General features: G+C 72.8%; 50 protein-coding genes and 1 pseudogene. 33 read left to right on the forward strand and 18 right to left on the reverse strand.

All coding sequences use genetic code 11. From position 1 onward, the window contains the following. From ACPCK6_RS13965 to ung, 5 genes are all read left to right on the forward strand, one after another. The coding region (locus ACPCK6_RS13965) for an NAD(P)H-hydrate dehydratase (RefSeq protein ID WP_423481320.1) at positions 1-1,192 on the forward strand (1,192 nt) is incomplete at its 5' end. Positions 1,193-1,276: 84 nt separating this feature from the next. Next, positions 1,277-2,395: an alanine racemase gene (alr, locus tag ACPCK6_RS13970; RefSeq protein ID WP_396883366.1), complete on the forward strand. Its 1,119-nt coding sequence runs from the start codon at positions 1,277-1,279 to the stop codon at positions 2,393-2,395. After that, positions 2,392-3,477 carry an alpha/beta fold hydrolase gene (locus tag ACPCK6_RS13975; protein WP_318335687.1) on the forward strand — a complete coding sequence of 362 codons (1,086 nt, stop codon included), beginning with the start codon at positions 2,392-2,394 and terminating at the stop codon, positions 3,475-3,477. Before alr ends, ACPCK6_RS13975 begins: the two co-directional genes overlap by 4 nt. Next, a complete protein-coding gene (tsaE, locus tag ACPCK6_RS13980) occupies positions 3,474-3,956 on the forward strand; it encodes a tRNA (adenosine(37)-N6)-threonylcarbamoyltransferase complex ATPase subunit type 1 TsaE (RefSeq protein ID WP_423481321.1) in 483 nt (160 codons plus the stop codon). Before ACPCK6_RS13975 ends, tsaE begins: the two co-directional genes overlap by 4 nt. A gap of 53 nt (positions 3,957-4,009) precedes the next feature. Beyond that, positions 4,010-4,711: a uracil-DNA glycosylase gene (gene ung / locus ACPCK6_RS13985; protein WP_318335685.1), complete on the forward strand. Its 702-nt coding sequence runs from the start codon at positions 4,010-4,012 to the stop codon at positions 4,709-4,711. On the opposite strand, the pseudogene relB reads toward ung, so the two are convergent. Further along, positions 4,700-5,356, reverse strand: a pseudogene (gene relB, locus ACPCK6_RS13990) (type II toxin-antitoxin system RelB family anti-toxin); the annotation flags it as partial. The gene ung and the pseudogene relB overlap by 12 nt on opposite strands. Positions 5,357-5,425: 69 nt before the next feature. On the opposite strand from relB, the gene tsaB reads away from it, so the two are divergent. The 6 genes from tsaB (at position 5,426) to ACPCK6_RS14020 (ending at position 11,389) form a co-directional block, all read left to right on the forward strand. Further along, a complete protein-coding gene (gene tsaB, locus ACPCK6_RS13995) occupies positions 5,426-6,103 on the forward strand; it encodes a tRNA (adenosine(37)-N6)-threonylcarbamoyltransferase complex dimerization subunit type 1 TsaB (RefSeq protein ID WP_396883362.1) in 678 nt (225 codons plus the stop codon). Beyond that, on the forward strand, positions 6,100-6,543 hold the full coding sequence (gene rimI, locus ACPCK6_RS14000) for a ribosomal protein S18-alanine N-acetyltransferase (protein WP_128138934.1): 444 nt from the start codon (positions 6,100-6,102) through the stop codon (positions 6,541-6,543). The genes tsaB and rimI overlap by 4 nt, the downstream gene beginning before the upstream one ends. Before the next feature lie 5 nt (positions 6,544-6,548). Continuing rightward, on the forward strand, positions 6,549-7,595 hold the full coding sequence (gene tsaD, locus ACPCK6_RS14005; protein WP_423481322.1) for a tRNA (adenosine(37)-N6)-threonylcarbamoyltransferase complex transferase subunit TsaD: 1,047 nt from the start codon (positions 6,549-6,551) through the stop codon (positions 7,593-7,595). A gap of 17 nt (positions 7,596-7,612) precedes the next feature. After that, complete coding sequence (locus ACPCK6_RS14010) at positions 7,613-7,867, forward strand: hypothetical protein (protein WP_396883359.1); 255 nt, start codon at positions 7,613-7,615, stop codon at positions 7,865-7,867. A 70-nt stretch (positions 7,868-7,937) separates the two neighbouring features. Beyond that, positions 7,938-9,644 (forward strand): ABC transporter ATP-binding protein, encoded by a 1,707-nt coding sequence (locus tag ACPCK6_RS14015; protein WP_396883358.1) that lies wholly within the window; start codon positions 7,938-7,940, stop codon positions 9,642-9,644. Continuing rightward, a complete protein-coding gene (locus ACPCK6_RS14020) occupies positions 9,641-11,389 on the forward strand; it encodes an ABC transporter ATP-binding protein (protein ID WP_423481323.1) in 1,749 nt (582 codons plus the stop codon). The genes ACPCK6_RS14015 and ACPCK6_RS14020 overlap by 4 nt, the downstream gene beginning before the upstream one ends. Positions 11,390-11,440: 51 nt before the next feature. On the opposite strand, the gene ACPCK6_RS14025 is transcribed toward ACPCK6_RS14020, so the two are convergent. The 7 genes from ACPCK6_RS14025 to ACPCK6_RS14055 all read right to left on the reverse strand — a co-directional run bounded on the left by ACPCK6_RS14025 (position 11,441) and on the right by ACPCK6_RS14055 (position 18,732). Beyond that, positions 11,441-12,178 (reverse strand): DUF4142 domain-containing protein, encoded by a 738-nt coding sequence (locus ACPCK6_RS14025; protein ID WP_396883356.1) that lies wholly within the window; start codon positions 12,176-12,178, stop codon positions 11,441-11,443. Positions 12,179-12,276: 98 nt separating this feature from the next. Continuing rightward, the gene (locus ACPCK6_RS14030; protein WP_396883408.1) at positions 12,277-13,452 is read right to left on the reverse strand and encodes an ROK family protein; all 1,176 of its coding nucleotides are present in this window, start codon (positions 13,450-13,452) and stop codon (positions 12,277-12,279) included. Between the two features lie 31 nt (positions 13,453-13,483). Then, on the reverse strand, positions 13,484-14,743 hold the full coding sequence (locus tag ACPCK6_RS14035) for a sugar ABC transporter permease (protein WP_396883355.1): 1,260 nt from the start codon (positions 14,741-14,743) through the stop codon (positions 13,484-13,486). Further along, the gene (locus tag ACPCK6_RS14040; RefSeq protein ID WP_396883354.1) at positions 14,740-15,552 is read right to left on the reverse strand and encodes an ATP-binding cassette domain-containing protein; all 813 of its coding nucleotides are present in this window, start codon (positions 15,550-15,552) and stop codon (positions 14,740-14,742) included. Before ACPCK6_RS14040 ends, ACPCK6_RS14035 begins: the two co-directional genes overlap by 4 nt. Positions 15,553-15,655: 103 nt before the next feature. Further along, entirely contained in the window at positions 15,656-16,759 is a 1,104-nt protein-coding gene (locus ACPCK6_RS14045; RefSeq protein ID WP_396883353.1) for a sugar ABC transporter substrate-binding protein, read from the reverse strand. A 204-nt stretch (positions 16,760-16,963) separates the two neighbouring features. Further along, positions 16,964-17,443 carry a Cys-tRNA(Pro) deacylase gene (gene ybaK, locus ACPCK6_RS14050; RefSeq protein WP_423481324.1) on the reverse strand — a complete coding sequence of 160 codons (480 nt, stop codon included), beginning with the start codon at positions 17,441-17,443 and terminating at the stop codon, positions 16,964-16,966. A 56-nt stretch (positions 17,444-17,499) separates the two neighbouring features. After that, positions 17,500-18,732: a class I SAM-dependent methyltransferase gene (locus ACPCK6_RS14055; protein WP_423481325.1), complete on the reverse strand. Its 1,233-nt coding sequence runs from the start codon at positions 18,730-18,732 to the stop codon at positions 17,500-17,502. A gap of 260 nt (positions 18,733-18,992) precedes the next feature. Here ACPCK6_RS14055 and groES point away from each other — a divergent pair, with 260 nt between their 5' ends. The 3 genes from groES to ACPCK6_RS14070 all read left to right on the forward strand — a co-directional run bounded on the left by groES (position 18,993) and on the right by ACPCK6_RS14070 (position 22,743). Beyond that, complete coding sequence (gene groES, locus ACPCK6_RS14060; protein WP_012015047.1) at positions 18,993-19,301, forward strand: co-chaperone GroES; 309 nt, start codon at positions 18,993-18,995, stop codon at positions 19,299-19,301. 70 nt (positions 19,302-19,371) lie between these two features. Next, positions 19,372-21,015 (forward strand): chaperonin GroEL, encoded by a 1,644-nt coding sequence (groL, locus tag ACPCK6_RS14065; RefSeq protein ID WP_423481326.1) that lies wholly within the window; start codon positions 19,372-19,374, stop codon positions 21,013-21,015. Positions 21,016-21,075: 60 nt separating this feature from the next. Continuing rightward, on the forward strand, positions 21,076-22,743 hold the full coding sequence (locus ACPCK6_RS14070; protein WP_396883349.1) for a sulfite oxidase: 1,668 nt from the start codon (positions 21,076-21,078) through the stop codon (positions 22,741-22,743). Between the two features lie 174 nt (positions 22,744-22,917). On the opposite strand, the gene ACPCK6_RS14075 is transcribed toward ACPCK6_RS14070, so the two are convergent. Next, positions 22,918-23,301, reverse strand: coding sequence for a WhiB family transcriptional regulator (locus ACPCK6_RS14075; protein ID WP_194801376.1), 384 nt, complete (start codon positions 23,299-23,301; stop codon positions 22,918-22,920). A gap of 252 nt (positions 23,302-23,553) precedes the next feature. Between ACPCK6_RS14075 and ACPCK6_RS14080 the strand changes: the two genes are divergently transcribed. Continuing rightward, on the forward strand, positions 23,554-24,369 hold the full coding sequence (locus tag ACPCK6_RS14080) for a LuxR C-terminal-related transcriptional regulator (RefSeq protein WP_423481327.1): 816 nt from the start codon (positions 23,554-23,556) through the stop codon (positions 24,367-24,369). 12 nt (positions 24,370-24,381) lie between these two features. Here ACPCK6_RS14080 and ACPCK6_RS14085 read toward each other — a convergent pair whose 3' ends face one another. Then, a complete protein-coding gene (locus ACPCK6_RS14085) occupies positions 24,382-24,786 on the reverse strand; it encodes a DUF5319 domain-containing protein (protein ID WP_194801374.1) in 405 nt (134 codons plus the stop codon). A gap of 197 nt (positions 24,787-24,983) precedes the next feature. Between ACPCK6_RS14085 and guaB the strand changes: the two genes are divergently transcribed. The 4 genes from guaB to ACPCK6_RS14105 all read left to right on the forward strand — a co-directional run bounded on the left by guaB (position 24,984) and on the right by ACPCK6_RS14105 (position 30,728). After that, positions 24,984-26,546 carry an IMP dehydrogenase gene (gene guaB / locus ACPCK6_RS14090; protein WP_423481328.1) on the forward strand — a complete coding sequence of 521 codons (1,563 nt, stop codon included), beginning with the start codon at positions 24,984-24,986 and terminating at the stop codon, positions 26,544-26,546. A gap of 30 nt (positions 26,547-26,576) precedes the next feature. Then, positions 26,577-27,695, forward strand: coding sequence for a GuaB3 family IMP dehydrogenase-related protein (locus ACPCK6_RS14095; RefSeq protein WP_013288539.1), 1,119 nt, complete (start codon positions 26,577-26,579; stop codon positions 27,693-27,695). Between the two features lie 88 nt (positions 27,696-27,783). Further along, positions 27,784-29,181 (forward strand): M1 family metallopeptidase, encoded by a 1,398-nt coding sequence (locus ACPCK6_RS14100; protein WP_423481329.1) that lies wholly within the window; start codon positions 27,784-27,786, stop codon positions 29,179-29,181. A gap of 89 nt (positions 29,182-29,270) precedes the next feature. Further along, entirely contained in the window at positions 29,271-30,728 is a 1,458-nt protein-coding gene (locus tag ACPCK6_RS14105) for a M1 family metallopeptidase (RefSeq protein ID WP_396883345.1), read from the forward strand. Positions 30,729-30,731: 3 nt separating this feature from the next. Here ACPCK6_RS14105 and ACPCK6_RS14110 read toward each other — a convergent pair whose 3' ends face one another. Continuing rightward, the gene (locus ACPCK6_RS14110) at positions 30,732-31,832 is read right to left on the reverse strand and encodes an LCP family protein (RefSeq protein WP_423481330.1); all 1,101 of its coding nucleotides are present in this window, start codon (positions 31,830-31,832) and stop codon (positions 30,732-30,734) included. Positions 31,833-31,973: 141 nt separating this feature from the next. Between ACPCK6_RS14110 and ACPCK6_RS14115 the strand changes: the two genes are divergently transcribed. Next, entirely contained in the window at positions 31,974-33,656 is a 1,683-nt protein-coding gene (locus tag ACPCK6_RS14115) for an FAD-dependent oxidoreductase (protein WP_396883343.1), read from the forward strand. Between the two features lie 119 nt (positions 33,657-33,775). After that, on the forward strand, positions 33,776-35,332 hold the full coding sequence (gene guaA / locus ACPCK6_RS14120; RefSeq protein WP_423481331.1) for a glutamine-hydrolyzing GMP synthase: 1,557 nt from the start codon (positions 33,776-33,778) through the stop codon (positions 35,330-35,332). A gap of 6 nt (positions 35,333-35,338) precedes the next feature. On the opposite strand, the gene ACPCK6_RS14125 is transcribed toward guaA, so the two are convergent. Next, positions 35,339-35,653, reverse strand: a complete 315-nt coding sequence (locus ACPCK6_RS14125) for a PspC domain-containing protein (RefSeq protein WP_396883342.1) — start codon at positions 35,651-35,653, stop codon at positions 35,339-35,341. A 144-nt stretch (positions 35,654-35,797) separates the two neighbouring features. Here ACPCK6_RS14125 and ACPCK6_RS14130 point away from each other — a divergent pair, with 144 nt between their 5' ends. From ACPCK6_RS14130 to ACPCK6_RS14140, 3 genes are all read left to right on the forward strand, one after another. Further along, positions 35,798-36,745, forward strand: coding sequence for an NUDIX domain-containing protein (locus ACPCK6_RS14130; RefSeq protein WP_396883341.1), 948 nt, complete (start codon positions 35,798-35,800; stop codon positions 36,743-36,745). A 135-nt stretch (positions 36,746-36,880) separates the two neighbouring features. Further along, entirely contained in the window at positions 36,881-37,792 is a 912-nt protein-coding gene (locus ACPCK6_RS14135) for an NUDIX hydrolase (protein ID WP_396883340.1), read from the forward strand. Between the two features lie 345 nt (positions 37,793-38,137). Then, entirely contained in the window at positions 38,138-39,052 is a 915-nt protein-coding gene (locus ACPCK6_RS14140) for a CDP-alcohol phosphatidyltransferase family protein (RefSeq protein ID WP_262015825.1), read from the forward strand. Positions 39,053-39,109: 57 nt separating this feature from the next. Here the strand turns inward: ACPCK6_RS14140 and ACPCK6_RS14145 are convergent, their stop codons facing one another. From ACPCK6_RS14145 to ACPCK6_RS14155, 3 genes are all read right to left on the reverse strand, one after another. After that, the gene (locus tag ACPCK6_RS14145; RefSeq protein ID WP_396883338.1) at positions 39,110-40,357 is read right to left on the reverse strand and encodes a phosphatidylserine decarboxylase; all 1,248 of its coding nucleotides are present in this window, start codon (positions 40,355-40,357) and stop codon (positions 39,110-39,112) included. Positions 40,358-40,511: 154 nt separating this feature from the next. Continuing rightward, positions 40,512-40,931, reverse strand: a complete 420-nt coding sequence (locus ACPCK6_RS14150; RefSeq protein WP_423481332.1) for a hypothetical protein — start codon at positions 40,929-40,931, stop codon at positions 40,512-40,514. Further along, a complete protein-coding gene (locus ACPCK6_RS14155; protein ID WP_423481333.1) occupies positions 40,928-42,745 on the reverse strand; it encodes a PspC domain-containing protein in 1,818 nt (605 codons plus the stop codon). The genes ACPCK6_RS14150 and ACPCK6_RS14155 overlap by 4 nt, the downstream gene beginning before the upstream one ends. A 178-nt stretch (positions 42,746-42,923) precedes the next feature. On the opposite strand from ACPCK6_RS14155, the gene ACPCK6_RS14160 reads away from it, so the two are divergent. The 7 genes from ACPCK6_RS14160 to ACPCK6_RS14190 all read left to right on the forward strand — a co-directional run bounded on the left by ACPCK6_RS14160 (position 42,924) and on the right by ACPCK6_RS14190 (position 51,274). Next, positions 42,924-44,174: a PspC domain-containing protein gene (locus tag ACPCK6_RS14160; RefSeq protein WP_396883406.1), complete on the forward strand. Its 1,251-nt coding sequence runs from the start codon at positions 42,924-42,926 to the stop codon at positions 44,172-44,174. Position 44,175: 1 nt separating this feature from the next. Continuing rightward, complete coding sequence (locus tag ACPCK6_RS14165; RefSeq protein ID WP_030501521.1) at positions 44,176-44,853, forward strand: response regulator; 678 nt, start codon at positions 44,176-44,178, stop codon at positions 44,851-44,853. Between the two features lie 584 nt (positions 44,854-45,437). Next, positions 45,438-47,081 carry a peptide ABC transporter substrate-binding protein gene (locus tag ACPCK6_RS14170; protein WP_318335659.1) on the forward strand — a complete coding sequence of 548 codons (1,644 nt, stop codon included), beginning with the start codon at positions 45,438-45,440 and terminating at the stop codon, positions 47,079-47,081. A gap of 144 nt (positions 47,082-47,225) precedes the next feature. Continuing rightward, positions 47,226-48,152, forward strand: coding sequence for an ABC transporter permease (locus tag ACPCK6_RS14175; protein ID WP_396883333.1), 927 nt, complete (start codon positions 47,226-47,228; stop codon positions 48,150-48,152). 75 nt (positions 48,153-48,227) lie between these two features. Continuing rightward, the gene (locus tag ACPCK6_RS14180; RefSeq protein ID WP_396883332.1) at positions 48,228-49,211 is read left to right on the forward strand and encodes an ABC transporter permease; all 984 of its coding nucleotides are present in this window, start codon (positions 48,228-48,230) and stop codon (positions 49,209-49,211) included. Positions 49,212-49,236: 25 nt separating this feature from the next. Beyond that, complete coding sequence (locus ACPCK6_RS14185) at positions 49,237-50,265, forward strand: ABC transporter ATP-binding protein (protein ID WP_194801533.1); 1,029 nt, start codon at positions 49,237-49,239, stop codon at positions 50,263-50,265. Then, positions 50,258-51,274, forward strand: a complete 1,017-nt coding sequence (locus tag ACPCK6_RS14190; RefSeq protein WP_396883331.1) for an ABC transporter ATP-binding protein — start codon at positions 50,258-50,260, stop codon at positions 51,272-51,274. Before ACPCK6_RS14185 ends, ACPCK6_RS14190 begins: the two co-directional genes overlap by 8 nt. A 73-nt stretch (positions 51,275-51,347) precedes the next feature. Here the strand turns inward: ACPCK6_RS14190 and ACPCK6_RS14195 are convergent, their stop codons facing one another. Then, a complete protein-coding gene (locus ACPCK6_RS14195) occupies positions 51,348-51,695 on the reverse strand; it encodes a chorismate mutase (protein WP_318335655.1) in 348 nt (115 codons plus the stop codon). 289 nt (positions 51,696-51,984) lie between these two features. On the opposite strand from ACPCK6_RS14195, the gene pcrA reads away from it, so the two are divergent. Beyond that, a complete protein-coding gene (gene pcrA / locus ACPCK6_RS14200; protein ID WP_396883330.1) occupies positions 51,985-54,396 on the forward strand; it encodes a DNA helicase PcrA in 2,412 nt (803 codons plus the stop codon). Between the two features lie 61 nt (positions 54,397-54,457). On the opposite strand, the gene ACPCK6_RS14205 is transcribed toward pcrA, so the two are convergent. Continuing rightward, positions 54,458-55,231, reverse strand: a complete 774-nt coding sequence (locus ACPCK6_RS14205; protein ID WP_396883329.1) for a M23 family metallopeptidase — start codon at positions 55,229-55,231, stop codon at positions 54,458-54,460. Between the two features lie 251 nt (positions 55,232-55,482). Beyond that, positions 55,483-56,193 (reverse strand): M23 family metallopeptidase, encoded by a 711-nt coding sequence (locus ACPCK6_RS14210; RefSeq protein ID WP_423481334.1) that lies wholly within the window; start codon positions 56,191-56,193, stop codon positions 55,483-55,485. A 402-nt stretch (positions 56,194-56,595) separates the two neighbouring features. Here ACPCK6_RS14210 and icmB point away from each other — a divergent pair, with 402 nt between their 5' ends. Next, entirely contained in the window at positions 56,596-57,000 is a 405-nt protein-coding gene (gene icmB, locus ACPCK6_RS14215; RefSeq protein WP_013288515.1) for a coenzyme B12-dependent isobutyryl CoA mutase small subunit, read from the forward strand. Positions 57,001-57,236 lie beyond the last annotated feature (236 nt).

The following is a 57,236-nucleotide window of genomic DNA, read 5'->3' on the forward strand; positions in this document are numbered from 1 at the left end:
TCCGATCTCCGCGCTGCGCACCGCCGGCGGGCGCGTGGCCGACCGGCCGCCCGCGGTGGTCGACCTGGTGCTCGACGGCATCGTGGGCATCGGCGGCACCGGAGGGCTCCGCGAGACGGCGGAGCAGCTGGCCGCGAGCCTGACCGGGCAGCGCGGGCGCGACGGCACGCCCGCCACCGTGGTGGCGGTCGACGTGCCGAGCGGCGTCGCTGTCGACACCGGCCACGTCCCGCTCACCGACGCCGGGCGGCCCCGGGCGGTCCGCGCCGACGTGACAGTCGCCTTCGGCGCGCTCAAGCCCGCACTGGTCGTCGGCCCGGCCGCCGAGCTGGCCGGCGAGGTCGAGCTGGTCGACATCGGGCTGACGCCGTGGCTGCGGGGCACCCCGGCGCTCCAGGTGATCGAGCAGACGGACGTGACCGGCTGGTGGCCGGCGCTGGGGGCGTCGTCGGAGAAGTACACCAGGGGTGTGGTCGGCGTGGCCACCGGATCGGCCACCTACCCCGGCGCCGCGGTGCTCTCTGTCGCCGGGGCGCTCGCCGGCCCCACCGGCCTGGTCCGCTACGCCGGGAGCGCCAAGGCCGAGGTGCTGCACCAGCACCCGTCGGTGATCGCCACCGGGCGGGTCGCCGACGCGGGCCGGGTGCAGGCGTGGGTCTGCGGCTCCGGGCTCGGCACCGGTGAGGACTCCGCCGCCGAGCTGCGCGCGGTGCTCGCCGCGCCGGTGCCGGTGGTGCTCGACGCGGACGCGTTGACGCTGCTCGTCGACGGCAAGCTGGCCGACCGGCTGCGCGGCCGGGACGCGCCGATCGTGGTGACGCCGCACGACCGGGAGTACGCCCGGCTCTGCGGCGAGATGCCGGGGGAGGACCGGGTCGCGGCCGCGCTGCGGCTGGCCGCCTGGATGAACGCGGTGGTGCTGCTCAAGGGCGACCACACGATCATCGGTACGCCCGACGGCCGCGCGTACGTGAACCCGACCGGCACCCCGGTACTCGCCACCGGTGGCACCGGCGACGTGCTGGCCGGGCTGCTGGGCTCGCTGCTCGCCGCCGGGCTCGCGCCGGAGCGGGCGGCGGCCGCCGCGGCGTACCTGCACGGGCTGGCCGGCCGGGAGGCGGCGCGCGGCGGTCCGGTGACCGCGCCCGACGTGGCGGCGGCGTTGCGTCCGGTACTGGCCCGGCTGGGCTGATCCGGGCGGCGACGCCCGGTGGCGACGGGCACCGCCCGCACGGCTCACGGCGCCGATGATCACTGACGGAAGTAGGCTGAGGACATGTGGCAGTCGGAGGTGCGCGTCGACCTGGACGCGATCCGGGAGAACGTGACCCGGCTCAAGGCCGGCACCAGCGCCGAGCTGATGGCGGTGGTCAAGGGCGACGGCTACGGCCACGGCATGGTGCCCGCCGCCCGGGCGGCGCTCGACGCGGGGGCGGACCAGCTCGGCGTCTGCACGCTGGACGAGGCGTTGCGGCTGCGTGAGGCGGGCATCACCGCGCCGGTGCTGGCCTGGCTACTCGACCCCGGCCTGCCGCTGCACGACGGGATCACCGTCGGCGTCGACCTCGGCTGCGCCAGCCTCACCCAGCTCGACGAGATGATCGAGGCGAGCCGCCGGGCGGACCGCGCGGCCCGGCTGCACCTCAAGATCGACACCGGGCTGGCCCGGGGCGGCGCCACCGTCGCCGACTGGCCGGCGCTGCTGGAGGCCGCCGCGAAGGCCCAGGCCGACGGCCTGGTCGAGGTGGTCGGCGTGTGGAGCCACTTCGTGTACGCGGACTCGCCGGGCCACCCCACCACCGACCGCCAGCTCGCCGTCTTCCACGAAGGGCTGGAGATGGTGACGCGCGCCGGGCTGCGTCCGCGCTACCGGCACCTGGCCAACTCGGCCGCCACGCTGACCCGGCCGGACACCCACTTCGACCTGGTCCGGCCCGGCATCGCCGTCTACGGGCTGTCGCCGGTCGCGGGCGAGCAGTTCGGGCTGCGTCCGGCCATGACCGCCCGTGCCCGGGTGATGCTCACCAAGCGCGTCGCGGCCGGCACCGGCGTCTCCTACGGGCACACCTACCTGACCGAGCAGGAGGCCAACCTCGCGGTGGTGCCGCTCGGCTACGCCGACGGGGTGCCCCGGCACGCCTCCAACACCGGCCCGGTGCACCTCGCCGGCAAGCGCCGGACCATCTCCGGGCGCGTCTGCATGGACCAGTTCGTGGTCGACTGCGGCGACGACGAGGTGGCCGCCGGCGACGTGGTGACGCTGTTCGGCAGTGGCGCGGACGGCGAGCCCACCGCCGACGACTGGGCCGAGGCGGTCGGCACCATCAACTACGAGATCGTGACCCGCTTCGGCGGGGTGCGCGTGCCCCGCGTCTACGACGGTGAGCGCGCATGAGTGTCCGGTTGCCGCGACCGCGTACCGCCGCCGGCAAGGTCGCCGGGCTGGTCGGCGCCGCCGTCGGTGTGGCCGCCGCCGGGCTCGCGGCGGGCGTGGTCAGCGAGCGGGTGCTGGTCCGCCGGCTCAAGAACGACCCCACCGATCGGTACGCCGACGAGGTCTTCGGCGAGCAGCGTTACGACGAGGCGTACCGGCTGGAGATGCCGGACGGCACCGACATCCACGTGGAGGTGGTCGAGCCGGCCCGTCCGGTCGCCGGGCACCCGACGGTGGTGCTGGTGCACGGGTTCTGCCTGGACATGGGCACGTTCCACTTCCAGCGCAAGCGGCTCGCCGAGCGCGGCGACTACCGGGTGGTCGCGTACGACCAGCCGGGGCACGGCCGTTCCGGCCGGCTGGAGAGCGGCGAGTACGACCTGACCGCGCTGGGCCACACGCTGCGCCGGGTACTCGACGAGGTGGCCCCGGAGGGTCCGCTGGTGCTGGTCGGGCACTCGATGGGCGGCATGACGATCATGGCGTTGGCCGAGCTGTACCCGGAGATGTTCGGTGACCGCGTGGTCGGCACCGTGCTGATGGCGACCTCGGGCGGTCTGGCGGCGGAGACCAAGCTGGTCGCGCCCGCGCTGCTCGGCCGCGTCGGCTCGCCGGTGCTCTACATGATGAGCAACGCCACCCGGTACGGCGGCACGGTGATCGACCGGGCGCGCCGGTCGACCTCGAACGTGGCCTGGCTGCTCACCCGCAAGTACGGCTTCGGCACGTCGAAGCCGAGCCCGGCCCTGGTGTCGTACGTCGAGATGATGAACTCGCGCACCTCGGCCGACACGGTCACCCGCTACCTGCGCACGATCGCCACCCACTCCCGGTTCCCGGCGCTGGCGGCGCTGGCCGGCACTCCGGTGCTGGTGATCGTGGGGGACAAGGACATGATCACGCCGGTGACGCACTCCGAGGAGATCGTCCGGCGGCTGCCGCACGCCGAGTTCGTGAAGATCAACGACAGCGGGCACGTGGTGATGCTGGAGCACGCCGACGAGGTGAACGCGGCGCTGGAGAGGTTCCTGGATTCGCTATGACAGTGGTCGTGGAGCTGAAGACGGTCGACGACACCCACGAGTTCGGGCGGCGGCTTGCCGGTGTGCTGCGGGCCGGTGACCTGCTGCTGCTCAGCGGCCCGCTCGGGGCCGGCAAGACCGCGCTGACCCAGGGCATCGGCGCCGGCCTCGGCGTACGCGGGGACATCACCTCGCCCACCTTCGTCATCGCCCGGGTGCACCGGCCCGACCCGGCGCGGGGCGGCCGGGTGACGCTCGTGCACGCCGACGCGTACCGCCTGGGTGAGGCCGCCGACCCGCGCGCGGAGATCGACGACCTCGACCTGGACGCCTCGGTGGACGAGGCGGTCACCGTGGTGGAGTGGGGCGAGGGGATGGTCGAGCAGTTGGTCGACGCGCACCTGCGGGTACGCATCGACCGCCGCGACGACGACACCCGGGCGGTCACGCTGGAGCCGGTCGGCGGCGACTGGGCCGCCCGGCTGGCCACCCTCGGCTGAGCGTTGTCGTACCCGCTGCCTAGAGTCCCGGGGACGACTGCGAAAGGTTGCCGATGCCCGACGACGCCCCCGCCCTCGACCTGATGGCACTCCTGCCCGATCCGTGGCGGGAGGCGCTCGCCCCGCACCTGGACCCGGCCCGCACCGCGGCGCTGGCCGAGTTCGTCACCCGGGAGTACGCGACCGCCACTGTCTTCCCGCCGCTGGAGGACCTCTTCTCCGCCTACCGGCTGTGCGGGCCGGCCGACACCCGGGTGCTGATCCTCGGGCAGGATCCTTACCACAAGGCGGGCCAGGCGCACGGGCTGAGCTTCAGCGTGCGCGAGGGGGTGGCGGTGCCGCCGTCGCTGCGCAACGTCTTCAAGGAGCTGGGCGAGGATCTGGGCGTGCCGAAGCCGCGCAGCGGCAACCTCGACGGCTGGGCCGCACAGGGTGTCCTGCTGCTCAACTCGGTGCTGACGGTCCGGCAGGCCACCCCCGGTTCGCACGCCAACAAGGGCTGGGAGGAGTTCACCGACGCCACCATCCGGGCGCTCGACGCGCTCGACCAGCGCGTGGTGTTCCTGCTCTGGGGCGGCTACGCGCGCAAGAAGGCGGCGCTGGTGACCAACCCGCAGCACGTGGTGCTGGAGGCCGGGCACCCGAGCCCGATGAACCCGCGCGGTTTCCTCGGCAGCCGCCCGTTCAGCGCCGCGAACAAGGCGCTGGCCGACGCGGGGCTGCCCACCATCGACTGGGAGCGCTCAGCCGGCTGACCGGTCCGGCGCCTCGCCCGTCGCCGCGGCGAGGCGCCGGCGGTACCGGGACAGCAGCTCGGCTGTGCGCCGGTCGGTCACCTCCACCTCGACCAGCGGCTCGACCGGGTACGTACGTTCGCCGAGGCGGACCTCGATGGGCTCGGGCAGTTCGTTGCACATCCGGGCCCGCAGCTCGCCGTAGCGGGTCAGCCAACGGTGCTCGCCCGGCTCCTCGGGCTCCGTGTGGATGCCGCCCCACTCCTGCCATCGGGCGTTCCAGCGCTGCGCGTAGGTCCGATCGAGGAGCGCGCTGAACTGCGGCGAGTCCCGCCAGCGCACCGCGATCTCCACCGCGTCCACCGGCAGTGGCGCGACCTGCAGCAGGGCCGCCGTGCCGCCCGACAGCACGTACGGCAGGTCGCCCAGGGCCTCCGTGATCCGATCCAGCCGGAGCACTTCGATCCGCTCGGCAAGCACCGTCCCGGCCATCTCGTCCAGCGCGGCGTCCAGGTGGCTGTCCAGCGGCTCGACCTCGATCCGCAGTTGCCGGCCGAGCGCGGCGAGCAGGCGGTCCGCGGTGGTCAAACTCGGCAGCCGGTCGCCGCGTTCGATCCGGGCGATGGCGGCCTGACTGAGCCCGGACCGGGCGGCCAGCGCCTGCTGGGTGAGCCGGCTAGGGCGTGCCGAGGGCGTGCCGGGCGCGGGCGGAGTGGACGGCTAGGCTGGCTTACCGTGCTCGTACTCGTGGTGGACTCCTCGACGCCTGCGGTGACCGCGGCCCTGGCCGAGGTCTCGGCGGACGGCGTCGCGGTCCGCGCGTCCCGGTGCACCGTCGACGCCCGCGCCCACGGCGAGCTGCTCGCGCCGCAGGTCGACGCCGTGCTGGCGGACGTCGGTGCACGGCCCGCCGACCTGGCCGCGATCGTCGCCGGCCTCGGCCCGGGCCCGTTCACCGGGCTGCGCGTCGGGCTGGTCACCGCCGCCACCATGGGGCAGGTGCTCGGCGTGCCCACGTACGGCGTCTGCTCGCTGGACGGGCTCGGCCACCCGGCGGCCGCCGGCGAGCCGGTGCTGGCGGCGAGCGACGCGCGGCGCCGGGAGATCTACTGGGCCGTCTACGACGGCGCCGGCCAGCGCCTGGCCGGCCCGGAGGTGGCGGCCCCGGCGGTGGTCGCGGAGCGGGCGCGCGACCTGGCGGTCACCGTCGCGGTCGGCGACGGCGCGCACCGGTACGCGGACGTGCTGGGGCTGCCGGTCCGCGACGAGCCGCGCTACCCGGACCCGCTGGCGCTGGCCCGGCTCGCCGCGCCGCGGATCCGCGCGGGCGCGCCCGGCGAGACGCTGACCCCGCTCTACCTGCGCCGGCCGGACGCGGTCGCGGCCACCGGCCACAAGCCGGTCCTGCCATGAGGCTGGGCCGGTTCCGCTGGTGGCACATCGACGAGGTGCTGCCCATCGAGGCGGACCTCTTCGGCGCCGAGCAGTGGTCGGCGGCGATGTTCTGGAACGAACTCGCCAACGGGCACTTCTACCTGGTCGCCACCGACGACGACGGCGCCGTCCTCGGTTACGCCGGGCTGGCCGTGTCCCCGCCCGACGAGGCGTGGGTGCAGAACGTCGCGGTCCGCCGGGACGCCCAGCGCCGGGGGATCGGCCGGCTGCTGCTGGAGGCGCTGCTCGCCGAGGCGGCCCGGCGCGGCGCCCGCAGCACGCTGCTGGAGGTCGCCGCGGACAACGCGCCCGCGCAACGGCTCTACGCCACCTACGGCTTCGAGCCGATCGGCGTACGGCGCGGCTACTACCAACCGAGCAACACCGACGCGCTGGTCATGCAGCGCAACGAGGACTGACGCGCATGGCTGACGAACCCCTGATCCTCGGCATCGAGACCTCCTGCGACGAGACCGGCGTGGGCATCGTGCGCGGGCACACACTGCTCGCCGACGCGCTCGCCTCCAGCGTCGAGGAGCACGCCCGGTTCGGCGGCGTGGTGCCCGAGGTGGCCAGCCGCGCCCACCTGGAGGCCATCGTGCCGACCATGGACCGGGCGCTGCGCGAAGCGGGCGTCACCCTCGCCGACATCGACGCCATCGCCGTGACCTCCGGGCCGGGCCTGGCCGGCGCGCTGCTCGTCGGGGTCGCCGCCGCCAAGGGGTACGCGGTGGCGGCGGAGAAGCCGGTGTACGGCGTGAACCACCTCGCCGCGCACGTCGCGGTGGACACGCTCGAACACGGCCCGCTGCCCGAGCCCGCGATCGCGCTGCTGGTCTCCGGCGGGCACTCCTCGCTGCTGCGCGTCGACGACCTGGCCCGTGACGTGGTCCCGCTCGGCGCCACCATCGACGACGCGGCCGGCGAGGCGTTCGACAAGGTGGCCCGGCTGCTCGGGCTGCCGTTCCCCGGCGGGCCGTACATCGACCGCGAGGCGCGCGCCGGTGACCCGGCGTCGATCGCCTTCCCGCGCGGGCTGACCGCCGCGAAGGACCTGGTCGGTCACCGGTACGACTTCTCCTTCTCGGGCCTGAAGACGGCTGTGGCCCGCTGGGTGGAGGCGCGGCAGCGGGCCGGTGAGCCGGTGCCGGTCGCCGACGTGGCCGCGTCCTTCCAGGAGGCGGTCTGTGACGTGCTGGTCGGCAAGGCGATCGACGCCTGCCGCACCAGCGGCATCGACACGCTTGTCATCGGCGGCGGTGTGGCGGCCAACTCCCGGCTGCGGGCGATGGCCGAGCAGCGGGCCGGCAGGCACGGCATCCGGGTGCGTACGCCCCGGCCGAAGCTCTGCACGGACAACGGCGCGATGGTGGCCGCGCTCGGCTCCCATCTGGTGGCCGCGGGCGTCGCGCCGAGCCGGCTGGACCTGCCGGCCGACTCGGCGATGCCGCTGACAGTGGTCAGCGTGTGAGCGGGGAGGAGACCGACATGATCGTCCGGATGTGGGAGGCCAAGGCCGAGCCGTACGGCTTCGCCGACCTGATCACCTGGGTCTGCGAGACCGCGCTGCCCGAGTTCGAGCACGACCCGATGCACGTCTCCAGTGAGGTCTTCTCCTCCACCGACCACCGACTCGTGGTCATCACCAAGTGGCGCAACAACCCCCGGGAACTGCCCGAGCCGCCGGCCCGGCTGATCGCCCGCCCGCCGCACAGCTGGGACTTCACCCAGGTCGACCGCTGACGCGAGGGTCGTCACGACGGCCGGAATTGGTTGGCGCCCGGATCACCCCGGCACCTAGCGTCGGTGGGTCATGCGCTTCTCACCGGCCGGCGATCCCGGCACCCCCGACGCGCGGTCGGCCACCCGATACCTCGTGTGGCTCGCCGGGCGGCACCCCGTCATCTTCGGCGCCGGTCTCGCGCTCGGCGTGATCTGGATGCTGGCCCAGGCGCTGGTGCCGGCCGTGCTCGGCCGCGCCGTGGAAGCCGGCCTGGCCCAACGCGACCCGGACGCGCTGGTGCGCTGGAGTCTGGCCCTGCTCGGGCTGGGTCTGGTGCAGGCCGTCGCCGGGATCCTGCGCCACCGCTGCGCGGTGCACAACTGGCTCGGCGCCGCGTACCGCACCGTGCAGGTCACCGTGGACGCCACGAACCGGCTCGGCGCCGCGCTGCCCCGGCGGGTCGCGGCGGGCGAGGTGGTGAGCATCGGCACCGCCGACATCGAGCACATCGGCAGCGCCGTCGACATCACCGCCCGGGGCGCCGGCTCGGTGGTCGGCATCGTCACCGTCGCGGTGATCCTGCTCAACGCCTCCCAGCCGCTCGGCCTCGTGGTGGTGCTCGGGGTGCCGCTGCTGATGGCGCTCGTGGCGTTGCTGATCCGCCCGCTGCACCGGCAGCAGGCCGCGTACCGGGACTCGACCGGCCGGCTCACCGCCCGGGCCGCGGACATCGTCTCCGGCCTGCGCGTGCTGCGTGGAGTCGGTGGCGAGCCGGTGCTGTCCGAGCGCTACCGGCAACGGTCGCAGGCGTTGCGCGCGGACGGGCTGCGGGTGGCCCGGGTCGAGTCGCTCCTGCAGGCCGCGCAGATTCTGCTGCCCGGCGTCTTCGTGGTGCTGGTGACCTGGCTGGGCGCCCGGTTCGCGCTGCGCGGCGAGATCAGCGCCGGCGAGCTGGTCTCGTTCTACGGCTACACCGCGTTCCTGGTCAGCCCGCTGCGCAACCTCACCGAGGCGGCCGACAAGCTGACCCGGGGACACGTCGCGGCCCGCCGGGTCGTCCGGTTGCTGCGGCTCGCGCCGGAGTTCACCGACCCGGCCACGCCGGTGCCGGTGCCGGCCGGGCCGGGCGAGCTGGCCGACGTACGGTCCGGACTCGTGCTGCGACCGGGCCGGCTCACCGCGCTGGCCGCCGCCACCCCGCAGGACGCCACCGAGATCGCCGACCGGCTCGGCCGGTACGCCGACGGGGACGTCACGCTGCACGGCGTACCACTGCGGGACGTGGCGCTGGCGACGGTGCGGGAGCGGATTCTGGTGGCCGACAACGACGCGCAGCTGTTCAGCGGCGTGCTGCGCACGGAGCTGGACCCGCACGACCGGGCCGAGCCCGGCGCGGTGGCGGCGGCGCTGGCCGCGGCGAGTGCCACCGACATCGTCGAGGCGCTGCCCGGCGGCCTGGACGGCGAGGTCGCCGAACGCGGCCGGGAGTTCTCCGGCGGGCAGCGGCAACGGCTGCGGCTGGCCCGCGCGCTCGTCGCCGACCCGGAGACGTTGATCCTGGTCGAGCCGACCAGCGCGGTGGACGCGCACACCGAGGCGCGCATCGCCGAACGGCTCGGCCCGGCCCGCCACGGCCGCACCACGCTCGTCTGCACCACCAGCCCGCTGGTGCTCGGTCACGCCGACCACGTGGTCTTCGTCGAGGACGGCAAGGTCGTCGCCGAGGGCCGGCACGAGGAACTGCTCGCCGCCGAGCCGCGCTACGCCGCGACGGTGAGCCGGGAGGAGGACCGATGAGCAACGCGCTGCCCGTCGCCGACATCGCCCAGGTCCGCCGGTACGTGCGCGAGCTGATCCGCCGTCACCCGCGTGGCCTGGCCGTCGCGCTCGGCCTGCACGCGCTCGCCGCCGGCGCCGGGCTCGTCGCCCCGCGCCTGCTCGGTGACCTGGTGGAGGGGATCTCCCAGGGCATCTCCGCGACGACCGTGGACCGGGTCGTCGCGGCCATCGCCGCGTTCGTGGTGGTGCAGGCGGTGCTGGTCCGTTTCGCGCACCTGGCCTCGGCCCGGCTCGGTGAGCGGGTGCTCGCCGAACTGCGGGAGGAGTTCGTCGACCGGGTGCTCGCGCTGCCGCTCGCCACAGTGGAGCGGGCCGGCACCGGTGACCTGCTCACCCGTACCTCGCGGGACGTCGCCGCGCTGTCCCGTACGGTCCGGTTCGCCGGCCCGGAGACGCTCATCGCGGCGCTGACCGTGCTGCTGATCCTCGGCGCGCTGGTGCTGACCGGCCCGCTGCTGGCGCTGCCCAGCCTGCTGGCCGTGCCGGTGCTGTGGGCCGGCACCCGCTGGTACCTGCGCCGCGCGCCGCAGGGCTACCTGCGGGAGAACGCCGCCTACTCGGACATCACCGACGGGATCAGCGAGACGGTCGAGGGGGCGCGGACCACCGAGGCGCTGCGGCAGGCGGCCCGCCGCCGGGCGCGCGGCGACGCGGACATCAGCCGGTCGTACGCGGCCGAGCGCTACACGCTCTACCTGCGTACCGTGTTCTGGCCGGTGGCCGAGTTCGGCTACCTGGTGCCGATGGTGGCGACCCTGCTCATCGGCGGCTGGTTCCACCTGAAGGGCTGGGCCAGCCTCGGCCAGGTCACCGCCGCCACGCTCTACGCCCAGCAGCTCACCGACCCGATCGAGCGGCTGCTCGGCTGGCTGGACGAGTTCCAGGTCGGCGGTGCCTCGCTGGCCCGGCTGCTCGGGGTGGCCGCCGAACCGGACGAGCGCTCCCCGGCACCCGCCGCGCCGGCCCGGACCGGCGGCACGGGCCGGCTCGCCGCGCACGACGTCCGGTACGCGTACCGCCCGGGACACGACGTGCTGCACGGCGTGACGCTGGAACCCCGGCCGGGGGAGCGGCTCGCGATGGTCGGCCCGTCCGGGGCGGGCAAGTCGACGCTGGGCCGGCTGCTGGCCGGCGTGCACGCGCCGCGCGCCGGCACGGTGACTGTGGACGGCCGGCCGCTGGCCGGAATGCCCCTGGCCGAGCTGCGTACCCACGTCGCGCTCGTCAGTCAGGAGCACCACGTGTTCATCGGCACGCTCGCCGACAACGTGGCGATGGTCCGGCCGGACGCCGACCCGGCGCGGGTACGCGCGGCGCTGGCCGCCGTCGACGCACTGGACTGGGCGCTGGCCCTGCCGGACGGGCTCGACACGGCGGTCGGCGCGGGCGGCCACCCGCTCACCCCCGCGCAGGCGCAGCAGCTCGCGCTGGCCCGGCTGGTGCTCGCCGACCCGCACACGCTGGTGCTGGACGAGGCCACCTCGCTGATCGACCCGCGGGCGGCCCGGGCCCTGGAACGGTCGCTGGCGGCGGTGCTGCACGGCCGTACCGTCATCGCCATCGCGCACCGGCTCTTCTCCGCGCACGACGCGGACCGCGTGGCGGTGGTCGCCGACGGCCGGATCACCGAGCTGGGATCACACGACGAGCTGGTCGCGGCCGGTGGTTCGTACGCCGCGCTGTGGCGTTCCTGGCACGGCTGAGAACGCGCGACGGGCCCCGGCGGACGCGCCGGGGCCCGATCGACGGACGGCTCACGCGCGGCGGGTCAGCCGCCAGGTCGCGTACCCGCCGGTGCCGAGCGCGATCAGGAACACCGCCCACACCACACCGGTGCCCACCTGGAGTCCACCGCCGCTGCCCACGTTGGCCTGGGCGGCGGCGACGAGCGAGTCGCTCTGCGCGGGCGGCAGCGCAGCCGGCGGCAACTGCTGCCAGCGCACCAGCCCGGTGCTCTCCAGCATGGTCATGTGGTCGTTGACGAACGTGTTGGCGTCCTCGGCCAGCTTGCGGACGATCGGGTCGCGGGTGCTGGCCCGGACCGCGCCGATCACCGGGAAGATCTTGCCGTGGGCGACCCGCAGCCGGGTGACGAAGATCTGGTCGAACCGGGCACCGGTGGCGTTCTGCATCTCGGTCAGCCACCCCTTCTGCTCGGTCGTCGGATCGGTCGGCAGGGTGGCGCCGAGCTTGTTGGCCGCCTCGACCACCAGCTGGTCCAGCTCCGCGTGCTGCTTGGCGATCTCCGCGCCGACCTCGCGTACCCGGGCGGACTGGCCCTTCTCCGCCGCCATCTGCCCGGCCGGCATCTCCCACAGCCCGGCCAGCCGTACACCGTTGAGCAGCGTCATGTCGGCGGCGTTCATCTGCACGCCGGGGTTGGGTGCGGCCTGCGCCGTCCCGGGAACGACGCCGATCCCCGCGCCCAGCGCGGCGAGCAGCAGTACCACCCGGTGCGCCAGCTTGCGGCGTGCGGATTCCAGCGATGCCATGGTTGCGGTGCCTCCTCGGTCCGGACCGGTACGCGGGGTCGTGGACGGCCGCGCAAGCCGGCCGCCCGTCCGCACACTGGTACGGATCGGCGGGCCGATCAGTTCAGCGGGTCGGCGAGGAGTCGTTCGAACGCCAGCTCCGCGGCGCCGATCAGCGCCGCGTCGTCACCGAGCTTCGGGGTACGCAGCCGCACGTGCTCCAGGCACGCGGGCAGCCCGTTCGAGTTGAGCCGGCTGCGCACCTGCGCGGCGGCGGCCAGGTAGAGGTCACGCATGGTGCCACCGAAGATGACCATCTCCGGGTTGAAGATGTTCACCAGGTTCGCGACGCCGAAGCCGAGCCAGTCGCCGGCCTGCCGTACCGCGGTCTGGGCGCGGGCGTCACCGCGGTCGGCAGCGTCGAAGACGGCGAGCAGTGCGTCCCGGCCGCGCGCCTCGGACCGGCCGGCGGCGCGCAGCAGCCCGTGCTCGCCGATCTCGGTCTCCCAGCAGCCGCGCCGGCCGCAGTCGCAGCGCACCCCGTCGCGGACCACCACCATGTGGCCGACCTCGCCGCCGTAGCCGCCGTGCCCGGTCAGCCGCCGCCCTCCGGCGATGATGCCCGCGCCCACGCCGACGTCGCCGTAGAGGTAGATGACGTTGTCGCAGCCGACCGCCGCACCGCGGGCGTGCTCGGCGTACGCGGCCACGTCGGCCACGTTGCCCACCGTGATCGGTACGTCTATCCCCAGCTCGACGGCGAGCGCGGCACCGATCGGCTCGTCCACCCAGCCGGTGGTCGGGCTGAGCCGGACCAGCCCGTCCTCCCGGCGGACCATGCCGCAGACCGCCAGCCCGGCGCCCACGCAGATCGCATCCGTCGGCACCGACTGGTGCATCTCCTTGACCGCGCCGGCGAGCAGCGGAGCGGCCTCCCCGGCGACCAGGTTGCGCGGCCGGTCCATCTCCCGGCGGTCGAGCACCTCACCGCCGAGCCCGACCCGCGCGGCCCGCAGCCGGTCCACCTCGACGCTGTACGCGTACGCGTAGACCCGACCCGACTCGGGCCGGACGACGAGTGACGGTCGTCCGGCCCGGCCGGTCTCCTTCGGCGTCCCCTCGCTGACCAGACCGGCGCCGGCCAGGTCGGCGGTCAGCGCGCCGATGGTGCTGCGGTTGAGGCCGAGCGCTGTGGTCAGCTCGGCCCGCGTGGTGGCGCCGTGGACGTGTACATAGCGGAGCAATGCGCCCAGGTTCTGCCGACGGATCTCGTCCTGACTGGGGCCCGCGCGCATTGCCACTGCCATGGTGTTCCCGTACCCCGGGTCAGCGCGTGCCGGTGGCGGCGGCCCGCCGGCGCGACAGCGCGTCGATGGTCGCGGCGGCGAGCAGCACCACGCCGGTGACCACGAACTTGACGCCCGAGCTGTATCCCATCAGTCCCATACCGTTGTCGATGACCGCCACCACCGCGCCACCGAGCACGGCGTCGAGAACCCGGCCCTTGCCGCCGAAGAGGCTGGTGCCGCCGATCACCGCCGCGCCGACGGCGTAGAGCAGTACGTTACTGCCACCGGTGTTGGGGTCGACCGAGTTGGCCCGGCTGGCGGCCACGATGCCGCCGATCGCGGCCATCGAGGAGCAGATGATGAACACGGAGATGCGGATCCGGTCGACGTTGATGCCGGCCCGGCGGGCCGCCTCGGCGTTGCCGCCGACCGCGTAGATGTGCCGCCCGTAGCTGGTGCGCTGGAGCACGAACGTCCAGACGACGAGCAGGAGCGCGATGATCGGCACCACGATCGGCACGCCCTTGAGCGAGACGACGAGCACGTTGCGGCTGCGCTCCAGGTTGAGCACGTAGACCGCCACGCCGAGGATCACGGCCAGGCCGGCGATCCGGCCGGCGACCACCGCGATCGGGTCGGTGAGCAGGCCGCGGGCGGCCCGGTTCCGGTGCCGCAGCAACTGCACGGCCGCGTACCCGGCGACGGCGACGGCAGCGAGCGACCAGCCCAGGACGGGCGAGAGGTTGCGGTTGGCGATCGCCACGAGCACATCGTCCCGGACCGCGATGTTGGCACCCTCGTCCATGAGCGTCAGCACGACGCCCTGGAAGGCCAGGAACCCGGCGAGCGTGACCACGAAGGAGGGGATACCGACCTTGGCGACCAGCAGGCCCAGCACGGTGCCGATCACCACGCCGGTTACGACGGCGGAGAGCACCGCCACGTACCAGGGGTAGCCGAGTACCGTCACGACGTTGGCCAGGATCGCGGCGCAGACGCCGCTGGCGAATCCGGCGGAGAGGTCGATCTCGCCGAGCAGCAGGACGAAGACCAGGCCCATGGCGATGAGCGTGACCGCCGCGCCCTGGGTGAACAGGTTCGCCAGGTTGCCGGCGGTGAAGAACGACGGGCGGGCGATCGAGAAGCCCACCGCCAGCGCCACGAGCATGACCACGGCGGGGAGCGCGCCGATGTCGCCGCCGCGTACCCGGCGCCAGTAGTTGTTGACGTGGCTGCCCAGGGTCGGTGCCGAGGTGACGCCGGCCGGGCCTTCCTTCTTCACGACGGTGGCGGTCATCGGACGGCTCCTGGAGTGGTGTCGGCGGGCGCGGCGCCGTTGCCGCCCGGCTCGCCGGTGAGGCCGAGGCTGCCGGAGCGGCCGGCGGTGATCAGCTCGACCACCTGCGAGTGGGTGATGTCTGTGGTCTTCACCTGGGCGACCATCTGGCCGAGGTAGAGCGCAGCGATCCGGTCGGAGACGGCGAAGACGTCGTTCATGTTGTGCGAGATGAGCACCACGGCCAGGCCGTTGTCGGCCAGCCGGCGCACCAGCTCCAGCACCTGGGCGGTCTGCGCGACGCCGAGCGCGGCGGTCGGCTCGTCCAGGATGACCAGCCGGCTGTTCCAGAGCACGGCCTTGGCGATGGCGACTGTCTGCCGCTGGCCGCCGGAGAGGCTGGAGACGTGCTGGCGCAGCGACTTCACGGTGCGCACACTCAGGCCGGCGAGCGTCTCGGCGGCCATCTGCTCCATGGTCGGCTCGTCGAGCACGATGCCGCTGCGCTTCTCTCGGCCGAGGAACATGTTCTGCACGATGTCGAGGTTGTCGCAGAGCGCGAGATCCTGGTAGACGACCTCGATGCCGAGCGCGGCGGCGTCGCGGGGGCTGTTAATGCTGACCGCCCGGCCGTCGAAGACGAACTCGCCGGCGTCGGTGGGGTGGATGCCGCTGATGCACTTGACGAGGGTCGACTTGCCGGCGCCGTTGTCACCGACGAGCGCGGTCACCTCGCCGGCGTGCGCGGCGAAGGCGACGTCACGCAGCACCTGGACGGGACCGAAGCTCTTGTCGATCCCGCGTAGCTCCAGCAGGGGGGTTGCGGACACGGGGTTCTCCTTTGGGCGGAGGGAGGTCTCGGATCCCGTCCGGCGCGGGTGCCGCCCGGCACGGGTTCTCCCGTGCCGGGCGGCACCGCCTGAGGCGGGTGGGTCAGCTCACGCCGGCGTCGGTGCAGAGCTTCGCGAAGGCACCGGTGCAGAGCTCGTCCTTGGTGACGTAGCCGTCAGCCACCACGTCCTTGACGTTGTCCTTGTAGATGGCCTTGGGCTCCAGCAGCACCGACGGCACGTCTCGGCCGCCCTCCGGGTCCTTGACCGTCTGGCCGGTGTCCTTCCGCTCACCCTTGGCGAGTGCGATGGCCAGCTCGGCGGCGGCGTCCGCCTCCTTCTTGACCGCCTTGTAGACCGTCATGCACTGGTCACCGGCGAGGATGTTCTGCAGGCCCTCCTTGGTGGCGTCCTGACCGGTCACCGGAACCTTGCCGTTGAGCTTGTTCTTCTTCAGCACCGAGATGGCCGCGTTGCCGAGACCGTCGTTGGCGGCGAGCACGCCGTCGATCTTGCCGCCGGCCTTGGTCAGCTGCTGCTCGAAGATCGTGGCGGCCTGCGCGTTGTCCCAGGCCGGCACCGAGTCGTCGGCGACCTTGGTGTACTCCTTCGAGTCGAACTTCGGCTTGAGTACCGAGTCGTACCCGTTCTTGAACAGGGTGGCGTTGTTGTCGGTCGGCGAGCCGTTGAGGTACGCGATCGACGGGTTCTTGACGCCCTTGTCGGTCAGGCACTTGCTCAGGCCTTCGCCCTGGAGCTTGCCGACGGCCTCGTTGTCGAAGCTGACGTAGTACTGGGCGGAGCCGCCCAGGGTCAGCCGGTCGTAGTCGATGGTCGCCACGCCCTGCGACTTGGCCTTGTCGAGCACGGCCTTGCCGGTGCCGGAGTCCAGGTTGACGATCATCAGGACGTTGACGCCGTTGGTGATCATCTGGTCGGCGATGGTCTGGAACGCGGTCTTGTCGTTCTGCGCGTTCTGGATGTCGGACTCGACGCCGGCCGCGTCGAACGCCGCCTTCAGGTACTTGCGGTCCGCGCCCTCCCAGCGGGCGGAGGACTTGCTGTCCGGCAGGATCACGCCGATCTTCGGCTTCTTGGCGTTGGAGCCGCCGGCCTCGTCGGAGGAACCGCCGTTGTCACCGCAGGCGGCCATGCTGCCGGTCGCGAGGAGACCGACGGCCGCGAAGGTGAGGAAGCCCTTGCGCATGTGCAGGGTCCTTTCGGAGGTGGGGGAGTGGTGATGTTTTGTTGTGCCCGGCAACGTATTCCCCGCTTCCCATGCACCGCAAGACTGCCGAGGTCAGAAGTTTGTTGGCGGCGGTAACAATTCAGCAACGCGGTTGTCACCCGCGGGACACCGCCGGGAGAGTGCGCTCCGGGAACGCTCCCACACGTACCGTCACGAGCCCGCTCAGGCGGCGGTGATCGATGCCGTCGTCGCCCCGGTGAGCGCCACCAGATCGGTCGGCGCGAGCTGCACCTGCAACCCCCGGCGGCCCGCCGAGACGTACACGGTCGGGTGCGTCAGCGCGGAGGCGTCGATGACCGTCGGTAGCCGCTTGCGCTGCCCCAGCGGGCTGATGCCACCGCGGACGTATCCGGTCGCCCGCTCGGCCGTCGTACGGTCCGCCATCGTCGCCCGCTTGCCGCCGGCCGCGGCGGCGAGCGCCTTCAGGTCCAGCTCGCCGGTCACCGGCACCACCGCCACCGTCAGCCCGCCGTCGACCTCGGTGACGAGCGACTTGAACACGCGCTCCGGCGCCACCCCGAGCGCGGTCGCGACGAGCGCGCCGTAGTTCGGCGCGTCCGGCGAGACGTCGTAGGTGTGGGTGCTGTGGGCGATCTTCCGCTTGCTCAGCAACGCGATCGCCGGAGTGCCAGGGCCCGCCACCGGATCAAGCTAGCCCGGTCGTCGGCCCACCGCGAGCCGAAACCGCGCGCCGCGGGTCAGCCGCCCGCCGGAACCGGCCGGCACACGAGCACCGTGGGGTCGCCGGCGACCCGGGTCAGCACCAGGTCGGCCGCCGCCTCGCCGGAGAGCCGCAGGTCACGGCGCAGCTTCTCCGGCTCCAGCGCCGACCCGCGCTTGCGGATCTCGACCCGGCCGACCCGTCGCTCCCGCAGCAGCGCGCGCAGCCGCTTCAGCGAGAACGGCAGCACGTCGGTGATCTCCAGGCAGCGGGCGAACGGGGTGGGCCGGGCCTCGTCGGCGTACAGGTAGGCGATCGACGGGTCGGCGAGCGTGGCGTCGAGGTCGGCGGCCAGCTCGGCGACCAGGTGCGCGCGTACCACCGCCGGGTCCGGGTCGTAGAGGAACCGCCGCACCGGCCCCACCGGCGCCTCGACCACCCCGGTCCCGGTGAGCTGATAGGAGGGGACCCTTTTACTACCCGAGGCGTTAAGAAGGGGCCCTTCCTTCTCGCGCAGCACTGTGGCGCGGCGGGGGACCTCGGCCAGGTCGCCGCACCACAGCGCGGCCTCGACCAGGTCGCCGTCCGCACTCACCCACTCCGCCTCGGCGCCGGCCGGGATCAGCGCGTGGTCCAGCCCGGGTGCCACCTTCACCACGGTGCGCGGCACCCGCGCGGCCAGGCCGGTGACGAAGTCCCACGGCGGCGAGTAGGCGTTCGGGTCGAACACGCGCCGCCCGGTGCCGGCCCGCCGCCGCGCCGGATCGCAGAACACCGCGTCGACAGGGCTCACGTCGAACGCCGTGGCGTCACCGCACTCGACTGTCACCAGGTCGGCGAGCCCGGCCGCCCCGGCGTTCGCGGCGGCCATCTCGGCGGTGAGCGGGTCGGCCTCCACCGCGTACACCCGGATGCCGGCGCGGCCCGCGGCGAGCGCGTCGGCGCCCAGGCCGCACCCCAGGTCGGTCAGCGTGGTCACGCCCGCGGCGCGCAGCCGCGCGGCGCGCCGGTCCGCGACCGCGCGACGGGTGGCCTGCTCCAGCCCGGCCCGGGTGAGGAACATCCCGGCCGCGACCGGGCCGAACTTGCCGGCCGCCCGGCGGCGCAGCTCCGCCTGGGTCAGCGCCGCGGCCGCGAGCCCGCCGGGGATGCCGGCCGAGCGCAGCGCGGCCGCCGCCGCCAGCGGGTCGCCGCCGGCCACCCGCTCGGCCGCGGCGAGCGCCGCCGACCCCTCGGGGGTACGCAGCGCGGCGAGCTGGTCGAGATCCACGCGCTCATTCTCCCGGCCCGGTTCCGGCGCGACACGGAGGGCGACGCGTTGGCACTCTCCTTGACGGAGTGCTAGCCGAGGAATAACCTGCGATTAGCACTCTCACCCTGAGGGTGCCAACGCCCGAGCCTCGTGCCCGGGGGTTGAGCGCCAGGCGGACCGGCACCCGCGACGACGGCCCCGCCCGGTGGCATGTGGCAGATTGACGCTGGTCGGCGTGCCGGCCGGCAACGACACCAAGTACCCGGGAGGGTATGCCCGTGACTACCGCGACCAAGGTTGCGATCAAGCCGCTCGAGGACCGCATCGTGGTCCAGGCGAACGAGGCCGAGACCACCACCGCCTCGGGCATCGTGATCCCCGACACCGCCAAGGAGAAGCCGCAGGAGGGCACCGTCCTCGCTGTCGGCCCGGGCCGGATCGACGACAAGGGCAACCGCGTGCCGATCGACGTGAAGGTCGGCGACACCGTCCTCTACTCGAAGTACGGCGGCACCGAGGTCAAGTACGCCGGCGAGGAGTACCTGGTGCTCTCCGCCCGCGACGTCCTCGCGGTCATCGAGAAGTAAGCAACCGATCAGTGTCGTTGCCCCGGTCCGGCTCGCCGGGCCGGGGCAACGTCGCTTCGAAGGGATACTGATGGCGAAGATCCTCAGCTTCTCGGACGACGCCCGGCACCTGCTGGAGCACGGTGTCAACGCCCTCGCGGACGCGGTGAAGGTCACCCTCGGCCCGCGCGGGCGCAACGTCGTCCTGGACAAGAAGTTCGGTGCGCCCACGATCACCAACGACGGCGTGACCATCGCCAAGGAGATCGAGCTCACCAACCCGTACGAGAACCTCGGCGCGCAGCTGGTCAAGGAGGTGGCGACCAAGACCAACGACGTCGCCGGCGACGGGACCACCACCGCCACCGTGCTGGCCCAGGCGATGGTCCGTGAGGGCCTGCGCAACGTGGCCGCCGGCACCAACCCGACCGGCCTGAAGCGGGGCATCGACGCGGCGGCCGCCAAGGTCTCCGAGGCGCTGCTCGGCAAGGCCGTCGAGGTCTCCAGCAAGGAGTCGATCGCGCACGTCGCGACCGTCTCCGCGCAGGACGCCGCGATCGGCGAGCTGATCGCCGAGGCGATGGAGAAGGTCGGCCGCGACGGCGTCATCACCGTCGAGGAGGGCTCCGCGCTCACCACCGAGCTGGAGGTGACCGAGGGTCTCCAGTTCGACAAGGGCTTCATCTCCCCGAACTTCGTCACCGACCTGGAGGCGCAGGAGGCGGTCCTGGAGGACCCGTACATCCTGATCACCACCCAGAAGATCTCGGCGATCGAGGAGCTGCTGCCGCTGCTGGAGAAGGTCCTCCAGAACAACAAGCCGCTGCTCATCGTCGCCGAGGACGTCGAGGGCCAGGCCCTGTCGACGCTCGTGGTGAACGCGCTGCGCAAGACCGTCAAGGTCTGCGCGGTCAAGGCCCCCGGCTTCGGCGACCGCCGCAAGGCGATGCTGCAGGACATGGCGATCCTCACCGGTGCCGAGCTGGTCGCCCCGGAGCTGGGCTACAAGCTCGACCAGGTCGGCCTGGAGGTGCTGGGCACCGCCCGCCGCGTCGTGGTCGACAAGGAGAACACCACTGTCGTCGACGGTGGCGGGCAGGCCGCCGAGGTCGCCGACCGGGTCGCGCAGATCCGTAAGGAGATCGAGGCCTCCGACTCCGAGTGGGACCGGGAGAAGCTGGCCGAGCGGCTGGCGAAGCTCTCCGGCGGCATCGCCGTGATCAAGGTCGGCGCGGCCACCGAGGTCGAGATGAAGGAGCGCAAGCACCGCATCGAGGACGCCATCGCCGCGACCAAGGCCGCGGTCGAGGAGGGTACGGTCCCGGGTGGCGGCGCCGCCCTGGCCCAGATCCTGCCGGTGCTCGACGACGACCTGGGCTTCACCGGTGAGGAGAAGGTCGGCGTCTCGATCGTGCGCAAGTCGCTCGTCGAGCCGCTGCGCTGGATCGCCCAGAACGCCGGCCACGACGGCTACGTGGTGGTGCAGAAGGTCGTCGGCCAGGACTGGGGCCACGGCCTCGACGCCGCCACCGGCGAGTACGTCGACCTGGCCAAGTCCGGCATCATCGACCCGGTGAAGGTGACCCGCAACGCGGTCAGCAACGCCGCCTCGATCGCCGGCCTGCTGCTCACCACCGAGAGCCTCGTGGTGGAGAAGCCGGCCGAGCCGGAGCCGGCCGCCGGTGGACACGGCCACTCGCACGGCCACGGCCACCAGCACGGCCCGGGTTTCTGACCGAGCAGTACGGCCCGACGTCAGGGCACACCGCCGACCCGGTGGTGTGCCCTGACGCATATGTCCTTACGGAACGCTGACGGAATTGGCAGCCGGACCGGCGGGTCGATCAGACTGGGTGCCGTGAGCACCCTCTCCCGCCGCCGCGCGGCGCTGGCCGGTGTCGTCGCCGCAGTGGTGGCACTCGGCACCGCCGAACCCGTGGCGGTCCTGACCGGTCCCCGGTCCGCGCCGCTCGTCGCCGTCGGCGGACTCGTCGTCGACCTGGTGCCCGAGCCGCTCAAGCAGTTCGCCATCGACGTCTTCGGCACGTACGACAAGATCGCCCTGCTGGCCGGGACGGCGCTGCTGCTGGCCGCCTTCGGGGCGCTGCTCGGTCTGGCGGCGGCCCGGCGGCTGGTGATCGGCCTGGCCGGCGTCGCCGCGTTCACGGTGCTCGGCGTCGCCGCCGCGCTGACCCGGGCCGGAGCGGACGCGTTCGACGCGCTGCCCTCGCTGGTCGGCGGCGGACTGGGCGCGCTGACGCTCTGGGCGTTCGTGGCCGGCCCGCTGGGGCCCGGCCGGGACGTGGCCACGCAGCCGGCACCGCCCCCGGCGGTCGCCGCGCTCGCGGGGGAGGAGAAGACCCCGGGTGGCTGGGAGCCGGTCCGGCACGACGACGCGGAGTCGCGGCGGCGGTTCCTGCGCGGTGCCGGGCTGCTCACCGGCGCTGCTGCGGTGGCCGGGCTGGGCGGGCACTGGCTGGCCGGCCGGCGCGGCGTGTCGGCGGCCCGGGAGGCGGTGACGTTGCCCGCCCCGGTGGCGCCCGCCCCGCAGGTACCGGCCGGAGCGGACCTGTCACTGCCCCGGCTCGCGCCGTACGTCACGCCGAACCGGGAGTTCTACCGGATCGACACCGCGCTGGTGGTGCCGCAGGTGGACCCGGCCACCTGGCGGCTGCGGATCCACGGGCGGGTGCGCAACCCGATCGAGCTGAGCTTCGACGACCTGCTGGCCCGCCCGATGGTCGAGCGGTACGTGACGCTCGCCTGCGTCTCCAACGAGGTGGGCGGCGACCTGATCGGCAACGCGCGCTGGCTCGGCGTACCGATCAAGGAGCTGCTCGACGAGGCCGACCCGGCCGACGGCGCGGACCAGGTGGTGGGCCGCGCGGTCGACGGCTGGACCTGCGGCACACCCACCTCGGTGCTGCGCGACGGCCGGGACGCGCTGCTCGCGGTCGGCATGAACGGCGAGCCGCTGCCGATCCAGCACGGCTTCCCGGTGCGGATGGTGGTGCCCGGCCTGTACGGGTACGTGTCGGCCTGCAAGTGGCTCACCGAGCTGGAGCTGACCAGCTTCGCCGACTTCGACGCGTACTGGGTGCCGCGCGGCTGGTCCGCGCAGGGCCCGATCAAGACGCAGTCCCGGATCGACACGCCCCGGCCCCGCAGCCGCCCGGCCGCCGGACCGGTGACGGTGGCCGGTGTGGCGTGGGCGCAGCACCGCGGCATCAGCCGCGTGGAGGTCCGCGTGGACGGCGGCCCCTGGCAGGAGGCGACACTGGCGTCTGCCGTGTCGGCGGACACCTGGGTGCAGTGGTCGTGGCGGTGGGACGCGACGCCGGGCGAGCACACGCTCCAGGTACGGGCGACGGACACGACTGGTGAGACCCAGACGGAACAGCCCGCCCCGGTCGCCCCCGACGGCGCAACCGGATGGCACACAGTGAGAGTCACGGTCACCTGACCCGGCCGCCCCACCTCCGAAAGATCAACACCAGTTCCCCGAAGTGGTGGCATCAAAGGCTCAGTGATATGACCACCTCGCCGAGCTGGTGTTGATCACGCGAGGGCCGGGACGGGACGACACGACGCCGCGCCCCGGGGTTGCGGGGCGCGGCGTCGGAGGTCGTGGAACCGGTCAGGCGACCTTGCGCTGGTCCGGCACGGCGGTGTTGTGCGGGCGGCCGAGGCGTGCCTCCAGCCGGGCGATGTCCACCTTGGTCTGCCGGCGGTCGGCCAGGTCCTCCCAGCCGAGGGCGAGCAGCCGCAGCCGCTCGGACTCGCTGAACCCGCCCCAGACGCCGTACGGCTCGCGCACGGAGAGCGCGTGGGCGGCGCACTCGGCGCGTACCGGGCAGGCGCGGCAGACCGACTTGGCGCCGGTCTCGCGGCGCAGCCGGGAGGAGCCGCGCTCGCCGTCCGGGTGGAAGAACTGCGCGCTGTCGCGGCCACGGCAGGCTCCGAGCCGCTGCCAGTCCCAGAGCTCGTCGATCGGTCCAGGCAGCCTACGTACGTTCGACATCAGCACCCCTCCTCCCGCGCGGCACCGCGGAGAATGTTCGTTGCCAGCTACCGGGCGGCGGTCCGCGCGGGATGCCGGTTCCGGATGAACCCCTCGGTACCCGAGCGGTCCGCGCCTCACACATCTGTGATCGAAAACGTCGGACACTCGGCGGCATATGCCCCATCTGTCGGAAAAGTTCGGATGATTGCCCGGAACCCCCTCCCGACCCCACCTCCGCATGGTCTGCTCTGAGTCGGAGAGGAGACCACTGTGCGTAGTGTTCTTGTGTGCGTTCGGACACCATTGGCGGCCCAGCATCTGACCTCCGCGGCGGCGCGGCTCGGGCTGTCCGGCGTCGTCCGGACGGCCGTCTCCGATCCGGAGGTGATGTTGCGGCTCGCGGAGCGTCCGGTGGACGTGGTGCTCGCCGACACCGCGCTGACCCGTCCGGACAGCGCCGGCTTCGTCCGGCGGGTGCTGGCCCGCGCACCGCAGGCGGCGGTGCTGCTGCTCGGCGCCGAGGAGTCGGAGTCGGCGGCGGCCACCATCAGCGCCGGAGCGCGGGGCCTGATCCAGAACGCGGACCACGACCTGACCAGCGCTGTGGCCAAGGCGCTGCTGCTGCTGTCCGCCCCCGGGCGGAGCAACAGGAACCGGGTGGCGGACACCGCCCGGGACGCGGCGGCGGTGGGCGGGCCGACCCGGCCGGCGGTGCCGGGGCGTACCCCGGGTGGGCCCGGCTGGCCGGCGACGGCCCCGGTGGACGCCGCGGGCCTGCCCACAGTGGTGCCCGTGCAGCGGGGTGAGGACCCGGACGACCCCGCGGCCGACGGCGCGGAGGCGCCCCGGGCGGGTGCGGTCCAGCGACCGGCGCGGACGCCGCGCAGCGCGATCGGGCTGACCGAGCGCGAGCTTCAGGTGCTGCTCGGCATGGCCGAGGGCAAGAGCAACGCGGAGATCGGGCGGGAGCTGTTCGTCTCCGAGGACACGGTCAAGACGCACGCCCGGCGGCTGTTCCGCAAGCTCGGCGCGCGCGACCGGGCGCACGCCGTCGCGGCCGGGTTCCGGGCGGGTCTGGTCGCCTGACCCGCCCGGCTGTCACTCCTGCGCGGAGTCGTCGGTGCCCTCGGTGAGCGTGTCGTGCACGCCGTCGGCGTACCCGCGGGCGTAGTCCCAGCTCACGTAGTGGTCCGGGTCCGGGTCGTAGGCCGGCTCGTGCACCCGGGGACGCCCCGAGTTGAGCAGGTGGCGCAGGTTGCCGCGCAGCAGGTCCCAGTCGAAGTAGTGCGGCTCGCGGCAGTCCTCGCACTCGATCACCAGGCCGCGCACGCCGATCGGCTGGAGCAACGCCTGGTAGATCTCCAGATCGGCGAGATCCTCCAGGACGTCCTGGCGCTCGACCTCGGTCAACGGGTCGAGCGCGTCGTCGTCGCCGGGATCGTGCAGGCCGGCAGCCGGATCGGCCGGGTCGCCGTTGAACGGGTCGATGGGCTCGTCGTGCACCCCCTCACCGTAGACCCCGAGCCGCCGGAAAGCCCGCCCCAGCCCGTGCTGTGGCCCTGCCTACCCTCGGGCCCGCCGCTGCCCGGGCGCGGACGGGTAGGTGGGTACGATGAGGCGACGCGCCGTCACCCGGCGCCTGCCGGTGCCCCCGCGCGCCGCCTCGCTGCAGCCCGTTCGACCAGCTCAGGGGAGCAATCGTGGAGAATTCGCCCAGCACCGAGATCCCGGCCGGCGCCGACGGCGGGGAGCTGGGTGGCCATCTGCCCGAGCTGCCTGCGGGTTCGGCCCGCGTGGTACCGCTCGGGCTGACCTTCGACGACGTCCTGCTCCAGCCGGGCGAGTCGGACGTCGTCCCCAGCCGCGTCAACACCCGCACCCGCCTCACCCGCAACATCGAGCTGACCGTGCCGTTGCTGTCCAGCGCGATGGACACCGTCACCGAGGCGCGGATGGCGATCGCCATGGCCCGCCAGGGCGGCATCGGCGTGCTGCACCGCAACCTCTCCGTCGAGGACCAGGCGCTCCAGGTCGACCTGGTGAAGCGCTCCGAGTCCGGCATGATCACCAACCCGGTGACCGCCAGCCCCGACGACACGCTGCGCGAGGTCGACGCGCTCTGCGGCCGCTACCGCATCTCCGGCGTGCCGGTGGTGGACGGGCAGGGCCAGCTGGTCGGCATCGTCACGAACCGCGACATGCGGTTCGTCTCCGACCCGGCCACGCCGGTCCGCGAGATCATGACCCGCACCCCGCTGATCACCGCTCCGGTCGGCGTGAGCAAGGACGACGCGCTCGGCCTGCTGCGCCAGCACAAGATCGAGAAGCTGCCGATCGTGGACGCGGGCGGCAAGCTGCGCGGCCTGATCACGGTCAAGGACTTCACCAAGAGCGAGCAGTACCCGAACGCCACCAAGGACGACGCGGGCCGGCTCCGGGTCGCCGCCGCGGTGGGCGTGGGCGAGGACGGCTACAAGCGGGCCCGTGCCCTGGTCGACGCCGGCGTGGACGTCGTCATCGTGGACACCGCGCACGGCCACCAGCGCGCCGTGCTGGAGATGGTCGCCCGGCTCAAGCGGGACGTCACCATCGACATCGTGGGCGGCAACATCGCCACGTACGCGGGCGCGAAGGCGCTCGTCGAGGCCGGCGCGGACGGCGTCAAGGTGGGCGTCGGCCCGGGCGCCATCTGCACCACCCGGATCGTTGCCGGGGTCGGCGTACCGCAGATCACCGCGATCATGGAGGCGGCCCGTGCCGCCCGCCCGGCCGGCGTGCCGGTGATCGGTGACGGCGGCATCCAATACTCCGGCGACATCGCCAAGGCGCTCGTCGCCGGCGCCGACACGGTGATGCTCGGCAGTCTGCTCGCGGGCTGCGAGGAGAGCCCCGGCGAGCTGATCTTCATCAACGGCAAGCAGTACAAGGCGTACCGCGGGATGGGCTCGCTCGGCGCGATGCAGTCGCGCGGCCAGGGCAAGTCCTACTCCAAGGACCGCTACTTCCAGCAGGACGTGCTCGCCGAGGACAAGCTGGTCCCGGAGGGCGTCGAGGGCCAGGTGCCCTACCGGGGGCCGCTGTCCGCCGTCGCCCACCAGCTCACCGGTGGGCTGCGCGCCGCCATGGGGTACGTGGGCGCGGAGAGCATCCCGGAGCTGCACCGGCGTGGCCAGCTCATCCGGATCACCGCGGCCGGGCTCAAGGAGAGCCACCCGCACGACATCCAGATGACGGTCGAGGCGCCCAACTACCACTCCCGCTGACCCACCACCCCCAACCACCTGGAGTCCCTCATGCGTGACGTGGTCGAGATCGGGCTGGGCAAGACCGCGCAGCGCGGCTACCACCTGGACGACATCGCCATCGTGCCGAGCCGCCGCACCCGGGACGTCGACGACGTCTCCACCGCGTGGCAGCTCGACGCGTACCAGTTCGGCATCCCGTGCGTCGCGCACCCCTCGGACGCGACCATGAGCCCCGCCTCGGCGGTCCGGCTCGGCCAGCTCGGTGGCCTCGGCGTGCTGAACGTCGAGGGCCTGTGGACCCGGTACGAGAACCCGGCCAAGATCCTGGAGGAGCTGGCCGGTCTCGGTGAGGACGCGCGGGCGACCAAGCGCCTCCAGGAGGTCTACGCCGAGCCGATCCGTCCCGACCTGATCGCCGAGCGGGTCCGCGAGCTGCGCGAGGGCGGCGGCACGGTGGCGGTGCGGGTCTCCCCGCAGCACACCCTGGCGCTGGCCCCGGTGATCCTCGACGCCGGCGTGGACATCCTGGTCATCCAGGGCACGCTCGTCTCGGCCGAGCACGTCTCCACCACCGACGAGCCGCTGAACCTCAAGGAGTTCATCGCCGACCTCGACCTGCCTGTCGTCGTCGGCGGCTGCACCGACTACAAGACCGCGCTGCACCTGATGCGTACCGGCGCGGCCGGCGTGATCGTGGGCATCGGCGGCGACGACTGGTCGACCACCGAGTCGGTGCTCGGCATCCGGGTGCCGATGGCCACCGCCATCGCCGACGCCGCCGCCGCCCGCCGCGACTACCTGGACGAGACCGGCGGCCGGTACGTGCACCTGATCGCCGACGGCGACATGCAGACCTCCGGCGACATCGCCAAGGCGCTCGGCTGCGGCGCGGACGCGGTGATGCTCGGCGAGCCGCTGTCGCTGTGCGAGGAGGCCCCGGCCGGCGGCGCCTGGTGGCACTCCGCGGCCAGCCACCCGTCGCTGCCCCGGGGCGCGTTCGAGGTGGCCGGCGAGCCGCTCGGCTCGATGGAGAAGCTGCTGTTCGGCCCGGCCGACGAGCCGGACGGCCAGCTCAACCTCTTCGGCGGCCTGCGCCGCGCGATGGCCAAGTGCGGCTACCGCGACCTGAAGGAGTTCCAGAAGGTCGGGCTCGTCCTCGACCGCTGAGCACCGCTGAGCACGGCATGACGGCGCGGGCGCGCGGCGCGGACCTGTTCCGGCCCCGCCCGCGCCGTCGCGCGTCTAGGCTCGCCGGGTGAGACGGGGGCGGGTCTGGGCGGCAGGGCTGGTGGCGGCGGCGCTCGCGCTGGGCGGCTGCACCGGCGGTGACGACGGCAACGGGTTCCGGCCGGGCGCGGCGGACGCCGGTGACCCGTACGTGCCGGGCGCCGGCAACGGCGGCTACGACGTGGGCCACTACGCGCTGGACGTGCGCTACGACCCGGCGAGCGACCGGCTCACCGGTACCGCCACGCTGACCGTCACCGCGACCCGGGCGCTGTCCCGGTTCCAGCTCGACCTGGCCGGGCTGGACGTCGAGCGGGTGCGGGTGGACGGCGCGGCGGCGAAGCACCGCCACGACGGCGCCGAGCTGATCGTCACCCCGGCGGGCGGGCTGCCGTCCGGGCGGCGGTTCACCGTCGAGGTGACGTACGGCGGGGTGCCGCAGCCGCTGCCCAACGCCGAACTCGGCGACGGCGGATTCCACGCCACACCTGACGGTGCGATAGCGCTCGGCCAGCCCGAGTCGGCGAGCACCTGGTATCCGGTGAACGACCACCCGTCGGACAAGGCCACCTACGACCTCGCGGTCACCGTGCCGGACGGCCTCGCCGCGCTGTCCAACGGCGTGCCGCAGGGCAGGACGTCCAGCGGCGGCTGGACCACCTGGCGCTGGTCCGAGCGCGCGCCGATGGCCAGCTACCTGAGCACGCTGGTGATCGGCGACTACCGGGTCAGCAGCGGCACCCACGCCGGGAAGCCGCTGGTCACCGCCGTCGCCGCGGCGCTGCCCGCGGACGGTCCGGCTGCCGCGTCGGTGGCCCGCACCGGCGAGATCGCCGACTTCCTGGCCGCGCGCTTCGGGCCGTACCCGTTCGAGGCGTACGGCGGCGTCGTGGTCGCCGACGAACGCATCCGGTACGCGCTGGAGACGCAGAGCCGGCCGGTCTACGGGCCGGCGTTCTTCCGCGACGGCCTGCCGAACACCGAGGTGGTCGCGCACGAGCTGGCCCACCAGTGGTTCGGCGACAGCGTCTCGGTGGCCCGGTGGAGCGACATCTGGCTCAACGAGGGCTTCGCCACGTACGCCGAATGGCTCTGGGCCGAGCACGACGGCGGGCGCACAGTGGCGCAGACAGTCGCCGAACGGTACGCGGACACCGACTGGTCGAAGCCCACAGTCGACCCGGGCCGGGCCGGGATGTTCGGCGACGCGGTCTACCAGCGGGGCGCGCTCGCGGTGCACGCGCTGCGCCGCGCCGTGGGCGACGAGACGTTCTACCGCGTGCTGCGCGGCTGGCTGGCGCAGCACCGCGACGGCAACGTCACCACTGCCGACTTCGTCGGGTACGCCGAACGCACGTCCGGACGTCCGCTGCGGGCGCTGCTGGACGCGTGGCTGGCCGGTGGCACGCCGCCGGGACTGCCGTGACGAACACGTGACCGCCGCTGGGTAGGCTGCCGCGGTCGGAGCGGCCCGTGGGCGGGGCCGCCGAACGGGCCCCGGGAGGGATCGAGGCGATGACGCGGCGCGGCGCACGACGACGGATCGGCTTGCTGACCTGCGGCACGCTGCTGGCCGCGGGCTGCGGTTCGGCCGAGCCGGACCCCGGCCCGACGTCCCCGGCCGCCCCCGCGCCGGCGGCCTCGCGCAGCTTCGCGCCGGGCGCGGACGGTGCCGGTGACGCGTACTTCCCGAGCTACGGCAACGGCGGGTACGACGTCGCGCACTACACCGTGAAGGTGCGCTACGACCCGGAGACGGACAAGCTCAGCGGCACCACCACGCTGCGGGCCACCGCCACCGCCGATCTGTCCGCGTTCAACCTGGACCTGGCCGGGCTGACCGTCCGCTCGGTGACGGTGGACGGCACCGCCGCCCGGCACAGCCGCACCGAGGACGAGCTGGTGATCACCCCGGCCACCGGGCTGACCTCGGGCAACGGGTTCACCGCCGAGATCCGGTACGACGGCCGGCCGGAGCCGCTGCGTACCGAGTCGCTGGGCGAGGGCGGCTGGCTGCACACGGTCGACGGGGCGATCGCGCTCGGGCAGCCGGAGTCGGCGAGCACCTGGTTCCCGGTCAACGACCACCCGTCGGACAAGGCCACCTACGACATGGAGATCACCGTCCCGAAGGGACTCACGGCGGTCTCCAACGGCGTGCCGAAGGGGAAGACGACAAGCGGCGCCTGGACCACCTGGAAGTGGTCGGAGACCGCCCCGGCGGCCAGCTACCTGACCACAGTGGCGATCGGGAAGTTCCGGGTCACCACCGGGCAGCACAAGGGACGGCCGGTCTACAACGCGGTCACCACCCAGGTGGCGGAGGGCGCGCCGGACCGGTCCATCGCGCGCACGATCGAGGTCGCCGACTACCTGGAGAGCGTCTTCGGGCCGTACCCGTTCGACTCGTACGGCGGCGTGGTGATCGCCGACGAGCGGATCCGGTACGCGCTGGAGACGCAGAGCCGGCCGGTCTACTCGGCGAGCTTCTTCCGGCAGGGCGACAACACCGGCGTGGTCGCGCACGAGCTGGCCCACCAGTGGTACGGCAACAGCGTGTCGATCCAGCGCTGGCAGGACATCTGGCTCAACGAGGGGCTGGCCACGTACGCCGAGTGGCTGTGGGCCGAGCACATCGGCTCGACCACTGTGCAGCGCGCGTTCGAGCAGAAGTACGCGAACGCCGGCGGCCAGGTGTGGCGTACGCCGCCGGGCAAGCCGGGCGTGGCGAACCTGTTCAGCAGCTCGGTCTACGACCGGGGCGGGATGACTGTGCACGCGCTGCGGGTGGCGGTGGGCGACACCGCGTTCTTCACCGTCCTGCGTACCTGGGCGTCGGAGCGGAAGAACGGCAACGCCACCACCGCCGACTTCGTGGCGCTGGCCGAGCGGATCTCCGGCAAGAAGCTGGCGAAGGTCTTCGACCCGTGGCTGTACGGCACCGAGCGCCCGCCCGCCCCGAAGCCGCTGTAGGCGTCAGTTCCTGACGCGCAGCGCCGGGTGGGCGGCCAGGAACGCGTCGGCCCGCCCGCCGCGCAGCGCGGTGAGGAAGTCACGGCCGAGCGGCTTGAGCTGCTCACCCCGGTACGCGCCGCCGCTGCTCACCCCGGCGCCGGGCAGCACGACGAGCGTGAGCCGGTCGGCCGGCAGGCCACCCAGGACGTACGCGTAGTCGATCAGCTTCCGGCCGCCCCCGGCGTACACCAGGGTCTTGCCCAGCGCGGCGACCACCTGCTCGACCCGCTGCGGGTCGCGGGCCGTGCCCTGGTCGAGGATCTTGCGGGCCAGTGCCCGGAGCAATTGCTGCTGGTGCCGCTGCCGGGTGTAGTCGCCGCCGGCGGTGTAGCGCTGCCGCGCGTAGTCGAGCGCCTGCCAGCCGGTCAGGTGCCGGGTGCCCTTCTCGTAAACCATCTGCGGCCCGGTGTAGCCGCCGCCGGTCAGCGTCCGCATGGTGCCGTCCGGGCGGCGGTGCCGGGACTCGACCCGCTGGTCGACGTAGAGGTCCACCCCGCCGAGCGTGTCCACCAGCTTGTCGAAGCCGCCGAACGTGATCACCGCCCCGGCGTCGATGCGCAGCCCGGTGTAGCGGGAGACGGTGGTGCGCAGCAGCTCGTACCCCTGGGCGGTGCTGGGGTTGCGCTTGTCGCCCGGCACCCGGCTGCCGTAGCTCATCGCGTGGGTGAGCTTGGTCCGGCCGCCCGGGTAGCGGGCCTTCGGGTAGGCGGGGATGTCCACGACCAGGTCGCGGGGCAGCGAGAACAGGTACGCCCGGTCCAGCCCGGCCGGCACGTGCAGCAGCAGCACCGCGTCGGCGTGCGGCTCCCAGCCGGGGATGCTGACCCGGGTGTCCACGCCGACGAGCAGCAGGTTGAGCGGGCCCTTGAGGTCGGCGCCGGGCGGCGGCGTCGGGCTGGCGGTGGTCGGGGCGGGCGTCGGTGAGGCCGGCGGCGCGGTGCTCGGGCCGGCGACCGGGGCGGCCGGGCGGTTCGCCACCAGCCGGGTGGTCACCACCGCTCCGGTGGCCACCAGCAGCGCCGCGACCAGTGCGGCCAGGCCCAGCAGGCGTCGTCTCGTCACGTTCGTTCCTCCCCGTGGTGTTCGACGCGCCGGGAGCCGCCGGAGGTTGCAGCGGCGGGAATCCCGGCGAATCGAGCGCTCTGCATGATCTGCGAAAAACACTCGCTGGCGCCATAGCTACCGGTCGGTAATGATGCGTTCATGCGTTACGACGTGCTCGTCATCGGTTCGGGCTTCGGCGGCAGCGTCACCGCGCTCCGGCTGGCCGAGAAGGGCTACACGGTGGGCGTCCTGGAGGCGGGGCGGCGCTTCGCCGACGACGAGTTCCCGCGTACGTCCTGGCGGGCGCGACGGTTCCTCTGGGCGCCCCGGCTCGGCTGCTTCGGGCTCCAGCGGATCACGCTGCTGCGCTCGGCCGACCGCACGGCCGGCGGCGGCGTGCTGGTGCTCTCCGGGGCCGGTGTGGGCGGCGGCTCCCTCGTCTACGCGAACACGCTCTACGAGCCGCTCGACGCATTCTACGCCGACCCGCAGTGGCGGGACATCACCGACTGGCGCGACGAGCTGGCCCGCCACTACGACCAGGCGAAACGGATGCTCGGCGTCACCACGTACCCGATCGACACCCGCGCGGACCAGGCCGTCCGCGCGGTGGCCGAGCGGATGGGGGTGGCGCACACCTACCACCCGACGCCGGTCGGGGTGCACATCGGGCGGCCCGGCGAGCGGGTGGCCGACCCGTACTTCGGCGGGGCCGGGCCGGACCGCACCGGGTGCAGCCACTGCGGGTCGTGCATGACCGGCTGCCGGCACGGCGCCAAGAACACGCTCGTGAAGAACTACCTCTGGCTGGCCGAGCGCCTCGGCGTGCAGGTGCACCCGCTGACCACAGTGACCGCCGTCCGCCCCGACCCGGCCGGCGGGTACGCGGTGCACACCGAACGCACCGGCGCCTGGCTGCGCAAGCGGCGCGAGGTGATCCACGCCGACCAGGTGGTCTTCGCGGCCGGCGCGCTCGGCACCCAGCGGCTGCTGCACGAGATGAAGGCGACCGGCGCGCTGCCGGCGCTCTCGCCCCGGCTCGGCGAGCTGACCCGCACCAACTCCGAGGCCATCCTCGGCGCCTCGGTGGCGCCCGGCGCGGCCCGGAAGCGCGGCCTCGACTTCACCGAGGGGGTGGCGATCACCAGCTCGTTCCACCCCGACCCGCAGACCCACATCGAGCCGGTCCGCTACGGCAAGGGCTCCAACGCGATGGGCCTGCTCCAGTCGCTGCTCGTCGACGGCGGTCCCCGCCGGGCCCGGCGCTGGCTGGGCAGCATCGTCCGGCAGCCCGTGCTGGCGGCGCGGATGCTGTCGGTACGCCGCTGGTCCGAGCGCACCGTGATCGCGCTCGTCATGCAGTCGGTCGACAACTCGCTGACCACCCGCTACCGCCGGGGACGGCTGGTCTCCGGCCCCGGCCACGGCGCACCCAACCCGACCTGGATCCCGGCCGGCAACACCGCGGCCCGGCTGCTCGCCGAGGAGATCGGCGGCACCCCGGGCGGGGCGGTCACCGAGCCGTTCAACATCCCGGTGACCGCGCACATCCTCGGCGGCGCGGTCATCGGCGCCACCCCGGACGAGGGCGTGATCGACCCCTGGCACCGGGTGTACGGCCACCCGGGGCTGCACGTGGTGGACGGCGCGGCGGTCTCGGCGAACCTGGGCGTCAACCCGTCGCTGACGATCACCGCGCAGGCCGAGCGGGCCATGTCGTACTGGCCGAACAAGGACGAGGCGGACCCGCGTCCGGCGCTCGGGTCGGCGTACACCCGGGTCGCGCCGGTCCCGCCGCGCCGGCCCGCCGTCCCCGCGCACGCCCCCGCCGCCCTGCGGTGAAAGGAAGGGCCCCTTATTAACGCCTCCGGTAGAGGAAGGGGCCCTTGTTAACACATTCACCCCGCCACACCGCCGGGGCGCGTCCGGCAGCCCGGTGACTGTCGGTAGGCTTTGCGCACATGAGCACGCCTCGCCCCGTCCTCGTGGTGGACTTCGGAGCCCAGTACGCCCAGCTCATCGCGCGCCGTGTCCGCGAGGCGAAGGTCTACTCGGAGATCGTCCCGCATTCCATGCCGGTGTCCGAGATGCTGGCGAAGAACCCGGCCGCGATCATCCTGTCCGGCGGCCCGTCCAGCGTCTACGCTCCGGGCGCCCCGCAGATCGACGCTGGCATGTTCGAGACCGGCGTACCGGTCTTCGGCATCTGCTACGGCTTCCAGGCCATGGCCCAGGCGCTCGGCGGCACCGTCGCGCGCACCGGCAACCGCGAGTACGGCGGCACCCCGCTGCGCCCGCGCCTGACCGAGCCCGGCGTGCTGCTGCGCGACCTGCCGGCCGACCTGCCGGTCTGGATGAGCCACGGCGACTGCGTCACCGAGGCCCCGGACGGCTTCACCGTGACCGCCGAGTCGGCGGGTGCCCCGGTCGCCGCGTTCGAGGACCTGGCGGGACGCCGGGCCGGCGTGCAGTTCCACCCCGAGGTCGGGCACACCGCGCACGGCCAGGAGATGCTCACCCGCTTCCTGTACGACATCGCCGGCATCGCGCCGACCTGGACGCCCTCGAACATCATCGACGAGCAGGTCGCCCGGATCCGCGAGCAGGTGGGCGACAAGGAGGTCATCTGCGGCCTCTCCGGCGGCGTCGACTCGGCGGTCGCCGCGGCGCTCGTGCACCGCGCCGTGGGCGACCAGCTCACCTGCGTGTTCGTGGACCACGGTCTGCTGCGGGCCGGCGAGGCCGAGCAGGTCGAGAAGGACTACGTCGCGGCGACCGGCATCACGCTCAAGGTGGTAGACGCGCGGGAGCGGTTCCTCGGCGCGCTCGCCGGGGTGACCGACCCGGAGCAGAAGCGCAAGATCATCGGCCGGGAGTTCATCCGCGTCTTCGAGGCCGCCGCCCGGGAGATCGCCGCGCACGGCGACGTGGAATTCCTCGTGCAGGGCACGCTCTACCCGGACGTGGTCGAGTCCGGCGGCGGCACCGGCACCGCCAACATCAAGAGCCACCACAACGTCGGCGGCCTGCCCGAGGACCTGAAGTTCTCCCTGGTCGAGCCGCTGCGCACGCTGTTCAAGGACGAGGTCCGCACGATCGGCCTGGAGCTGGGACTGCCCGAGGCGATGGTGTGGCGGCACCCGTTCCCGGGCCCGGGCCTGGCCATCCGGATCATCGGCGCGGTCGACGAGGAGCGCCTCGCCGTGCTCCGCAAGGCCGACCTGATCGCCCGGCAGGAGCTGACGGCTGCCGGTATGGACCGCGGCGTCTGGCAGTTCCCGGTGGTGCTGCTGGCCGACGTCCGCAGCGTCGGGGTGCAGGGCGACGGGCGCACCTACGGCCACCCGGTGGTGCTGCGCCCGGTCTCCAGCGAGGACGCGATGACCGCCGACTGGTCCCGCCTCCCCTACGACGTGGTGGCCCGGATCTCCACCCGGATCACCAACGAGGTCGCCGATGTCAACCGCGTGGTCCTGGACGTCACCAGCAAGCCGCCGGGCACCATCGAGTGGGAGTGACGCGGCTCAGGCCGCCGGCGGCGCCTGCGGCCCGCCCGGCGTAGCCGGCGGGACCGGCGGCCACCCGGGCGCGGTGCCCGGCGGGTGCGGCCAGGCGGGCGCGCCGGCCGGCTCCTCGGGCATCAGGAACCACATGATCGGGTACGCGAGCGCGGCGAGCCCGCCGGTGAGCACCGTGGCGGTCGCGAAGATCACCCGGATCAGCGTGGGGTCGGCGGCGAAGTAGCGGCCGAGGCCGCTCGCCACACCGGCGATCATGCGGTCGCTGACCGGTCGGCGGAGCTGCTTGTACGGGGCCTGGGAGGGGTTCGGGAAGGTCATGTGTCAACGGTCCCGCGCGCTGCGGCGGCCGACCTCGGTGACCGCCCGGACGCCTACCCTGAACCGTCCCTGAGACGCCAGCGGAGAGTCAGGAATCTGACTCTTTTCGATGTCGGTAACCCGCTCCGGGGAGAATTTGCTCCCGTGACCACCTCGCTGGAGCCGCTCCGCAGGATCGCGGCATACGCAGTTTGTGCTGATTCAAACGGCCGAGTGTTGCTGGTCCGCGCATCGGAGCGCTCCGGCACCCCCGGCACCTGGTCGCTCCCCGGAGGCGCGGTCGACCACGGTGAGGACCCCAAACACACAGTCGTCCGGGAGACCGCGGCCGAGACCGGGCTCTCGGTGGCGGTCGCCGGCCTCCAGGACGTGCTCGCCGACATGCGGGCGCTGCCCGAGCGGCGCATCACGATCCACACCGACCGGCTGCTCTACACCGTGTCGGTCCGGGGCGGGACGCTCACCGAGCGGGTCGACCGGCCGACCGACCTGGCCCGCTGGTTCACCCTCGACGAGGCCCGGGAGCTTCCGCTGCGGTCGTTCACCGCACGCGCCCTGGGCCTGCCCACCTCCACCGACGACATCGTGCCGGAGGAGGTGCCCGAGTTCCCCTCGTTCTACGCCGTCCCCGGCCCGGACGGGCTGCACCGGGCGCAGCGCTTCGCCGCGTACGCGGTGGTGACCGACCCGGAGGAGCGCGTCCTGCTGACCCGGGTGTCCGACGGCTACCCGGGTGCCGGCTGCTGGCACCTGCCCGGCGGCGGCACCGACTACGGCGAGCAGCCGGGCGCGGCGCTGATCCGGGAACTGGTCGAGGAGACCGGTCAGACCGGCCGCCTGGTCGAGTTGCTCGGGGTGGCCAGCCACCGGGACGCCGCCTCGCTCGGCCCGGAGGGCTACCCGATCGACTGGCACGGCGTACGCGCCTTCTACCGGGTGGTGGTCGACCAGCCCGCGACGCCCACCGTGGCCGACATCGGCGGCTCCACCTGCGAGGCCCGCTGGTTCCGCCGCGAGGAACTGGGCGCCCTGCCCACCGACCGCCTCACCGAGGTGACGGCCGAAGCGGTCCAGGCCGCCCACCTCCTCTGACCCCACCCCGGCCCCACCCCCCCCGGGGGCCCCCACCCCGGCGATCATGAAGTTGACGGCGCGAAATGTCCGCCTCGGTACCGCTAATCTCATGATCGACGGAGTGGGTCGCTCGGGTGCGGGGGAGTGGTGCGGGTGGAACAGCTGCGGCGGGTCGGGGCCTACGGGGTGCTGCGAGACTCCGAGGGGCGGGTGTTGCTGGCGCGTGGCTCGGCGAAGTGCCCGTACCCGGGGGTGTGGCAGCTGCCCGGTGGCAGCGTCGAGCACGCGGAGCACCCGGCCGACACCGTGGTACGCGAGTTCGCCGAGGAGACCGGCCTGACCGTGGCGCCCGGCGCGATCCGGGCCGCGGTGGCCGACGTGGCCGCGTTCGCCGACCTGGGGATCGCGCTGCACACCGATCGGCTGATCTTCGAGGTCGAGGCGCGCGGCGGACGGCTGCGGCCCGAGCCGGCCGGTGGCAGCGACGAGGTGGGTTGGTTCGCCCCCGAGGAGGCGGCCACCCGGCCGCTGATGCCGTTCACCGCCGAGCTGCTCGGCCTGCCGGTGACTCCGCTGCCGGCCGGCCTGCCCCGGGCGCTGCCCGCCGAGCCGGCCGGGCCGTCCGTCGACCGCCGGCAGCGCTTCGCCGCGTACGGGCTGGTCACCGACCCGGCCGACCGGGTGCTGCTCACCATGATCGCCGACGGGTACCCGGGCGCGGGCCGCTGGCACCTGCCCGGCGGCGGCACCGACCACGGCGAGCAGCCCGCCGCCGGGCTGCTGCGCGAGCTGGTCGAGGAGGCCGGGCAGCTGGGCCGGGTGGTCGACCTGATCGCCGTGGACAACCTGCACAACCCGGCCGCGCTCGGCCCGGAGGGCCGCCCGCTGGACTGGCACGGCGTCCGGGTGATCTACCGGGTACGCGTGGACGCGCCGACCGACGCGGTGGTGACCGAGCTGGCCGGCGGCTCGACCGCGCGGGCCGCCTGGTTCGCCAGGGAGCAGGTCACCGGTCTGTCGATGACCGACGTGGCGGCCCGGGCCACCGGGCAGCGGGTGAGCTGAATCGCTCGCCGAGCCGCCCTGGGTGACCTCCGGTACAGTCGGAAGTACGGCTGACCGACGAAAACGGGCGTTGAGGCCCGAGATGGGAATGAGTGGGCGGTTCGCGCGGTTAAGGGAGATATAAGTACCGCCGGCAGCTATCGCCAAGCCCCTGTCCCCTGTGCAATGGTGTACTCCGCAAAAGGGCTGCCGGACCCGAAAGGTCCGGCACGAGACAGCCGGACACCCGCCCCGCCGTGGGCGGCCAGCCGATCCGGTGATGGAGGAAACGTGCCGAGAGCCCCATGGCGCCGGCGTCGTACGACTGACAGTCCGCGCCCCGCCGGGCGTCGCTGGGCGGGCAGGTTGCGCCGCAGCAGCACGTTCGCCCGCCAGGTGCTGCTGGTCCGGGTGGGCCGCCGGGACGGTGCGGCCGTCTCGGGGACCGACCTGGTCACCCCCGACCACCGTTACTCCGACCGCCAGCGCATCCGCTACGGCCGGCTCGACACCGACATCGAAGCGGTACGCCCGGTGAGCCCGGCGCTCGCCCCGGCCGCCCCGGTCGACGACGAGTCCCCGGCGATGTCGATCCCGCTCCTGCCGGGTGAGCGCACCGCCGCCCGCCGGGCCAAGTTCGCGCTCGTCAACGCGTGCACGCTGAGCAGCCTCATGCTCGGCATGCTGGCCATCTTCCTGGCCATGCGCGGTGACGTGCAGCTCGCCGCGATCTGCCTGATCGCGTGCGTCGCGTTCGACGGCCTCGACGGCGCGCTGGCCCGCAAGCTCGGTGTGGCCAGCCCGTTCGGCGCGCAGATGGACTCGCTCGCCGACATGTGCTCGTTCGGCCTCGCCGCGCCGGTCGTGGTCTACGCCTCGCTGGCCGGTTCGGTGCCCCCGGCGGCCGCCGCGGTCTCCTGCGCGCTCGTCGCCGCCTGCGCGGCGATCCGGCTCGCCCGGTTCAACGTCTCGCCGAAGGACGGCCGCTTCTTCTGTGGTGTGCCGACCACCATGGCGGCGGCGGTGCTCGCCCTGACCGTGGCGATCGGCGTGCCGGTCCCCGGCCTGGTCATGGTGGCCGGCGTGGCGCTGCTCGCCTTCGCCATGGTATCCAGCTTCCCGTACGCGAAGCTGGCCCGGCTGCTGAAGCTGCCGCCGTGGCTCTGGCTGGCCCCGGTGATCGGCGCGCTCGTCGACATCCGGCTCACCTTCGCGTTCGTGGTGGTGGGCTACCTGGTCAGCGGGCCGCTGCTCTGGCTGCACCAGCGCCGTACCGCCTGATCCGAGAACGACAGAAGGGGCGCCGCTGTAGCGGCGCCCCTTCTTCGTGTCCGGCGCTCAGCGCCAGCGGGCGATCACCGTCGCGCCGCCGACCACCTTGTCGCCCGGACCGACCAGCGGGTCCGCGGCGTCGGCCGGCAGGTAGACGTCGGTACGCGAGCCGAACCGGATCAGGCCGAAGCGCTCACCCCGGGCCAGCAGCGACCCGACGGGCGCCCGCTGCACGATCCGGCGGGCGATCAGCCCGGTGCGCTGCGCCACCACGACGGTGCCGTGGTCGGTGTCCAGCACCGTGTACGCCGCCACGTTGTGCTCGGCGTCCGGCTTCATGGCGTTGACGAACCCGCCGTCGGCGACGAAGTAGTCGACCACCTTGCCGGCCACCGGGGCGCGGTTGACGTGCACGTCCAGCACCGACAGGAAGACCGCGATCCGCAGCCACTCGCCGTCGCCGAAGCGCTCGTCCTGCAGGCGCTGCACGGACAGCACCTGACCGTCCGCCGAGGCGACCACAGCCGACGGATCCTCCGGCACGTCCCGCTCCGGATCCCGGAAGAACGCGGCCACCGGCGCGGCGACCAGCGCCGGCACCAGCCAGAGCTTCGACTTCGGCCGCGCGGCCCGGGCCAGGGCGGCCAGGCCGAGCGTGATGCCCGCCGCGGCCACCCCGTTGGAGTCGATGTGCATGCCCCGGGTCAGCGGCACGCTCGACGGCCGGTACGCCGGGGACAGCGAGGCCGCGAGCGCCACCGGCGCCGGGGTGAACCGCAGGTGGTGCACGCGTACCGGCGGGGTGTTGCGCAGCACCAGGTCGCTGCGTACGCCGTGCAGCACGCCCTGCCGGTCCAGCTCACCGTCGGCGCCCCCGGTGCGGAACAGCGGCGCGGCGACGCTCAGCACCGCCCCCTCGGCCAGGTATTTCGCCAGCCCGTCGATCGCGACGCGCGCCTCGTCCGCGGTGCCGGTGAACGGCTCGGCGACGACCACCACCGCGGCGGCGTCCGCCTCGGCGAGGGTGTCGACCACGCGTACCCGGTCGGCGACCCAGCGGCCCTGCGCGGTGACGTGGTCGCGCAGCGCGGCCGCCGCGGCGCCCTCCGCCGGCACCACGGTGAGCCGGTCGCCGGGCAGCAGCGCCTCGATCGCGGCGGCCAGCACCGCGGACTCCGGGGTCGCGCCGACCAGCAGGCCGGCCTTCGGGTCGTTACGCCGGGCGAACTCGCTGACGAGCGTGCGGGCGGCGCGCTCGCCGATGCGGACCGCACCGGTGGGACCGGTGACACGCACGGCGGGGGACTGGGTCATGTCGGACGGGCTCCTGACGAGATAGCGAACGGACGGGGCGGCTCCGGCGACCCGACCGGCGGCTCCGGCATGGTCGGGGGCGGGGCCGGCCGGCGGAGGCGAGATCTCCGCCGACCAGCATAGGCCGCGTCCGAAGGGCGCCGCAGTGGTGCGGTCAGGCCGGATCCCCCGGCGTACGGCGTTGTGGCGCCGCCTCGTCGGTCGGTGGATCGAGCGCCGGCAGTTCGCGGGTGGCCGGTTCCGCGGAGTCCGTGGTGGCCTCGGTGGCCCACTCGTCGGCGCCGTCGGGCGTCTCCGGGCCGGCGGCCGTCTCCGGGCCGGCGGCGGGGGAGCCGTACGGCGCCGAGACCGTGACGTCCGGCGCGGACGGCGGTGCGGGTTGCTCCGGTGCACGGCCCGAGCGCAGCGCGCCGATCAGTCCGAGCAGGCCGATCAGCACCAGCCCACCGGCCAGGAACCAGCCGACCGGCGGTACGGAGAGACCGAGGATCCGGGCCAGCAGCCACCAGACGGACAGGCCGAGGAAGACGAGTCCGAAAGCGAACGACACGACGTCGGTACGGTGTGCCTTCACCGGGTCACCTCCAACTTGCCGGCGTTCACGTGGACGAAGAGACGCAGCTTGCCCCCACCGGGACCGTCGGCGCCGACGTCGGTGGTCTCCCACTGACGACCGCCGAGCCCGCCGCTGCTCCGGCCGAAGACGGTGGCGTCGCCGGCGTTCACGTCGGCCACCGTGGTCACGTCGACGTCCGGCGGTACGACCACTGTCGCGTTGCCGAGGTTCACGTCGACAGTCACCTGCACGTCCTGCTTGTCGAAGTCGATCCCGCGCAGGTCGAGCGTGGCGTCACCGAGGTTGTTCTCGTACCGGTTCGCCAGGTCGCGCAGGTCGGTCGGGGCCCACGTGACGTTGCCGTCGATGCCGCGTACCCGGTCGTAGGACTCGGCGACCGTGGCGATGCCGAGCGCGGCCGCGGTCACCAGGCCCAGGGCGATCAGCCAGCGCGCCCGGCCGAACCAGGTGCCGACGAGCAGGCCGAGACCGATGGTCGCGAGCACCGCGGCGAAGTAGCCGGCGGCGCCGACCGGGAAGACGTCGAGCAGGTCGAGCATCGCCACCACGCCGAGCGCCAGGAAGATCAGCGAGAACGTGATCGCGCCGAGCGGTGAGCGCTCCTTGGGCCGCTTCGGCGGTCGCGGCGGCCGGACCGGTGGCGGGACGGGCGGCGATCCGGCGTAGGGGCCGTGCGGGGCGAACGGCGGCCGGTACCCGCCGGGCGGCAGCGGTGCGCCGACCGGCGCGGGCGGCGGCACGGCGCCCGGCTCGTCCAGCCGGGCACCGGCGTCGCGCGCGCCCGGGTTCCCGCCGTACGCGGGCCAGGCGGCGGTGTCGGCGACCGGCCCGGTCACGTGCCGCATCCCTACCGTCGTCGGCTCGGACGGGCCCGGCCGGGTGCCTGCCGCGGCGGGCCAGCCCGGCGCCGGCAGCGTCGGGTAGCCGGTGGCGGGCCCGGAGGGGCCCGGCTCGCGTTCCGCGTCGGACGTGACCGGGTGCCCCGGCTCGTGACCGGGCTCGGCCGAGGGCGCCGGTGGGTAGCCGGGCTCGGACACGGACGCCGGGGGGTAGCCGGGCTCGGCGGGCAGGCCGCCGGACGGCGCCGCGCCGGGGTGTGCCGGTCCGGCGGGTGTGCCGGTCCACGGGGCCGCGGGGGGAGCCGCGGTCCACGTACCCGGTGCCGGGGCCGGCGGCGCGGGCCAGGCCACCGGCGGCACCGGACCGGGCGGGGGACCGTGCGGCGGCACCGGCTGAGCCGGCCGCTGCGCGGGGCCGCGCTGCTCGCGGTTGAGCAGGAGCGCGCCGCCGATCAGGATCACCGCGCCGAGCAGGATCGCCCGGAACCCGTCCGTGACCACGTAGGCGAAGCCGAGCGCCACCACGATGCCGAGCACGATCACCGTGATCGGGGACATGCTGGACCGGCCCCGGCCGAGCATGGCCTCCACCGGGGAGGCGGTGTCGCCCTCACCGGGGATGATCAGCCAGCCGGCGACGTACACGATGATGCCGATGCCGCCGAAGAAGCCGAGTACGGCCAGCAGCACGCGCCACAGCACCGGGTCGGTGTTCGTGGCCCGGCCGATGGCGGCGCACACCCCGGCCAGGTAGCGGCCCTCGCGGGGGCGTACCAGGCCGTACCGGGTGGTGAAGCCGGCGGCGCCGGGCGGTGGGGCGTACCCACCGGGTGGTGGACCGGCGAACGGCGTGCCGCCGCCGGGCGGCGGGCTCGCCTGGTCGGTGGTGGGCGCCGCTCCCGGCGGGGGCGGCGGCGGGGCGTCCTGTGCTGCCGCCCAGGGGCGGGGCGGACGGGCAGCGTCCTCGTTCATGCCTTCGATACTGCTGCCCCGGCCGCCCGAGCAGCCTCCGGACCCGACCCTGACCCCACCCTGAGATCCACCGGCGGTGAAACTCCGGGGCGTCCCCGTGGTCCGCGGCGTCGCAACCGTGTGACGATCGGAGCGTCGGCGTGCCGCCGGCACATCCGCCTCGACCTGGGAGCCTCCGATCAGCAGCACCCCCGCCCCGCACGCCCCGCGCCTCTACCGGGCCACCGAGCACCGGTTGGCCGCCGGCGTGGCCGCGGGCATCGCCGAGCACCTGGGCATCCCGGTGCTGCGGGTACGCGTGGCGTTCATGGTGCTGCTCGGGCTGAGCGGGCTCGGGCTGCTGCTCTACGCCGCCTTCTGGGCGGTGGTCCCGCCCCGCCCCGGCGACACCGCCGTCCCGCCCCGCCGCGACCTGGCCCAGCTGCTGCCGTTCGTGGTGATCGGGCTCGGCGTGCTGCTGCTCCAGGTGGTGGCGTTCAACTCGGTGGGCGCGGCCGGCACGGCCGGCTGGTTGGTGGCGATCATCGCGGTCGGCGCGGGGGTCATCTGGCACCAGTCCGCCCCGGAGCGCCGCCGGCAGTGGGGTGACTCGCCAGTGCCCTGGCTGGGCGCGGTGGTGGAGGAGAGCGACAGGCGCGCGTTCGTGCTGCGCTTCATCGGCGGCGGCGTACTCGTCGCGGTGGGCATCATCGGCGTGGCGGCCGTCTACTCGCCGGCGCAGAACTTCGACGCGGTGCTCAACGGCGTGATCTTCGCGCTGGTCGGGCTGGCCGGCGTGGGTGTGGTCACCGGTCCGGTGCTCTGGCGCACCTGGAACCAGCTCCGCTCGGAGCGGGAGGGCCGCATCCGGGAGCAGGAGCGCGCCGAACTGGCCGCGATGGTGCACGACCAGGTGCTGCACACGCTGGCCCTGATCCAGCGCAACGCCAGCGACGTCAAGACCGTCCAGCGGCTGGCCCGTGGTCAGGAGCGCTCGCTGCGCAACTGGCTCTACAAGCCGACCGCCTCGCCCACCGAGCGTTTCGCGGCCGCGCTGGAGCAGGCCGCCGCCGAGGTGGAGGACACGTTCGCCATCACCGTCGAGGTGGTGGTGGTCGGCGACCGGGAGACCGACGAGAAGGTGGGCGCGATCGTGGCCGCCGCCCGGGAGGCCCTGGTCAACGCGGCCCGGCACGCCGGTGTGCAGACGGTATCGCTGTACGCCGAGGTGGAGCCGGAGCAGGTGAGCGTGTTCGTCCGGGACCGGGGCAAGGGCTTCGACCCGGATACGGTGGAGAATCACCGGCACGGCGTCCGGGGCTCGATCATCGGACGGATGAAGCGGCACGGCGGCCGGGCGGAGATCCGGTCCGAGCCGGGGGAAGGGACCGAGGTCCGGCTGATCCTGCCGATCAGCGGCTCCGGCTCCACGGCGGAAAGGGACAGGTGACATGTCCGAGCAGGAACCGGTCGAGGGTACGGCGCCGCGCGGGCCGCTGCGGGTGTTCCTCGTCGACGACCACGCGATGTTCCGGGCCGGCGTCCGCGCCGAGCTGGGCGCGCGGGTGGAGGTGGTCGGCGAGGCCAGCTCGGTGGCCGAGGCGGTGACCCGGATCGCGGCCACCGCGCCGGACGTGGTGCTGCTCGACGTGCACATGCCCGACGGCGGCGGCCGCGCGGTGCTGGAGGCGATGCGGCGTACCCACCCGCAGGTGCGGTTCCTGGCGCTGAGCGTGTCCGACGCGGCCGAGGACGTGATCGGCCTGATCCGCGCCGGTGCGCGGGGGTACGTCACGAAGACGATCTCGCCGGAGGAGCTGACCGACGCGATCCGGCGGGTGGCCGACGGCGACGCGGTGTTCAGCCCGCGGCTGGCCGGGTTCGTGCTCGACGCGTTCGCGTCCCGGCCGGACGCGCCGGTGGCCGATCCCGAGCTGGACCAGCTCACCAACCGCGAGCGCGAGGTGCTGCGGCTGCTCGCCCGGGGGTACGCGTACAAGGAGATCGCCAAGGAGCTGTACATCTCGATCAAGACGGTCGAGACGCACGTCTCCAACGTGTTGCGCAAGCTCCAGATGTCGAACCGGTACGAGCTGTCCCGCTGGGCCGCCGACCGCCGGCTGGTCTGAGGAATCCCACGTCCGCCGGGGGCGGGGCCTCGGCGGCCTCGTACCCCCGGGCGCCGCTGTCGCCCGCTCAGTCGGCATGGCATCATCCGGACGGACAGAAAACGCGACAGTCGCCTGCCCGTGGGAGGCGCCGAGGCCGGCGCGGTGAACGTCACAACCTCCCCGGCGCAGGGATGCTTGTCGACCCCTCTATGCCCGTCTTGCCTGTTCAGGGCCCTATCGTCCGTGCGCTTTGTGATCTTTTCTCAAGTATCGGCAACGTGGCGACCAACTAACGGCTTGATAACGGCACCTTCACGGAAAGGGCCGGTTGGTGTCACAGTGGCAGCACCTCACCCCCCGGTGTGAGGCACCTCGTCGGGCCCGTCGACCACGTGACGCCGTCTTTCGCGCCGCTGCGTGGCCGCCGACCCTGCGCGGTGTCTCGTCCAGGGTGTGGCGCCCGGCGGATCGGTACCCCTGGGGTGTCCCGAATTCCTCTGCGGTAAACCGGCGTCCTGCGGTTCGGGTCGCCGGTGGTGTCACCCCCAAGACGTGCGTGAAACTCACGACGGAACCAGGTTAGAAAGAGGAGGCCCCTCGGAATGAGAGTCTCGAAGCGGGCGAGCGGCGCGCTCGCGGTGGGCGCGGCATTCGCGCTCGTCGCGTCCGGCTGCTCCAGCGGGAACAACGACGGTGGCGACGCCGGCGCCAGCAAGGACGGCGCCATCGTCATCGACGGCACCCAGCCGGAGAACCCCCTGGTTCCGGCGAACACCACCGAGACCGGTGGCGGCAAGATCATCGACTGGGTGTGGAGCGGCCTGGTCGAGTACCCCAACAACGGTGGGGCGCCGCAGAACCTGCTCGCCGAGTCGATCGACACGAGCGACTCGAAGGTCTTCAAGATCAAGATCAAGCAGAACACCAAGTTCCACGACGGCACCACCGTCAAGGCCGAGAGCTTCGTCAAGGCCTGGAACTGGGCTGCGTACGGCCCGAACGGCGCGCAGAACGCCTCGTTCTTCTCCGACATCCAGGGCTTCGACGAGGTCTACACCGAGGACCCGGACGGCCCGGAGGGCCCGAAGAAGGCCCCGGAGCCGAAGGCCAAGGAGATGTCCGGCCTGAAGGTCGTTGACGACTGGAACTTCGAGGTCACGCTCTCCGCGCCGACCGCCGTGTTCCCGACCAAGCTGGGCTACAGCGCCTTCATGCCGCTGCCGGACGCGTTCTTCTCGTCCACCCCGGCCGACTTCGGCAAGAAGCCGATCGGTAACGGCCCGGTGAGCCTCGTCTCCTGGCAGGACGACGTCGAGATCAAGCTGACCCGCTTCGACGACTACAGCCTGCGCGACAAGATGAAGATCAAGGACGTCACCGTCAAGATCTACCAGGACGACACGGCGGCGTACAACGACCTGCTCGCCGGCAACCTGGACTTCCAGCAGCAGGTTCCGGTCTCCGCGCTGGCCGGTGAGAAGTGGAAGACCGACCTGGGCGACCGCGCCATGGCGTCGACCACCCCGTCGACCGGCATCATCGCCTTCCCGATCTACGACAAGCGCTTCCAGAACCCGAAGCTGCGCAAGGCGATCTCGCTGTCCATCGACCGGCAGTCGATCACCGACAAGATCTTCTTCGGTAACCGCAAGCCGGCCGACAGCTGGGCCAACCCGCTGACCCCGGGCGCCGAGCCGGGCAACTGCACCGCCTGCAAGTTCGACGTGGCCCAGGCCAAGCAGCTCCTCCAGGAGGCCGGTGGCTTCCAGGGCAAGCTGACCCTGTCGTACAACGCGGACGCCAGCCACAAGGAGTGGATGGAGGCCGTCGCGCAGCAGATCAAGACCAACCTGGGCATCGACGCGGTTGCCGTCGGCGTGCCGACCTTCGCGGTCTTCCGCGCCAACATCAACGCCTACAAGATGACCGGTGCCTACCGGGCCGGTTGGCAGCAGGACTACCCGGACGTCGAGAACTGGATCAACCCGCTCTACGTCACCGGTGGTTCCTCGAACGACGGCAAGTACAGCAACCCGCAGGTGGACGCCCTCGCCAAGGAGGCCTCCGCGGCCCCCAGCCTCGAGGAGGCCCACAAGAAGTTCGCTGAGGCCGTCAAGCTGATCGACCAGGACGTCCCCTCCATGCCGATCTACTTCGGTGGCCAGCAGTCCGGCCACTCGGAGAAGATCAAGAAGCTGGAGCTGTCCAACGTCGGTGAGCTCGACATCACCTCGGTCGAGCTCTGATCCGAACGGTCTGACCCCGGGTCGGGCTCGCCTACCGGTGAGCCCGACCCGGGGCCGTTCCGCGAGGGGGTGTACAACGAACCCCTCGCACGTTGTCGCCGCCGCGCCGGCTCACCCGGCGCTCCCTGTCTGGAGGACCACCCCATGGGCCGTTATCTCTTGAGACGGCTGCTGCAACTCGTACCGGTCTTCATCGGTACGACGTTCCTGATCTACTGGCTCGTCTGGTCCGTGCCCGGTGACCCCTTCGCCGGCAAGTGCGGCGACCGCGGTTGCCCCCCGAACTACCGGGCCATGATGACCGAGAAGTACAACCTCGACGAGTCGATCTGGGTGCAGTACGCGAGCTACATGAAGAACCTCGTGCAGGGGGACTTCGGTATCACGTTCGGCGGTCGCGAGATCAGCGACATCATCGCCACGTCGTACCCGAACACCCTGAAGCTGGCGGTGGTAGCCCTCACCATCGAGGCCGTGATCGGTCTCGGCGCGGGCATCCTCACCGGTCTCCGGCGCAACGGCTTCCTGGACAACCTGGTCCTGGTCTCCACCCTCTTCCTGATCGCCCTGCCCGTCTTCGTCATCGGCTTCGTGCTGCAGTGGCTGCTCGGTGTGAAGTGGGGCATCATCAACCCGACCGTGTCCAACGAGATGCGGTTCAGCGAACTGATCGTGCCGGGCTTCGTGCTCGGAAGCGCATCGATGGCGTACATCGCCCGGGTGGCGCGGACGAGCATCGCCGAGAACCGGCGTGCCGACTACGTGCGTACCGCGATCGCCAAGGGCCTGCCGATGCGCCGCGTGGTCGGCGTGCACCTGCTGCGCAACTCGCTCATCCCGGTCGTCACCCTGCTCGGCACCGACCTCGGCGCCCTGATGGGCGGTGCGATCGTCACCGAGGGCATCTTCGGCATCAACGGCATCGGCCGCCAGGTGCTCCGCTCGATCGTGACGAAGGAGAGCGCTACCGTTGTGGGCATCGTGGTGGTGCTGGTGCTCGTCTATCTCATCATGAACCTGGTGGTCGACCTGCTCTACGCCGCCCTCGACCCGAGGATCCGCTATGAGTGACCGCCGCAGCGTACGAATCGTCCCAGCAGTCTGCGCGGGTAACCACGCCCGCGCCGAGCGCAGCGAGGTGCGGGCATGAGTGACCCGAGTACCGCGTCGATCGTGTCGACGCCGCCCGCGACCATGCCCACCGAGGCCGGTTCGGGTGCTCCCACAAACGCCGGCCTGCCGGAGAGCGCGAAGCAGCAGAAGCCCCGTGGCCTGCTCGGCGACGCCTGGATCGACCTGCGCCGCAAGCCGCTGTTCTGGATCTCGGCGACCTTCATCGTGCTGTTCCTCGTGATGGCGGCCTTCCCGTCGCTGTTCACCTCCGGCGACGCCGTGAACGGCACGCTGGAGCGCAGCCGGGTCGAGCCGTCGTCCTCCGCCTGGTTCGGTTACGACGTGCAGGGCCGTGACGTCTACGCCCGGGTCATCTACGGCGCCCGCGCCTCGATCGTGGTCGCGGTGGTCTCCACCGTCCTGACGCTGCTCGTCGGCGGCGCGATGGGCATCATCGCCGGCTACCGCGGCGGCTGGGTGGACGCGCTGCTGTCCCGCGTGGCGGACATCTTCTTCGGCCTGCCGTTCGTGCTCGGCTCGATCGTCATCCTGACCACGTTCAACGGGTCCGGCACCGACAACGGTGAGTGGACGATCATGGGCCTGGTCATCCTGTCCCTGAGCGTGCTGAGCTGGCCGGTCGTGATGCGGCTGATGCGCTCCTCGGTGCTGGCCACCAAGGAGGCCGACTACATCGTCGCGGCCCGTGCGCTCGGGGCCGGCACCGGCCGGATCATCCTCAAGCACCTGCTGCCGAACTGCCTGGCCCCGCTGCTGGTCTACGGCACGATCATGGTCGGCTCGTTCATCGGCGCCGAGGCCACGCTCTCGTTCCTGGGCATCGGCCTGAAGAGCCCGGTGGTCTCCTGGGGCATCATGATCAGCGAGGCGCAGAACTACATCCGGGTCTCGCCGTTCCTGCTGTTCTTCCCCGCCGCGTTCCTCGTCACCGCAGTGCTGAGCTTCGTCATGCTCGGCGAGGCGGTCCGCGAGGCCCTCGACCCGAAGCTCCGATAGGGGAACTGAGTTGTCCGACATTCTCGTGTCCGAGCAGTCCTCGCCGGGCGCCGACGGATCCGGCCGCCCCTCGGGCCGCCTGCTCGAGGTCGACGACCTGCGGGTGGAGTTCCGCACCCGGGACGGCGTCGCCAAGGTCATCAACGGAGTCACGTACCACGTCGACGCGGGGGAGACCCTCGCCGTGCTCGGCGAGTCCGGCTCCGGCAAGAGCGTCACCGCGCAGACCATCATGGGCATCCTGGACACCCCGCCCGGCTTCGTCACCGGCGGCAAGGTCCGCTTCCACGGCAAGGACATGCTCACCATGTCCCCCGAGCAGCGGCGGCGGATCCGGGGCGAGGGCATCGCCATGATCTTCCAGGACTCGCTCTCGGCCCTCAACCCGGTTTTCACGGTCGGCTTCCAGATCGCCGAGCAGTTCCGCATCCGGCGCGGCATGAGCCGCTCGGACGCCAAGAAGCGCGCGATCGAGATGCTCGACCAGGTGAAGATCCCCAACGCCAAGGGCCGGTTCAGCAACTACCCGCACCAGTTCTCCGGCGGTATGCGGCAGCGCGCCATGATCGCCATGTCGCTGGCGCTGGACCCCGAGGTGCTGATCGCCGACGAGCCGACCACCGCGCTCGACGTCACCGTGCAGGCCCAGATCATGGACCTGCTCGGCGAGCTGCAGCGGGAACGGCAGATGGGCATGATCCTGATCACCCACGACCTCGGCGTGGTCGCCGACGTCGCGGACCGGATCGCGGTCATGTACGCCGGCCGGATCGTCGAGGAAGCCGACGTCTACGACCTGTACCGCAAGCCGGGACACCCGTACACGCTCGGCCTGCTCAACTCGATCCCGCGGATGGACGAGAAGGGGCAGGAGCTCCGCACCATCAAGGGCCTCCCGCCGAACCTGATGAACATCCCGACGGGCTGCGCGTTCAACCCGCGCTGCCCGATGGCGCAGCCGGTGTGCCGGGAGAAGGTCCCGCCGCTGCTGCAACTGGGCAACGGCCGGGCCAGCGCCTGCCACTTCGCCGAGGAACTGGTGAACCGTGACTGAACACATCATCGAGGTCCGTGACCTGGTCAAGCACTACCCCGTGACCCGGGGTGTGGTGTTCAAGAAGACCATCGGCCAGGTCAAGGCGGTCGACGGCGTCTCCTTCGACCTCAAGGCCGGCGAGACGCTCGGCGTGGTCGGCGAGTCCGGCTGCGGCAAGTCGACGCTCGCCCGGGTGCTGATGAACCTGGAGAAGCCGACCTCCGGTCAGGTGCTCTACAAGGGCCAGGACATCTCCAAGCTCTCCGGTGGCGCGCTGCGGCGGCTGCGCCGGCAGATCCAGCTGGTGATGCAGGACCCGTACACCTCGCTGAACCCCCGGATGACTGTGGGTGACCTGATCGGCGAGCCGTTCGAGATCCACCCCGAGGTGGCTCCGCGCGGCAGCCGGCGCGGCAAGGTCAAGGAGCTGCTCGACCTCGTCGGCCTCAACCCGGAGCACATCAACCGGTACCCGCACCAGTTCTCCGGCGGTCAGCGGCAGCGCATCGGCATCGCCCGGGCGCTGGCGCTGCGGCCCGAGGTGATCGTCTGTGACGAGCCGGTGTCGGCCCTGGACGTCTCGATCCAGGCCCAGGTGATGAACCTGCTGGAGAAGCTCCAGGCCGAGTTCGGGCTGTCGTACGTCTTCATCGCCCACGACCTGTCGGTGGTGCGGCACCTCTCCGACCGGGTCGCCGTGATGTACCTGGGCAAGATGGTGGAGATCGGCACCGAGGACGAGATCTACGAGCGGCCGACCCACCCGTACACCCAGGCGCTGCTGTCGGCGGTGCCGGTGCCGGACCCGACCGTGCGCGAGAGCAAGGCGATCATCCGGCTCCAGGGCGACGTGCCGTCGCCGGTCAGCCCGCCCTCGGGCTGCCGGTTCCGCACCCGGTGCTGGAAGGCGCAGGACGTCTGCGCCCAGGAGGTGCCGCTGCTCCAGATCCGGCCGGGCTCGGACCACCCGAGCGCCTGCCACTTCGCGGAGAAGCGGGAGATCGTCGTCACCCACGAGGTGGCCTGATCCGTTCCGGACCGCCTGCTGGCGTCAGCTCGACGCCGGCAGGCGGTTCGTCGTATCCGGGGACGTCACCGCGTCACAGCGGACCGCGACCGGCACGCAGCAGCAGGAGCGCGAGCTGCGTGCCGTCGGCGCCGAGCTCGGAGCGGAACCGCTCCAGGATCTCCCGCTCGCGGGAGAGCACCAGCCGGGTGCCGCCGGAGGCCATCCGGGTCGCGCCGACCTCCTGGGAGAGCGCGGCCCGCTCCTGCCAGAGCGCGATGAGGGTGCGGTCGATCTCGTCGATGCGCCGCCGGATCTCACCGATCCGCTCCGCCGCCGCCGCGTCGTCGGTGCCGGTCCGGGCCGCCGCGGCACCGGTCGGGTCGCCGCCGGCCGGCCGTCCGTCGCGCGCCAGGCTGCCGTCCACCACGTCAGTCATCATCGTCGTCCCTCTCGGGGCTCGGGCCCGGTACCCGGATCCCGGAACGAAAACGCCCCGGGCTCTGGGGAGCCCGGGGCGTTTCGTAGGTCTGTGATCAGGCGCGACCCACGGCTGCCGGACTCCCGGTGCCGTAGTAAAAAAAGGAGCGCTGATCGAACACGTCGTCGAGTATGCCGACCACCCGGGCGGGCGCGCAAGAAGACGCACCAACAGGTGAGACGTGACGGCGTGCGCCGGGCGGTGGCGCGGGCGGGGAAGTGTCCGCCCGGCGGCATAGACTCGGGCTGCGATGCATCCTCTCTTCGACATTCCCACATCCCCGCCCGCGCCGGAGTCCCCGCCCGCGCCGGAGTCCCGGCCGACCCCGCCGCGCCGCTTCGGGGGCGCCGGGTCGGATCCGGCCGCCCTCCTCGACGGCCTCAACGGCCCCCAACGGGACGCGGTGACCCACGCCGGCTCCCCGCTGCTGATCGTGGCCGGCGCCGGCTCCGGCAAGACCCGGGTGCTGACCAACCGGATCGCCTACCTGCTCGCCGCCCGCGACGTGCACCCCGGCGAGATCATCGCGATCACGTTCACCAACAAGGCCGCCGGCGAGATGAAGGAGCGGGTGGCCGCGCTGGTCGGCCCGCGCGCCCGGCTCATGTGGGTCTCCACGTTCCACTCCGCCTGCGTACGCATCCTGCGGGCCGAGCACGAGCACGCCGGCCTGAAGTCGACGTTCTCGATCTACGACGCGGACGACTCGCGCCGGTTGATGCAGATGGTCGCCCGCGAGCTGGATCTGGACCCGAAGCGCTACCCGGCCCGGGGCCTCGCCGCCCAGGTGTCGAACCTGAAGAACGAGCTGGTCGACCCGGAGGAGTTCGCCGGCCGGGCCAAGGGGCCGAACGAGCGGGCGCTGGCCGAGGCGTACACGCTCTACCAGCGGCGACTGCGCGAGGCGCACGCGCTGGACTTCGACGATCTGATCATGACGACGGTGCACCTGCTCCAGTCGCACCCGCACGTCGCGGAGAGCTACCGGCGGCGGTTCCGGCACGTGCTGGTGGACGAGTACCAGGACACCAACCACGCCCAGTACGTGCTGATCAAGGAGCTGGTCTCCGGCACCGAGGGGATCCCGCCGGCCGAGCTGTGCGTGGTCGGTGACGCGGACCAATCGATCTACGCGTTCCGTGGCGCGACCATCCGCAACATCCTGGAGTTCGAGCGGGACTTCACCGACGCCCGCACGATCCTGCTGGAGCAGAACTACCGCTCGACCCAGACCATCCTCAACGCGGCAAACGCGGTGATCGACCGCAACACCTCCCGCAAGCCGAAGCGGCTGTGGAGCGACGCCGGGTCCGGCGAGCAGATCGTCGGGTACGTCGCCGACACCGAGCACGCCGAGGCCGACTGGGTGGCCCGGGAGATCGACCGGCTGGTCGACGACGGCGAGACCCGCCCGGGCGACGTGGCGGTTTTCTACCGCACCAACGCCATGTCCCGCGTGTTCGAGGAGGTGTTCATCCGGGTCGGCCTGCCCTACAAGGTGGTCGGCGGGGTGCGCTTCTACGAGCGCAAGGAGGTCCGCGACGCGCTCGCGTACCTGCGCGCGGTGGTGAACGACGACGACACGGTGAGCCTGCGCCGGGTCCTCAACACCCCGCGCCGGGGCATCGGAGAGCGGGCCGAGGCGTGCGTGGAGGCGCTGAGTGCCCGGGACCGCATCTCCTTCGGCGCCGCGCTGCGCCGGGCCAAGGACGCGCCGGGCATCTCGACCCGGGCGGCGAACGGCATCGCCGAGTTCGTCGCGCTGCTCGACGCGGCGCGGGAGCTGGCCGACACCGGCACCCCGGAGGAGGTGCTGGAGGCGGTGCTGACCCGCTCCGGCTACCTGGCCGAGCTGGAGGAGAGCCTCGACCCGCAGGACGCCGGCCGGGTGGACAACCTCCAGGAACTGGTGAGCGTCGCCCGGGAGTACACCGAGCGGATCGAGGCGCTCGGCGCCGACGACGAGCGGGCCACGCTGGCCGGTTTCCTGGAGCAGGTGGCGCTGGTCGCCGACGCCGACCAGATCCCCTCCGACGACCCGGACCACCAGGGCGTGGTCACCCTGATGACCCTTCACACCGCCAAGGGCCTGGAGTTCCCGGTGGTCTTCCTGACCGGCCTGGAGGACGGCGTCTTCCCGCACCTGCGCTCGCTCGGCGACACCCGCGAGCTGGAGGAGGAGCGGCGGCTGGCGTACGTGGGCATCACCCGGGCCCGCCAGCGCCTCTACCTGTCCCGCGCGGTGACCCGGTCCGCCTGGGGCGCGCCCGCCTACAACCCGCCGTCGCGGTTCCTGGAGGAGTTGCCGCCGGAGCTGGTGCGCTGGGAACGCACCGAGGGGTCGTACACCTCGTGGGGTGGCGGTGGTGGCGGCGTCGGCGGCCGGGCGGACCGCGTGGGCCGCGGCGGCTTCGCCGGCGGCACGCCCAAGGCGACCGAGCTGGCGAAGCGGCTGGGCGTGGACGCCAGCCGCCTGGCCACCGCGAGCGAGCTGAAGCAGGCACCGAAGGTCTCGGTGGGTGACCGGGTCAACCACCAGCGGTACGGCCTGGGCCGGGTGCTGGCGGTGGAGGGTGCCGGGCCGGGTGCCCGCGCCCAGATCGACTTCGGCGACCAGACCATGTGGCTGGTGCTGCGGCACGCCCCGATCGACAAGCTCTGAACGCCGGGCGGGCCCGGTCCGGCTCATGGCCGGGCCGGACCCTCCTCCTGTCGTGGCGCCCTCAGCAGGCCACGTCGATGCCCCGGGCGCGCAGGAACGGCGCCGGGTCGATCTGGTTCCACATCGCGCCCTGGTGCACCTCGAAGTGCAGGTGCGGGCCGGTGGAGTCGCCGGTGGAGCCCTCGTAGCCGATGACCTGACCGGCCTTGACCGTGTCGCCCACGGCGACGGCGAGCCGGCTCTGGTGGGCGTAGTGGGTCAGGTAGCCGTTGTGGTGGTCGATGAAGACCGAGATGCCGTAGCCGTCGCCCACGTCACCGGCCTTGACCACGGTGCCCGCCGCGGCGGCGTGGATCGGCGTGCCGGCCGGCATGGCGAAGTCGATGCCGGCGTGCTGGGTGCCCCAGCGGGGCCCGTAGCAGGACGTGATGTCGGCGCCCTTCATCGGGACGACCCAGGTGGGCTTCTTCGCCACAGTCGTCTTCTTGGGCTTCGGCTTGGGCTTCGCGGTCGCCGTCTTCTTCGGCGCCGGGGTGGTAGCGCTCGCGCTCGGGCTCGGCGACGGGCTGGCCGGTACGGCGGACGGGGTGACCGGCTCACGGTCCGAGCGGTCGGCGCGGGCGGCGTCGTCGGCGCGGGCCGCTACGCCGAGGTCGACGGCGGCCGGGGTGGGGTCGGACGGGGCGGTGGTGACGACCACGCCACCGATGCCGAGGCCGAGCACTGCCACCGCGCCGGTGACCACGTAGACGGTGCGCCGGGCGAGGCGTGGGCGCCGGTGCCGGGCGGGGGCGTTGTCCGGGGTGGGGCTGCTGTGCTGCACGGGATCCTTCATCGGTTTCGAGGGGCACGTGACCTCGAAATACTGGTGTCGGTGCAGGTCGCAGCGGGTATGGGGGTGCGGAGGCGGTGGCGCGTGGCCGTCGCGGCGCGTCCGGTTCTCCACCGGCCGACCGGTTCGGCCGAAGAGACGATCTTCGGTGCGTGTGCTCCCGGTCACACTCGTTGGTGTGACGTGGCAGACATCGGCACAGACGAAACCGCCCGGACCGTGCGGTCCGGGCGGTTAAGAGGCGTTACGGAGCGTCAGGACGCGGCTGCGTCGCTGTAAACCGCCTCGACTTCGAGCTGAATGTCCACTCCGCGATCCCTGAGGAACGCAACCGGGTCCTGCGGCTGGCCCTTGACATGGATCTCCAGGTGCAGGTGGGAGCCGTAGGAGTGGCCGGTGTTGCCGACCAGGCCGAGCTGGTCGCCGGCCTTCACCTCCTGGCCCTCCTTGACCGTCACCGCGGAGGAGTGGCCGTAGATGGCCTCGCTGCCGTCGGAGTGCTGGACGATGACGGCGTAGCCGTAGCCGCCGAACCAGCCGGCCTTGGTGACGGTGCCGGCGTGGACCGCCTTGTAGGGCGTGCCCTCCGGGGCGACCAGGTCGATGCCGGTGTGCAGCTTGCCCCAGCGCATGCCGTAGGGGGACTTGAAGTCGTAGCCGTGCAGTGGCAGGAGCCACGGGTCCTGCTCGGCGACCTTGCGGTCGGAGCGGTCCGAACGGGAGGGGACGTCCGCGCTGTCGGCACGGGCGGCGGCGTCCTGGCTGGCGACCGAGGCCTGCCGGAGCTCGTCGAGGACCGACGGGTTGACGCTCTTGGCGTCGGGGAGGGCGTTCGCGCCGATGGCGACGATGCCGGCGCCGACGAACGCGGTGGTGACCACCGCGGCGTAGCGGCTCCGCGGGGGGGTGGGTACGCGGCGGCGGCCGCGATAGCGATCGGGCTCAGACGACAGGCGCTGGCGCACGCACACCCTCCGTTGTCGGGGATCCGATGCGACTCCGGACCGTTCGGTGAAGCTCTGCCGAACGTCCGGTGTCGCGTCGTCACCCGTCCGTGGACCTGATGACAACCGTGGACACGTTAGCCAACAGCCACTCCTGTCACAAGCCGAAGCGCCGAAATGCTGATTCGTTATGTCCAATTCCATCCGGCCTTGTCATATCTCGTGCCGCCGGTCGGATGGCCCTTCGACTGCCCATTCGTCGCGGACAGTGACCGAACGGCGGAGGTGTCCGGCTTTCCGCGTACCCGGGTGGGCGGTAGGGGGTCGGCTCGTTTGTGGGAAGGTCCGGCCCCGCTTCCCGCCTCCGGTCCGGCCGGGTTACCGTTCGTTCAGGTCAGGAGTGCCGGTGAAAGGTGTGCGCAGATGAGCTCTCGTATCCGGGTCGTCGTCGCGAAGCCCGGCCTGGACGGCCACGACCGGGGAGCGAAGGTGGTCGCCCGTGCCCTGCGTGACGCCGGCATGGAGGTCATCTACACCGGCCTGCACCAGACGCCCGAGCAGATCGTCGAAACCGCCATCCAGGAGGACGCGGACGCGGTCGGCCTGTCGGTGCTCTCCGGCGCGCACATGACGCTGTTCAAGCGCGTCGTCGAACTGCTCACCGAGCGCGACGCCACCGACATCGTGGTGTTCGGCGGCGGCATCATCCCCGAGGCCGACATCCCGGAGCTGGAGCGGCTCGGCGTCGCGAAGATCTTCACCCCGGGTGCCACCACCGGGTCGATCGTCGAGTGGGTACGGGAGAACGTCGCCCAGCCGGTCGGCTGACCCGCCGCGTCGCCGGCCCCCGCTGTCCGGCCCCCGCGTTCCCGGCTCCGGGCACGGGGGAGGGGCCGGACGCACCCCTCACACGCCCGGCCCCTCTATGCACGATGCCCCGCCGCCACCCCTCGACCGACAGGGCATCGGCCGCTCCCGTCGCCGCGCTTGACCAGCGCGCCGACATCACACTCAACGACGCCCCCGACGGGCGGTTACGCCCCGGTCCGGAGATCCCCCGGACG

It is taken from the genome of Micromonospora sp. AB353, from assembly GCF_049538395.1.
Lineage (GTDB): Bacteria > Actinomycetota > Actinomycetes > Mycobacteriales > Micromonosporaceae > Micromonospora > Micromonospora aurantiaca.

Excerpts from the sequence above, each read along its gene's own strand:
- alr (WP_396883366.1), top strand. The coding sequence starts at position 1,277 with ATGTGGCAGTCGGAGGTGCGCGTCGACCTGGACGCGATCCGGGAGAAC.
- ACPCK6_RS13975 (WP_318335687.1), top strand. The coding sequence starts at position 2,392 with ATGAGTGTCCGGTTGCCGCGACCGCGTACCGCCGCCGGCAAGGTCGCC.
- tsaE (WP_423481321.1), top strand. The coding sequence starts at position 3,474 with ATGACAGTGGTCGTGGAGCTGAAGACGGTCGACGACACCCACGAGTTC.
- ung (WP_318335685.1), top strand. The coding sequence starts at position 4,010 with ATGCCCGACGACGCCCCCGCCCTCGACCTGATGGCACTCCTGCCCGAT.
- rimI (WP_128138934.1), top strand. The coding sequence starts at position 6,100 with ATGAGGCTGGGCCGGTTCCGCTGGTGGCACATCGACGAGGTGCTGCCC.
- tsaD (WP_423481322.1), top strand. The coding sequence starts at position 6,549 with ATGGCTGACGAACCCCTGATCCTCGGCATCGAGACCTCCTGCGACGAG.
- ACPCK6_RS14010 (WP_396883359.1), top strand. The coding sequence starts at position 7,613 with ATGATCGTCCGGATGTGGGAGGCCAAGGCCGAGCCGTACGGCTTCGCC.
- ACPCK6_RS14015 (WP_396883358.1), top strand. The coding sequence starts at position 7,938 with ATGCGCTTCTCACCGGCCGGCGATCCCGGCACCCCCGACGCGCGGTCG.
- ACPCK6_RS14020 (WP_423481323.1), top strand. The coding sequence starts at position 9,641 with ATGAGCAACGCGCTGCCCGTCGCCGACATCGCCCAGGTCCGCCGGTAC.
- ACPCK6_RS14025 (WP_396883356.1), bottom strand. The coding sequence starts at position 12,178 with ATGGCATCGCTGGAATCCGCACGCCGCAAGCTGGCGCACCGGGTGGTA.
- ACPCK6_RS14030 (WP_396883408.1), bottom strand. The coding sequence starts at position 13,452 with ATGCGCGCGGGCCCCAGTCAGGACGAGATCCGTCGGCAGAACCTGGGC.
- ACPCK6_RS14035 (WP_396883355.1), bottom strand. The coding sequence starts at position 14,743 with ATGACCGCCACCGTCGTGAAGAAGGAAGGCCCGGCCGGCGTCACCTCG.
- ACPCK6_RS14045 (WP_396883353.1), bottom strand. The coding sequence starts at position 16,759 with ATGCGCAAGGGCTTCCTCACCTTCGCGGCCGTCGGTCTCCTCGCGACC.
- groL (WP_423481326.1), top strand. The coding sequence starts at position 19,372 with ATGGCGAAGATCCTCAGCTTCTCGGACGACGCCCGGCACCTGCTGGAG.
- ACPCK6_RS14070 (WP_396883349.1), top strand. The coding sequence starts at position 21,076 with ATGTCCTTACGGAACGCTGACGGAATTGGCAGCCGGACCGGCGGGTCG.
- ACPCK6_RS14075 (WP_194801376.1), bottom strand. The coding sequence starts at position 23,301 with ATGTCGAACGTACGTAGGCTGCCTGGACCGATCGACGAGCTCTGGGAC.
- ACPCK6_RS14095 (WP_013288539.1), top strand. The coding sequence starts at position 26,577 with ATGCGTGACGTGGTCGAGATCGGGCTGGGCAAGACCGCGCAGCGCGGC.
- ACPCK6_RS14105 (WP_396883345.1), top strand. The coding sequence starts at position 29,271 with ATGACGCGGCGCGGCGCACGACGACGGATCGGCTTGCTGACCTGCGGC.
- ACPCK6_RS14115 (WP_396883343.1), top strand. The coding sequence starts at position 31,974 with ATGCGTTACGACGTGCTCGTCATCGGTTCGGGCTTCGGCGGCAGCGTC.
- guaA (WP_423481331.1), top strand. The coding sequence starts at position 33,776 with ATGAGCACGCCTCGCCCCGTCCTCGTGGTGGACTTCGGAGCCCAGTAC.
- ACPCK6_RS14125 (WP_396883342.1), bottom strand. The coding sequence starts at position 35,653 with ATGACCTTCCCGAACCCCTCCCAGGCCCCGTACAAGCAGCTCCGCCGA.
- ACPCK6_RS14145 (WP_396883338.1), bottom strand. The coding sequence starts at position 40,357 with ATGACCCAGTCCCCCGCCGTGCGTGTCACCGGTCCCACCGGTGCGGTC.
- ACPCK6_RS14155 (WP_423481333.1), bottom strand. The coding sequence starts at position 42,745 with ATGAACGAGGACGCTGCCCGTCCGCCCCGCCCCTGGGCGGCAGCACAG.
- ACPCK6_RS14165 (WP_030501521.1), top strand. The coding sequence starts at position 44,176 with ATGTCCGAGCAGGAACCGGTCGAGGGTACGGCGCCGCGCGGGCCGCTG.
- ACPCK6_RS14170 (WP_318335659.1), top strand. The coding sequence starts at position 45,438 with ATGAGAGTCTCGAAGCGGGCGAGCGGCGCGCTCGCGGTGGGCGCGGCA.
- ACPCK6_RS14175 (WP_396883333.1), top strand. The coding sequence starts at position 47,226 with ATGGGCCGTTATCTCTTGAGACGGCTGCTGCAACTCGTACCGGTCTTC.
- ACPCK6_RS14180 (WP_396883332.1), top strand. The coding sequence starts at position 48,228 with ATGAGTGACCCGAGTACCGCGTCGATCGTGTCGACGCCGCCCGCGACC.
- ACPCK6_RS14195 (WP_318335655.1), bottom strand. The coding sequence starts at position 51,695 with ATGATGACTGACGTGGTGGACGGCAGCCTGGCGCGCGACGGACGGCCG.
- pcrA (WP_396883330.1), top strand. The coding sequence starts at position 51,985 with ATGCATCCTCTCTTCGACATTCCCACATCCCCGCCCGCGCCGGAGTCC.
- ACPCK6_RS14205 (WP_396883329.1), bottom strand. The coding sequence starts at position 55,231 with ATGAAGGATCCCGTGCAGCACAGCAGCCCCACCCCGGACAACGCCCCC.
- icmB (WP_013288515.1), top strand. The coding sequence starts at position 56,596 with ATGAGCTCTCGTATCCGGGTCGTCGTCGCGAAGCCCGGCCTGGACGGC.